Here is a 57,671-nt window from a genome sequence, read left to right on the forward strand (position 1 = left end):
AGGATGTTGCGGACAAACAGTCATGGGTCGCACGGGCCCCCAAGTCTATTCGGCGCTTCCTTCCCACCGGGCCTCGGTCTCTCCTGCGGGTCCGCCCCCCCGCCCCGTTGTCGTGTCCGCGTGTCTCAGGCGGCCTCGGCGCCGAGTTCGAACCACACCGACTTGCCCACCCCGTGCGGCCGTACGCCCCAGGCGTCCGCGAGGGACTGCACCAGGACCAGCCCGCGGCCGTGGGTGCCGTCCCCCGAGTCCGGCGCGCACGGGCGCGGTCTGCGGGCCACGAAGTCCCGCACCTCCACGCGCAGTCCGCGCGGTGAGACGACGGCGATCAGGACGGCGTCGTCGTCGGTGTGCACGAGCGCATTGGTGACCAGCTCGCTGGTGAGCAGTTCGGCTATGTCCGAGCGGCCGGGCTTGCCCCAGTGCCGCAGCAGTTCGCGCAACTCCCGGCGCGCCTCGGGCACCGCCCTGAGATCCGCCCGCCCCAGCCTGCGCCTGATCTGGGGCGTGTGCACCTGATCCGTGATGGTGTCGGCTTCTTCCCCCGCCTTCGCCGAGGAGGCCCCGATGGCCACGGGACCGCCCCCTCGTGCCTGCCTCTTCATGGCCCCCGCCCGCACGTTGCCGAACCTGCCCCTCCTGGTCGAACACGTTCACGGGAAACCATGCCCAACGCTCTTGTGCGCACGCATGGCGGCCTGCCGACGGCCGCCTGTTCGGCCACGCCCGTACGACCGCCCGGCCGGCCCCGCGGTGCCCCCGAACCCGTGCCCAACCCGCACAGGCCGCCGTACGACGCCACGGGCGCCCCATCCCGACGGGGCGCGGTGCTCCTCCGGGGCCGGCCGACGGGCCGTCACACGGCGTGAAACTGGCCGGAAACCATCGCTCCGGTCGGCTCGTTCAGGGCCGGGGACGTTCCGCAGCATCGCTCCGGCCGGCTCGTTCAGGGCCGGGGGACGTTCCGCAGGTTGGAGCGGGCCATCTGGAGCATGCGGCCGACGCCGCCGTCCAGCACGATCTTCGAGGCGGACAGCGCGAATCCGGTGACCATCTCCGCGCTGATCTTCGGCGGGATGGAGAGGGCGTTGGGGTCGGTGACGACGTCCACCAGGGCGGGCCCCTTGTGCTTGAAGGCGTCCTTGAGGGCCCCGGCGAGCTGCTTGGGCTTCTCCACCCGGACCCCGTGGGCGCCGCAGGCGCGGGCGACGGCGGCGAAGTCGGGGTTGGCGTTGGCCGTGCCGTACGAGGGCAGGCCGGCGACCAGCATCTCCAGCTCGACCATGCCGAGCGAGGAGTTGTTGAAGAGCACGACCTTGACCGGCAGGTCGTACTGGACCAGCGTGAGGAAGTCGCCCATCAGCATGGAGAATCCGCCGTCCCCGGACAGGGAGACGACCTGCCGGCGCCGGTCGGTGAACTGGGCGCCGATCGCCATGGGCAGCGCGTTCGCCATCGAGCCGTGCGAGAAGGAGCCGATGATCCGGCGGCGGCCGTTGGGCGAGAGGTAGCGGGCGGCCCACACATTGCACATACCGGTGTCGACCGTGAAGACCGCCTGGTCGTCGGCGACTTCGTCCAGGACGGCGGCCACGTACTCAGGGTGGATCGGAACGTGCTTCTCGACCTTGCGCGTGTACGCCTTGACCACACCCTCCAGCGCGTCGGCGTGCTTCTTCAGCATCTTGTCGAGGAAGCGCCGGTCGGTCTTCTCCCGCACCCGCGGGATCAGGCAGCGCAGCGTTTCGCGGGTGTCGCCCCACACGGCGAGGTCGAGCCGGGAACGGCGGCCGAGGACTTCGGGCCGTACGTCGATCTGCGCGATCTGCACATCGTCCGGCAGGAAGGCGTTGTACGGGAAGTCGGTGCCCAGCAGGATCAGCAGGTCGCACTCGTGGGTGGCCTCGTAGGCGGCGCCGTAGCCGAGCAGCCCGCTCATACCGACGTCGTACGGGTTGTCGTACTGGATCCACTCCTTGCCGCGCAGGGCGTGGCCCACGGGCGCCTTGATGCGCTCCGCGAACTGCATGACCTCGGCGTGCGCGCCGGCCGTGCCGCTGCCGCAGAACAGCGTGACCTTGCCGGCCTTGTCGATCATCTCCACCAGCCGGTCGATCTCCTCGTCGCCGGGCCGGACGGTGGGCCGGGAGGTGACCAGGGCACTCTGGAGGGGCTTGTCCGGGGCGGGTTCGGCGGCGATGTCGCCCGGCAGGGACACCACGCTCACCCCGCTCTGGCCGACCGCGTGCTGGATGGCGGTCTGCAGCAGCCGGGGCATCTGCTTCGGGCTGGAGATCAGCTCGCTGTAGTGACTGCACTCCTGGAAGAGCCGGTCCGGGTGGGTCTCCTGGAAGTAGCCGAGGCCGATCTCGCTGGAGGGGATCTGCGAGGCGAGCGCGAGCACCGGGGCCATGGAGCGGTGGGCGTCGTACAGGCCGTTGATGAGGTGCAAGTTGCCGGGGCCGCAGGAGCCTGCGCACGCGGCGAGCTTCCCGGTGATCTGGGCTTCCGCCCCGGCCGCGAAGGCCGCGGTCTCCTCGTGGCGTACGTGGATCCAGTCGATGGCCGCATTGCGCCGGACGGCGTCCACGACCGGGTTGAGGCTGTCGCCGACGACGCCGTAGAGGCGGCGCACGCCGGCGCGGACGAGGATGTCGACAAACTGCTCGGCGACGTTCTGTTTGGCCATGACGGTCGTCTGCCCCTTCGGTGACGGGATGCGCCCCTCCCGTCACCATCAATCCACAAGGGCCGCCGTCACGCCTCCCGCAAGGGCCGCCGTTACGCCTGCCGCACGGCCGCTACGCCTCCCACACGGCCGCCGCCGTACGGTCGTCGGCGTAGCCCTTCACCCGCACCTGGGAGTCCGCGAGGAACGCGGCCAGGCCGGGCGCGGCACGGCGGGACCAGCGACGGGCCAGATAGGCGCAGAGGGCGGCCTCGCCGCGCAGCGGGTCGGCGAGGCCCCCGGTGCACAGCACCAGCACATCACCCGGACGGGCTACCGAGGCGCGGAAGCGGAACGGTTCGCGGGGCGGCTCGGGAGCAGGCTCGTACGGGCTCGGCGGGGTCGGGATGCCGAGGTCCATGGTGAGCCGGTCGCCCTCCGGTGTCTCCGCGGGGGGCGAGCCGAAGCCGAGGACGGGTTCGCCGGCGGTGCCGGCGGGCGGCACGCGCGGTTCGATGTCCTGCCACTCGCCGTCCCGCAGCCGGAACAGGCCGCCTTCGCCCGCGCCGAAAAACACGCGGGTACGGCAGTCCGGGTCGGCGGGCAGCAGCAGACAGCGCAGGCTCGCCGTGTACTCCTCCGGGTCCAGGTCCTGTTCGACGGCGTCGGCACGCAGTCTGCCGAGACTGCGGTCGGTCAGGCGGTGCAGTCCGGACTTCAGGTCACCGCGCCGGGCCGCGCGGATGTCCTCGGCCAGCCTTCGATGACTGCGGCCCACGGCCTGCCCGATCAGCCGGCAGGCCTCGGCCGCCGCGAGATGCGCGCCCGGTGCGGCCCGCGTGCCGGTCGCCATCGCGACGAGGAGCAGTGCCTGTTCCCCCGTCCCGAACCGCGCGGTGAGCAGCGAGTCCCGGCGCGGCTCGCCCCGGTACCGCCCCGAGTCCCCGCGCAGCGACACGGCCCGCAGCGTGCAGGCTCCGTACCGGGCACCGTCCAGCACGGTGTCGGCGACCAGTTCACCGAGGTCGTCGGGGTCGGCGGCGGGCAGCGAGGTGGGCTCCGGGTCGTAGGTGGGCGGTCCGGAGCCGACGTAGTCGACGGAGGAGGGCGGCGGGGGTGGCGGGGGTGGCGCAGGTGAGGTGGGCGGAGGCGGTGCGGTGGCCGGTCCGGCCGTACCGGGTGGGGGCGGTGCGGTGACCGGTCCGGCCGTATCGGGTGGGGGCGGTGCGGTGGGAGCGGTCGGTGGTGATGCCGCTCGCTGGGGTGGGACCGCGGTCTCCCGGGGCGGGTCCTGACGCGGGTCCCGGGGCGCCGTGCTCCCGGTGGGTCCCGCCGTCCGGCCGGGCCGCCCCGCCACCGCGTTCCTCGCCGAGGTGAAGCGGTCGTCCAGGGAATCGGGCGCGACCGTGGGCCCTGTGTCCTCGGTGGAGTCGTCGTACAGCTCGCCCCACCAGTCGTCCTCATGACGGGCGGAGCTGCCCCCCTGCTGGCTCATGCCCCTAATTGTCCACCGCAGGGGCCGGTTGAAAACGGGGCAACGGGAAAAACCGGCGCACGAACCCGCGCCGCACGGTATGCCGAGCCACGAACCGAACTCCCGTACGGGAGACGGCAGTAGGCCGCCGGGCGGCCCCACCCCCCACGGGAGGACCGCCCGGCGCCATCCTGAGTGACCCGGCCCCGCATCCCCTTCGCGCGCGACCGCGCACGTGCGGGGCCGGGTCACCGACCCGTACGGCCGGAGCCGCCGGGACGCCGGCCGATTGGCCTGATAGTGGCTTGGTTTCCTGGGACGCGGCTGTGAGCCGTGAGCACGGCCGCGGTCTTCGGGTGCTGCCACCTTGGCAGAGCCACGGCAGGTACGACGATGATGTACGGCGGCGGGTTTGCGCCGTGGCCGTTTTCCGCCAGGGCGCCTCGCGCGGCCGGCTGGTTCTCAGGGGAGGGACGTGGGTCGATGCTGGCAGCGATAGGCCTGGACGAGACGCACGAGTCGGCGTACCGGGCGCTGGTGTCCGTGGGCGCCGCGGAGGTGGCCGATCTGGCCCGGCGTCTGTCGCTGTCCGAGCCGGACACCGAACGCGCGCTGCGCCGGCTGGAGCGGCAGGGCCTGGCGGCCCAGTCCCCGGCCCGTCCGGGCCGCTGGGTGGCCGCCCCGCCCGGGGTGGCGCTCGGCGCTCTGCTCACCCAGCAGCGGCACGAGCTGGAGAAGGCCGAACTGGCGGCGGCACTGCTGGCCGAGGAGTACCGGGCGGCGGCCGGCGAGCCGGAGGTGCACGACCTCGTGGAGGTGGTGACCGGCGCCTCGGCGGTCGCGCAGCGCTTCCTCCAGCTCCAGCTGGGCGCCACCGAGGAGGTGTGCGCGCTGGTCACCGGCAATCCGGTGGTGGTCTCCGGAACGGAGAACGACGCCGAGGAGCAGGCGGCCGGGCGCGGCGTCCGCTACCGGGTGGTGGTGGAGCGGTCGGTGCTGGACCTGCCGCACGGGCTCACCGAGCTGACGGCGGCGCTCGGCCGGGACGAGCAGGTGCGGGTGGTGGACCGGGTACCGACGAAACTGGTGGTCGCCGATCGGTCCCTGGCCATGGTGCCGCTCACCTCGCGGACGGCCGGACCGGCCGCGCTGGTGGTGCACGCGAGCGGACTGCTGGAGCTGCTGGCCGGGCTGTTCGAGTCGGTGTGGCGTGCGGCGCTGCCGCTCAGGCTGGGCCCCACGGGCGTGGCCGAGCAGCGGCCCGACGGCCCGGACGCCACCGACCTGGAGGTGTTGTCACTGCTGCTGGCCGGGCTGACCGACGCGAGCGTGGCCAAGCAGCTCGACCTGGGGCTGCGGACCGTGCAGCGCCGGGTGAAGCGGCTGATGGAGCTGACCGGGGTGACGACCCGGCTGCAGCTGGGCTGGCATGCCTACGAGCGGGGCTGGGTGTCCCGCGAGGGATCCCGCTGACCTGCGATTTCTTCGGTCCTCCGGCACTCTGGGCAGATGGGAGCGTGGGAACTCCTGCTGGTCGGCGTGGTACTGGTGTTCGGCCTGTGCGGAGTGCTGGTGCCCGGCGTGCCGGGGTCGTGGCTGGTGTGGGCCGCGGTCCTGTGGTGGGCGCTGCAGGACCCGCAGCCGGTGGCCTGGGGCGTCCTGGTCGGGTCGACCGGGGTGCTGCTGCTCTCCCTGGTGGTGCGCTGGATGCTGCCGCCGCGCCGGCTGCGGGCGAGCGGCGCGACGCCCGGCATGGGGGTGTACGCCGGTGTGGGCGCGTTCCTGGGCTTCTTGCTGATCCCGGTGCTGGGCGCCCTGCCGGGCTTCATGGCCGGCATCTACCTGCACGAGCGGCTGCGGCTCGGCGGCCACGGCGAGGCGATGGCCGCGCTGCGCACCACAATGCGCTCGGGCGGCTCCAGCGTGCTCGCCGAGCTGTTCGCCTGCCTGCTGATCGCGGGGGCGTGGCTGGGCGCGGTGGTATGGGGCTGACGGTCCGGCGGAGGAGCCCGGCGGGGGAACCCGGCGGGGGGCGGCAGTGCACGGCTGCGCGGCCGTACGCGGCGCGACACAGCTGCGCGGCCGGTGCAGGCGGAACGCGGCCGGTGCACAGCGGTACGGGCGGTACACAGCCGCGCAGCAGGTGCAGGCGGAACGCGGCGGTACACAGCACGCGGCCGGTGCACGGCGGTACGCGGCGCTACGCAGCCGGTGCAGGCGGAACGCGGACGGTACGCGGCGCTACCCAGCTACGCAGCCGGTGCAGGCGGTACGCGGCGGTACGCGGCCGTGCGCGGCGGTACGCGGCCAATGCGCGGAGGTACGCGGAGGTGCCCCGCGCGCTCAGCGGGCGGCCGGCGCGAGGCGGGCGGCTCCGGCCGGCTCCCGGACCAGGACGGCGGCCACGGCGTCGGCGACCGCGCGCATGCCCGCGTCGTTGAAGTGCAGATGGTCGCCGGGGTCGTAACCGGGCAGGATGCGCTCGGGGGCGGCCGGGTCGCGGACGACCGCGTCGGCGTCGGCGACCGCGTCGAAGGCTCCGCCGGTGCGGATGAACGCGTTGACCTGCTGCCGTACCGCCTCGCGGGCCGCGGTGTACCCGGAGAAACCCCCGTACGGGGTGAGGGTGACCCCGACGACCCGGATCCCGCGCGCGTGGGCGCGGGCGACGAGGGTGCGGTACGCGGTGGCGAAGGCGGCGGGGTCGGTCGCCTCGGGGCTGCCCTTGATGTCGTTGATGCCCTCCAGCACGACCAGGACCCGCACCCCGGCACGGTCCAGCGCGTCGGCGTCCAGGCGGGCCAGGGCGCTCGGTCCGGTGCCGTCGCGCAGCAGCCGGTTGCCGGCGATGCCGGCGTTGAGGACGCCGAGCCGGTCGGCGCTCAGGCGCTGGGCGAGCCGGTCGGGCCAGCGGCGGTTGGTGTCGGAGGTGGATCCGGTGCCGTCGGTGAGGGAGTCGCCGAAGGCGACCACGCTGCCGGCCGCGGAGCCGAGGACGTCGACGCCGGTGACGTAGTACCAGGAGCCGATGGACGTGGTGTACGCGGAGCCGTCCTCGTCGGCCGCGTGGCCGGCGGGGGCGACATAGCTGGTCTGCAGGGCGGTGCGGTGGTAGGTGGCCGGGCCGCTGTCGACCGGGGTGAGGACGGTGACCAGCAGATCGGCGGCGGCCGGTGCGGACAGCGGGACCGGGTCGGTGAGCAGGTCCTGTCCCGCCGGGACGGTGACCGTCGGGGCGCCGTGGAAAGTGGCGGTGTGCAGGGTGCCGGGCACGGCGTCCGGCCCGCCGGCCCGGCGCAGCGCGACCGTGACCGCGCCGAGTTGCAGCGGGGCGGTGCCGAACCGATTGCTGAGCCGGATCCGCACGGCGCTGCCGCCGACGCTGAGGTGGACGACGTTGCGGATGGCGGCACCGGGGAGCGCGGGGGTGGTGCCCGAAGGGGCCGTCTCCCAGCTGCCGGTCCACGGCGGCGGTGCGGGTTCGGCGACGGCCGTCGCCGTCGTACCCGGGAGCAGCGCCGCCGAGAGCGCTACGAGGACCCGTCCGACCTTGCCCATACCCGCCCTTCCGTCGCCCGTCGCAGGCGACCGTCCCACACGGCGGGGGCACAGTGCCGGAACATCAACCGCGGTCCACCCACTCGGCCTAGGCCGTCCGCCCGAGGCCGGCTGACCGGAGGGAACGGTGAGACGACCGGTGCCTCGGGGGCGGCCGGTGCGTCCGGAGACGGCCGGTGCGCGCGTCTCCGGTGCGGCCGGAGGCGACCGGTACGCACGTCTCCGGTGCGGTCGCGGGCGACTGGTGCGCGCTTCCCCGGCGCGTCCCCGGCGCTTCCCCGTCGCTTCCTCGGCGCGTCCCCGGCGCGTCCGAGGACGGCTGGTGCGTGCCCCTCCGGGGGCGGTCGGGTGCGGCCAGTGCTCGCTTCGCGGGGCGACGGCATGTCAGGCTCACGTCAGCGGGGACTGGCACGGTGTTCCACGTGAACGGCGGCGCGGGAGACGACCGCGGGGCCGGACGCGAGGAGAGGTGCCCGGAGTGGTTGATCGGGGACCGGCGAGCATGTCTCGGGGTCGGACTCCTACGGAGTCCACGCAGGTTCGAATCCTGCCCTCTCCGCCGCAGCACAGGGGCCGGCAGAGCCCCGGCCGGCACATAGGCCGGCAGAGCCCCGCCTGGCACTGGGGCCGGTAAAGCCCCTCCCCCGTCTCACCCGTCCGGGCTCTCCGCAAAGGGCCGGCAGGGCCGGCACATCAGCACGCCTGGCCCGGGAGCGCGCCCTCCAGGGTCAGCAGCCACACCTTCCGGTCGAGTCCGCCCGCGTATCCGGTCAGCGAGCCGCCGGCCCCGATGACCCGGTGGCACGGGCGGACGATGAGCAGCGGGTTGGCGCCGATCGCCCCGCCGACGGCCCGGACGGCGGCGCGCGCCGCGCCGATCCGCGCGGCGATCTCGCCGTAGGTGGCGGTGGCGCCGTACGGAACCGAGTCCAGCGCGGCCCACACGCGTTCCCGGAAGTCGGTGCCGTGGGTGCGCAACGGCAGCCGGAAGTCCTTGAGTTCACCGGCGAAGTAGGCCGCGAGCTGTTCCTCGGCCGCACGGAAGGGCCCGGGATCGTGCCGCCAGCCGTCCTGGACGACCCGCCCGCCCTTCTGTCCGGGCACGGACAGCGAGGTGAGGACGCCGTCCGGGTCGGCGGTGAGCAGAAGCCGGCCGAGCGGGGCGTCCACACCCGTCCAGTAGATCGTCTCCATCAGTCGGTCAACTCCTCATCGGCACGCAGATGCTGGATGGCGTACGACCGCCAGGGCCGCCAGGCGTCCGGCACGTCCGCGCCGGGTGGGGCCACGTCGGGATCGCCGAGGGCGCGGACACGGAGGACGGCGACGACGGCCGGGTCCATACCGGGCAGGGCGAGCAGCGCCTGCTGCGCCTCGTCCCGGTCGGCGCCCGGGTCCAGGTGCAGGGTCCCGTCGGCGAGGGCGGCGGCGAGCGCGCCCAGCGTGGCACCGGGCACGGACGCGGATGCGGATGCGGATGCGGATGCGGATGCGGGATGGGGCCGGGACGTGGGCCCGGACACGGGTTCGAACATGGCTTCGGATGCACGCTCGGCCGCAGCCGCGGCCCCGGACACGCACTCAGCCGCGGGCCCGAACACGGGCTCGGACACGGGCTCGGACACGGCCTCGGCGAGGGCGGCCGGCTCCGGGAACAGGTGCGTGAGGCTGCCGCAGGGGGCGTCGAGCGCCTTGCCGTACCGGCGGACCAGAGCCTCCGCTCCTGCCACCCCCACCAGCGCTCGTACGGCGGGCTCCAGCGGGTCGACGGCGCCGGGCGAGCGCAGGCCGGGCCGGGCGGCGACCAGCGGGGCGAGCCGCGGATCGGCGCCGAGCCGTTCGTCCACCGCGTACGGGTCGGCGTCGAGGTCGAACAGCCGTCGCAGCCGCTGCACGGCCGTGGTCAGGTCCCGCGGGTCGGTCAGGTGCAGCCGGGCGTCGAGCCAGCCGCCCGGATGGGTGCCGACGCCCGCCTTCGGCGCCCGGGTGCGTTCCTGGACGGCGACGATCGCGGTGCCGTACGGCAGCCGCAGGGTGCGCCGGTAGGTACGGCCGCCCGGGGCGCCGCTCACCTCCTCGACGCCGGGCACGGCCTCCCGGGCCAGCTGGTCGAAGACGGCGGCGGCCTGGTAGGGCCCGCGATGGGCGAGCCGGAGCGGGATGCCGGCGCCCGGGGTGGCCCGGCGGGCTCCCCTGCCCCGGGGCGCGGCGGCCCGTACGCCGGTCGGCGTCGCGTCGTACACCTCGCGGATCGTGTCGTTGAACTGCCGCACGCTGGCGAACCCGGCCGCGAACGCGATCTCGGTGACCGGCAGGTCGGTGGTCTGCAGCAGCACCCGCGCGGTGTGCGCGCGCTGGGCCCGGGCGAGCGCCACGGGTCCGGCGCCGAGTTCGGCGGTGAGCTGCCGCTGCACCTGACGGGCGCTGTAGCCGAGCCGGGAGGCGAGGCCCGCGACACCCTCGCGGTCCACGACACCGTCGGCGATGAGGCGCACGGCCCGCCCGACGGCGTCCGCACGGACGTTCCACTCGGCGGAGCCCGGCACGGCGTCCGGCCGGCACCGCCGGCAGGCGCGGAAGCCGGAACCCTGCGCGGCGGCGGCGGTCGGGAAGAACCGCACGTTCCGCCGCTTCGGGGTGACCGCGGGGCAGCTGGGACGGCAGTAGATGCCGGTCGTCTCGACGGCGAAGAAGAACGCCCCGTCGAACCGTCCGTCCCGGCTGCGCACCGCTTCGTACCTGGTGTCCTCGTCCATCACGCCTTCCAGTGTGGAACGCCGCGGCGGGGCCGGCTGGCGGAAATCGGACGTGCAGCTGCGCCGGGGCCGTCCGCCGTCACGGGAGGTCGGCATCGTCCCACTGGTCGTCGCCCCACTGGTCCAGGAGGTCTTCGGCCGACTCGGCGGGCGGCTCCCGGCGGCCCGCGTGCAGGGACTGCTCCGCCCAGATCACCTTGCCGCGGGCCGTGTAGCGCGTGCCCCAGCGTGCGGTGAGCCGGGCGACCAGGAACAGACCGCGGCCGCCCTCGTCGGTGTCCGCCGCGCGCCGCAGATGCGGAGCGGTGCTGCTGCCGTCGGAGACCTCGCAGATCAGGTGGCGGTCGTACAGCAGCCGGACCCGGACGGGCGGGGAGCCGTAGCGGATCGCGTTGGTGATCAGCTCGCTGAGGATCAGCTCGGTGGTGTATCCGAGGTCCGAGAGCCCCCAGGCGTCCAGGGTGCGGGCGCACGCGGAGCGGACCGGGGCCACGGCCGCCGGGTCGGCGGCCACGTCCCACTCGGCGATCCGGTCGCGGTCCAGCAGCCGGGTACGGGCCACCAGCAGGGCGACGTCGTCGCTCGGCCGGACCGGCAGCACCGCGTCGAGGACGTCCTCGCAGACCTCCTCCGGGCTGCGCTCCACCGTGCCGCTCAGTGCGGCCCGCAGCTGCGCCAGGCCGGTGTCGATGTCCCGGCCGCGGTCCTCGACCAGCCCGTCGGTGTACAGCACCAGCCACGATCCTTCCGGGAGGGTCAGCTCGCGCACCTCCACCGGCATGCCGTCGCCCAGGCCGAGCGGCGGGGAGACCGGCACGTCGGGGAAGGAGGCGGTGCCGTCGGGCAGTACGAGGGCCGGGCCGGGGTGCCCGGCCCGGGCGACGGTGGCCCGGCCGGCGACGGGGTCGTAGACGGCGTACAGGCAGGTGGCTCCGGCGATGCCCGCGACCGCCTCGCTCGGCTCGTCGCTGTCGATCCGGCTGACCAGCTCGTCCAGGTGCGCCAGCAGTTCGTCGGGGCTCATGTCGAGGGCGGAGAAGTTGAGCACGGCGGTGCGCAGCCGGCCCATGGTGGCCGCCGCGTGCAGCCCGTGTCCGACCACGTCGCCGACGACCAGCGCCACCCGTGCTCCCGGCAGCGGGATGACGTCGAACCAGTCCCCGCCCACCCCGGCCTGCGCGGGCAGATAGCGGTGGCCCACGTCCAGGGCGGACTGCTCGGGCATGCGGCGCGGCAGCAGGCTGCGCTGCAGGGTGACGGCCGTGGTGTGCTCGCGGGCGTAGCGGCGGGCGTTGTCGATGGCGACCGCGGACCGTGCCACCAGCTCCTCGGCGACCGCCACGTCCTCCTGCTCGAAGGAATCGGGCCGCTCGGAGCGCCAGAAGCTGGCCACGCCCATGAGGATTCCGCGGGCGCGCAGCGGGATCACCATCATCGAGTGGATGCCGTGGGCGATGATCCTGCGCGCGTTGACGGGATCCTGCTCCTGCCATCCGGTCAGGGCGGGCATGTCGGCTTCGAGCACCGGCGAGCCGGTTCCGAAGCCGATCGCCTGCGGGGTCTCGGAGCCGAAGTCGGTGAGGGTGCCGACCGGGTACAGCGGATGGTCCTCGTGGATGCCGGTGAGGGCGGTGCGGCGCATCATCGTGCCCCTCGGCTCTCCGCCCCGCTGGATCGAGTCGACCAGGTCGACGCTGGCGTAGTCGGCGAACCGGGGGACCGTGAACCGGGTGAGCTCCTCCGCCGTCCGTGCCACGTCGAGGGTGGTGCCGATCCTGGTCATGGCGTCGTACAGCAGGCGCAGTCGGTGCTCCGCCACCGCGGCCTTGCCGGCGACGGCCCGCAGCTCGGTCGTGTCCCGCAGCGTCACGACGCTGCCGGGCGGGCCGCCGTAAGGGGCGGTCGGCCGTACGCTCACCGCCAGCAGCCGCTCGCCGGCCTCGCACACCTCGTCCGTGACGGGCCGTCCGTCGGACAGCAGCCCGATGAGGCCCGACCCGAGTCCGAGACCGGTGACGTGCCACCCGTGCGGGTCCTCGGGCAGGCCGAGCAGGCGCCGTGCCTCGTCGTTGGCGAGCAGCAGCCTGCCGTCGTCGTCGAGGATGAGCACGCCCTCCCGGGTGGCGTGCAGCACGGCGTCGTGGTGGTCGTACATCCGCCGCAGCTCGGCCGGTTCCAGGCCTCGGGTCTGGCGTCGCAGCCGGCGGCTCACCAGCGCCGATCCGGCCGTCGCGAGCACCAGGGCACCGGCGCCGGCGCCCAGCAGGAGCGGCAGTTCCCGCATCGCGCGCGCGTTCACGCTGCGGACCGTGATGCCGACCGACACCAGTCCGGCGACCTTGCCGTGGGTATCGAGGACCGGGACGGTCGAGTCCACGGCCTGGCCCACGGGCGTGCGGAACGTGGAGGTGTACGGATGCCCGGCGAGGCCCTGGGTGTAGGTGCCGGCGACGTGCTTGCCGATCAGGTGCGGGTCGGGGTGCGTCCAGCGGTAGCCGGCCGGGCTGAACGCGACGATGTAGTCGACCCCCGACGTCTTGCGGGCCGCCTCGGCCCGGGGCTGGAGCAGCGCGCTGGGGTGGGCGGAGCGCATCGCGGCGAGCGTGCCCGGGGCGTTCGCGAAGGACTCGGCGCCGACGAGGGAGCGTGTCCGGGCCTCGGCAACGCTCGCCTGCTGGGCCTGCAGGACCAGCGCGGTCACGGCCGCAGCGCCGAACAGGACCAGGATGACCAGCTGCAGGACGAACACCTGTCCCGCGACGCTGCGCAGGCCCGGCGGGAGGCGGCGGCCCTCTGCGGCCGGGGAGGCCTCGGCGGGCGCGGACGCGGCCCGCACCGGGAACAGGCCGAAACGCCTCTGCATGGTCTATTTCTAGCATCAGCTGACGAAATGGACGCGCTCCGACTTTACGCGCCGACCGGGCCGGGTCCCAGCCCGGTCGAGGCGGGCCCCGGCCCGGTTCAGGCGAGACCCGGCCCTTCGAGGCAGGACCCGGCCCGGCCGAGGCGGAACCCGGCCCTTCGAGGCGCAGGGGTGTGCCGCCGGACCCGTGGGGATTACCCCCAGCGGCCCCGCTTGGCCTCCATCGCCGCCTTTCCTTCCGCCCCCCTCCGCTTCCAGTCCCTCTTGAGTTCGGACCGGAGGCGGGCATCCGTCTTGGCGACGATCCACTGGTTCTCCCGCATCAGCTTGCGGTAGCTCTCCAGTCGCCGGGCCGGAAGCTCTCCGCTGTCCACCGCGGAGCGGACCGCGCAGCCGGGCTCGCTCTCGTGTGCGCAGTCGTGGAAGCGGCACTGCCCGGCCAGGTCCTCGATCTCGGAGAACACCTGCCCGACCCCGGTCTCGGCGTCGAACAGTCCGACACCCCGCAGCCCGGGGGTGTCGATGAGCACGCCCCCGGAGGGCAGCGGCAGCAGGTTGCGGGTGGTCGTGGTGTGCCGGCCCTTGCCGTCCACGTCCCGCGCGGCCTGTACGTCCATGACGTTCTCGCCGACGAGGGCGTTGGCGAGGGTGGACTTGCCCGCGCCGGACTGGCCGAGCAGCACGGACGTACCGGAGCCGACGAGGGCGACGAGCACATCGAGACCGTCGCCGTGCAGGGCGCTGACGGTGAGCACGGGCACGCCGGGCGCGGCCGTCTCGACGTCCTCGACGAGGTGGGCGAGCGTCACCGGGTCCGGCACGAGGTCGGCCTTGGTGAGCACGACCACGGGCTGCGCGCCGGATTCCCAGGCCAGGGCCAGGAACCGTTCGACGCGGCCGAGGTCGAGTTCCACGGCGAGCGAGACGGCGACCACGGCGTGGTCGACGTTGGCGGCGAGGATCTGCCCCTCGGACCGCTTGGAGGAAGTGGAGCGTACGAAGGCGGTACGACGCAGCAGACACGTGCGCACATAACGGGGGTTGCCGCCCGGGTCGACGGCGACCCAGTCGCCCGTGCACACGACCCGCATCGGGTCGTGCGGGGTGACGAAGGCCGTGTCGGCCCGCAGCACCCCGCCGGCGGTGACCACGTCGCACTGCCCGCGGTCGACCCGGATCACCCGCCCGGGCAACAGCCCTTCGGCTTCGTACGGGGTGAACACATCGGCCCACGCCTCGTCCCAGCCATAGGGAGCCAGCGCGGAGAACTCGGAGGAGGAAGTCAAGGGAGACCCTTCACAAGGGTGGCCCCGGCGTGCGCAGTCGGCGCGGATCGGTCAGCCGGTGGCCACGGAGGTGGACTTGAGGAGTTCCTGGATGAGGGCAGCGCCCAGCACAGTGACAGCCATCGGTCACACCTCCTGTTCCTCACTCGGCCGACGGCGGCGGCCATCGGCCACCGCCTGTTGTGCTCCCCACCTTAGAAGGTCACGCCGCGGGGGCGCCACGCATTTTCGTCCCTCCTCACGAGGAGGCCACCAGGATCAGGACGGTGACGAGCGCGACGATCAGCAGGGCGGCCGCCCCGACCCAGCAGCCCACGTTGTACGACTGGTCGCCGATCCAGTCCATGACGGAGGGCTGTTCCACGGCGTGGGCCGAGGACTCCGGGGCCGCCGGGACGGCGGACCGGGCCGTGGGCGGCGGAGCGCTGACGGGCGGCGGCGGAAGGGTGGGCGGCGTGTTGCTCCGGCTGATCGCGTCCTCCAGGATCTGGCGCCACAGGGTGGGCGGCAGATCGGGGACCTTGCCGTTCGGCGGTTCGACGATGGTCTGCCAGAGCCAGTTGCCCGTGGTGGGGTGGCGGTCCCGGCTCATCCGGTACTGCAGTTCCAGCAGTTCGCTCAGATAGCGTTCGTCGCGGGCCAGCGGGGCCACCGCCCAGTGGAAGAGCGCGGCCGCCCGGTCGGCCATGGCGGCCCTCGACGACTGCTCCGCGCCCGCTCGCTGCGGCGTGAAGTACAGGTCGTTGCCGAGTACTTCCGCGCACAGTGCGTGCCGCATCTCGAGATCGCGCGCCTCGGTGCGGCGGGACCTCCCCAGTTCGTTCAGTACCAGGTCCAGGGAGTCCTGCGGCAGTTGGCCGGAGCGCAGCTCGCCGAGAAGGAACTCGTCGGGCTGCTCGGTCAGCTGCGTCACCAGCAGGCCGCGCCGTCCGATGTCCGCGCGCCGGTGCTCGCGCAGGTCCCGTTGGAGCGCGTACGGGGCCCGGGCGGGCGGGACGCTCGGGCCGGCGGCCGCAAAGCCGCTGTCGGGTGCGGGCCCCTGTGGCCCATGGGACCTGGGGTCGTACGCCGGTTCGTACCGGGGTTCGAAGGGGGGTTCGTACGCGGTCCCCTGGGTCGTTCCGTGCGTGGTCCCCTGGGTCGTTCCGTACGTGGTTCCGTGCGCGGAACCGGATGCGGTCCCCTGGGTGCTCCCGTACGCCGTCCCGTGCGTGGTCCCGGACGCGGTCCCGTGCGGCGAACCGGACGCGGTTCCGTGCACGGGCCCTTCCGCCGGGGGTGGGGCGGTCGGTTGCGCAGGCGGTTGCGCGGGCCTTGCGGACGGTGCGGCAGCGGTCTCCGGACGGAGCTCGGAGCCGACCGTGGCCCGCGCCTGCTGCTGCTCCTGCTGCTGATCCTGCTCCCGGGGCCGCTCCCCGTGTCCGTTCCTCTCCCGTCCCTCGTCCCGCTGCCCGCGTGCGTCCCGATCCCGTCCCGCGTCCTCCCGCAGCCCGCTCCCGTCCCGATCCCATACCTCGTCCCGTACCCGGCCCCCGTCCCGGTCCCAGCCCCCGTCGCGGCCCCCGTCCCGCCCCGCGTCCTTCTCCGGACCCCGGTCTCTTCCCCACGCCCCGTCCCGTTCCCGCTCGGGATCGCGGGGCCGCTCCTCCCGCCCCTCCCGGCGCGGCTCCTGGCCGCGATCCCACGCGAAGTCCTGGTCCCGGTCCAGGGCCGGACCCGGCTGCGCCGGGCGGGGCGCGGTCGCCGCGCTCCGCCGGCCGGTCGTGCGGTCCGCGTCGAGGACGTACTGCAGCCGGGCACGCCGTCGCTCCCAGTCGAGCGACGCGCCGTCGGCGAGCTCCCCCTCCCTCAGGTGCGGCACGCCGGCGGCCTCCTCCCGGTGGGCGAGGAGGTACTTCACCAGCCGGCCCGCCGCGTGGTGTTCGAACCGGGGGCGGGCCGGCGGACGGTCCTCGACCCGGGCCAGCGGGCCGGACCCGCCCGTGTCGGGCTCCCAGCGGGGGACGGCCATCAGCCGCAGCGCGTGGGTGTCCGCCGTGTCGTAGGTGGCGAACGTCCACTCCTGGCCCAGCCAGTCCCCGAAGAGGAGGAACAGCCCTAGATAGACCAGCGGTACCCCGCCCCGGTCCGGCCAGCCGGGCGTCGACTGCTCCTCCACGAGCAGCGACACCCGCTGCGTCGGGTCGCGCAGCAACTCCGCGGTGACCATGGTCAGCGCATTCTTGACGGTGGGCAGCTTGTCCTGCATCTCCTGCAGCCGGCGCCGGGCCGCGTCGTGGAGTTGCTCGCAGCGGATCTCGGGCTCTGTCCCGGAGGCCTGCTCGGCCTTCTCCGGGCTGCCCCAGCCCCCGTACGCGAGACCGAGGCACTGACGCGTCTTCAGGATCGCGGGGGAGCCGAGGAGGACATGGCTGACCGTGCTCGGCCGGCCGCCCCGGTCCTTGGTCGGCCAGCGCTGTACGAGCATGACGTCGCCGTCGCGGGACAGGGTGCGCACCACGCTGGGTCGTGCCGCCGCCGCGCCGGACACCCAGAGCAACGGGCCGAGTTCCCGGCCCAGTTCCTCGGCGCGCCCGGCCGAACAGGAGTGGGCGACGGCGTTCATGCCGGTGCCCTGACGGCCGCGGTTGCCGTCCCAGCGGAAGACGACCTGGTGCACCGAGTCACGGTCCTCGAAGCCGTTCACTGAAGTTCCTCTCCCCCGGATCCCTCTGCGTCCTCTGTGCCCTCTGCGCCGACGGCATCCGCGGCGTCCGTGGCGTCCGCCCAGGGCACCGCCTCGATGACGGGCGCCTCTCCCACGGCGAACGCCTCGGCGCCGCCCGGTACGTCGATCAGCCCGTGCATCGCCAGCAGGGCCAGCAGCGGTTCCAGCACCCGCCGGGGCCCCGCGCCCGCCGGATAGCGTCCATGAGCCTCCTGACCGCCGGTCGCGGACGCGATGTGCAGGGTGCACCGGCGGATCGCGTCGAAGGGGCGCAGCCACGCCTGCCCGGCGTGCCGGCGCAGCAGTCCGTAGACGTCCCGGCTCTCCTCGTGCATCAGCGCGGGGTCGAGCGCGGTGGTCCGCGGCCGGCCCAGCCACCGGTCGACGGGCGGTTGGAACCGCAGCAGGTCCGCCTTGCCGAGCACCATCGCGGCCGGCACGTCCAGGTACGGGCCGTTCTTGCGCAGCCGGTCCAGGACGGTGCCGAACGCGAGGTCGCCGTCCCGGTTCACCTCCACCCCCCAGCGTTCCCTGACGTGTTCGAGCTGGGGCAGGGGCAGGGCGAGCGCCGGGTCGACGACGAAGATCAGGGCGTCGACCCCGAGCAGGAACCGCAGCGCCGCGTCGGTCCGTACGAGGTCCTCGCCGCCGAGGTCGAAGAAGGCGACCGGGCGCACCTGCCCGCGGGCGTCGGTGATCAGGAGCGACTCCACGAAGCGCGCGAAGTCGTCCAGACCGAGGGCGGCCGTGTGGTCCAGCACCCTGCCGCTGCGCAGCGGCTGTACCCGTTCCCGTACGAACCGGGCGTGCTGCTCCGGATTGACGGACTGCCACTTCAGGCCGAACGGCTCCAGGCCGCCGTCGGTGATGGCCGCGATCAGCTGGGTGAGCAGATGGCTCTTGCCGGTGGAGGACTGGCCGACCAGGGCGACGGTCAGCGGGCGGCCGTACATCAGGTAGGGAACCGGGATGAAGTGTTCGGGGAAGTCCGTGTCCGCCGTGCACTTCTGGACGGCGCCGCGCATGACGTCGTGCCGCCGGTCCGGGTTCTTGATGCCGGTCAGGTCCAGCGGCTTGTACTGCATCCTGCTGTCGGTGACGAAGAGTTTCGTGAGGTCGAGCTGGATGGTCTCCAGGCAGTAGGGGCAGAGCACTTCGCCGCTTCCGCGCCCGGCCGTCGCCCCGGCCCGGTCCTCGGAACGGGCGACAGGGGCCTGCCGTTTCAGGCGCAGCGACTCCTCGAAGGCCTCCCGGTGCGGGCGCATCTCGTCGGCGGGCAGGGTGAGCCGGACGTGGCGGGCCGCTCCCGGTGCCACGAGTTCGAGCACCTGCGCGGGTGTCGGCCGGTCGGCGGCCCGCGGGGCGAAGGCGTGCCGCAAGGTCTGGTCGAGCACCCGGTGTTCGGCGAGGTCGGCGGGGGCCCGGTCGGCGGGGCCGGGCCGGCCGGTCACCAGCCGGTAGAGCACCTGGGCGGCGCTCCACACCGCGTCCCGCGAGTCGGTGCGCCCCACGCCCTGGCGCTGTTCGGGCGAGCAGAAGGGCTGGCGGCCCCAGGGGCTCCGGGGCCCGCCGGTCCTGGCCACCGCCTCCAGCCCCCACAGCTGGACCCTGGCGCCGTCCCAGAGCACGGTGGCGGGCGAGACGCCGCGCGGCACCAGGCCCTGGCCGTCGAGCAGGCACAGGGCCAGCATCAGGTCCCGGGTGAAACGCTGCTGGTCGGTCGCGGCCATCACATGGGTCCGCGCGGCGGCGGCGCCGCGCGGTGCGGCGTACAGCAGGAACGGCTCGGCCGTGTCCAGCTCGTAGCCGATGATCCTCGGGAAGAGCGCCGCGTACTCCGTGTCGCCGAGCGCGCGGTGCAGCTGCAGGGCGGTGCCCGCCTCGGTGTCGAGGAGGGCGCGCGCGGCGGGGTTGGCCGCGTCGGTGGCGCTCAGGCGTACCTGTACGCATTGCTCCGTGTCGTCGTCGAGCACGCAGTTGCGGATCAGCTGGGGCAGCAGCCGGTCGCGGCGGAACTCGCGGCCGAAGCGGGCCGGGGTGACACGGCGCCGGCCCGAGGGCGCGGTGAACGCGAGCTTGTCCGGGGAGGTGCCGCCCGGTCCGGGCCGAGGGGGATGCACGGAACTGGTCACCGACGGTCCTCTCCTTCGTACGTGTGCGCGGAGCCGTCCGGGTGCACGCGGCCGGTGCGCGGAGTGCTGCTCACCAGAGGTCACCGTTCCCTCGGCGGTCCGCGTCCGGCCGGCTGTCCGGATCCGGCCCGTCATAGGAACCCGGCCGGTCGTAGGACTCGGTCCCCCCGTAGGACTCTGTCCCGCCGTAAGACTCGGTCCCGCCATAGGACTCGGTCCCGCCATGGGAGCCGGTCCCGTCATAGGAGTCGGTCCCTTCGTACGAGCGCCGCCCGTCGTACGGGCCGGACCCGGCGTCCGAGCCCCCGCGGTCGTACGAGTCCCCACGGTCGTACGGACCCGGCCCCGCGTCCGAGCCCCTGCGCTCGTACGAGTCGGGCCGGTCGTAGAGGTTCCTCGGCCCGTCGTACGAGTCCGCACGCTCGTACGGGTTCCTCGGGCCGTCCGGGTTCCTGCGGCCGTACGGTTCCTGTTCGTCGTCGGGTCCGGAGCCGTAGCGGGACCGGACGGTGTCGACCACGCCCATGCGCAGCGGGGTGAGCCGGACCAGGCCGGCGTAGCGTCCGGAGGATGTCCACAGGACCTCCTCCGGCTGGGCCGAACCGTTCGACTGCCAGGCCTTCTCGACCTCGTCGCGGATGGCCCTCGGCGCGAATCTGATCCACACCGCGGCCGCCGGGTCGCGGCTGAGCAGCGAGCCCTGTTCGGGGGTGGACAGCTGCACCACGGCCTGCCGGTCGGCCTCCGTGCCGACCAGTTCGGCCGGCCGGTAGGGGTCGGTGCCGAGCAGGTTCGCCGAGGTGGCGCGGACACGGCGGGCGGCGGCGAAGGGGGGCGGGGCCAGCACGCCGTTGAGCTGGAGATGACGGCGGGCCATCGACAGCAGCTCGTGGACCCGTTCCTCGGTGCGCCGCACGGCGAGGGCGCCGGCCTGGCCGCGTTCCACGGCACCCCAGTACGGCTTCATCGCCTCCAGGGCCGCGTCCGTCAGATCCGCGGCCAGGGTGGCGACCAGCTCCGGTCCGCCTTCGCCGGTCTCCCGCTCGAGCCAGCGCGGCACCCCCTTGGTGCGCTCCTCCCAAGGGGCGGCGGGGTTCCTCCCCGGGGTCTCCCCCGTCTCCTTCTCCCGCTCCTCCTGCCCGGCGGGTTCGTCCCACGAGGGCCCGTCCTGCCAGGCGTACACGCTCGCCCAGTCGCCCTCGCCCTCCTCGGAGGCGGCAGCCGCGTCGTCCGGCTCCAGTGCGGAAGGGCCGTCGAGCCAGTCGTCCTCGGCGGGCGCGCCCGAGCGCGGCCCGGCGAAGGCGTCGGACGCCGAGAGCCGGTCCGGCTCGGGCACCGCCTCGGCCTCAGCCGCGGCCGCCGTCGCCCGCAGCATGCCTGCGACGGACCGGGCGGCGTCGGCGCAGTACAGGCGCTCCTCGACGGCCCAGTGCTCGCGAACGGCCTCGGCCAGCAGGGCGTCGAGCCCGTCCAGGTGCCGCCGCAGTACGGCCGTCGTACGGCCGGGTGCCCAGGCGGCCGCTGCCGCACGCCAGAGACGGCGCGCCGTCTCCCAGGCGCCGACGAAACCGGCCACCAGTGCGAACGCGCTCAGCAGGACGGGGGGTTCGGTCGCGTAGGCCACGCCCGCCCCCACCACGGCCCCGGCGAACGCCGCGATGCGGGGGCCAACGGCCCAGCGGCCGGGGCGTCCGGTACCGCGCAGCCGGGCCGCCCCGAGCGCCGCCATGCCGACGAACAGCAGGGGGACGACGAGGGCCAGGACGAGGTACGGCCCCCGCCACAGCGCGCCGAACAGCCCCGCCAGAGCCGCCGCGGCGACAGCCGGCGGGAAGCCGGGCACCGCGGTGCCCTCCGCGCCGGTCTGCCGGGCCACGGTCTCGGCCGAGTGGGCGGCGAGCTTCGGCAGCAGCGCCGAACCCGGTACCGGCTCCACCCGCCCGGCCAGGCCGGTGAAGCGCTGCGCGACCGCCCGCATGGGCAGCCCCTGGCCCAGCAGCTTCCCGGCGAACTCCTTCAGGCCCTCGCCGATCCGCTCGCCCATGCCCTCGGCCGACGGTACGCGCAGTCCCAGGGCCGCGAGCCGGGCGGCCGACTCGGCGGGGGACGGACCCGTGCCACCGCCGCCGCGCAGGGCCGTGGCGACGAGGTCCCGGTACTCGTCGAGCGCCTCGCGCGCCTGGTCGACGTCCGCCTCGAACGCCACCCTCCGGGTGGGCCGCAGCAGCCCGGGCACGCCCTGCAGTCCGTCGAGTGCCTCCTCGGCCCGGTCGAGGGCGTGGGCGCAGGTGCCGTAGGCGTCGTCCGCCACGCCGCCGGGTTCCCGGTGCCGCTGGGACGGGCCGCCGCGGAGCGCCACCAGGGCACGCAGCGGCTCCGGCAGATCGGCTCCTGAGGAGGCGGTCAGCAGGACGTCCGGCGCGAGTTCGGTGTCCTCGCCCGCGAACCGGGTGAGCGCGTCGCGCCAGGCCCGGTCGCGCACCTCCGGCGGCAGGTCCTGCTCCAGCAGCCGGACTCCGGGTGCGGCCACGGCCTCGGGCAGCGATCCGATGGCGCGCAGCACCCGGAGGTAGAGGTCCGGGACCGACAGCACGCCGACCAGGACCGCCAGCGCCTCCGGGTCGTCCGGTTCGGGGTGCTCCAGCGCGGTGCGGGCGGAGCGCAGATCGCCCGCCCACAGCAGCGCGGTGCCCGAGGTCCGCAGCACGGCGGGCCGCACCAGCCGGCGGTCGGGCTGGAACGCCTCGTCCTCACCGGCGTACGAGCCCGGCGCGCTGCCGACCAGCAGCACCAGGAGCCTGACCTCGCCCACGGCCCGGAAGCCGGCGAGGAGTTCGTACTGCAGCTGGTGGTCGGTGAGCCCGGCCGGGGTGTCGACCACCAGGAAGCACGGCTCGTCGGGTTCCGGCAGGCCTGCCCGGCCCAGCTGCCGGGCCACCTTGGCGCGCAGGGCCTGGGGGCTGTCGAGTTCGGCCGCTCCGGCCCGCAGGTCCAGATGGATGACGGCGCCGAAGTCCTGAGGAATGCTCACTGTGCGTCACCGTCCCAGGGGTTGCGGCGGGCCCGGTCGCGCTCGTCGTCGCTGTTGCGGGCCTCCCGGTCACCGGGCTCGTCCCACGGCGGTGGAGGCACGGCCTCTCGGCGGGGCCGGGAGTCCGCGCCGTCCTCCGAGGGGGACCGGTCGTCCCGGCGGCCGCTCCAGCCGGCCCAGCCGTCCCGGGCCTCCTCGTCGTCCTTCCGGAGCCGGCTGCCGCGGTCGTCGCCGTTCCTGCTGTGATCGCGGTACCTGCCGTCGTCGCCGTTCCTCCTGCCGTCGGCGTGCCGGCCGTCATCGCCGCTCCTCCTGTCCTCGCCGTACCGGCCGCCGTCGTCCTCGTACCGCTTCTCGTCCCCGTGGCGGCGATCGTCGCCGTACGGCCTCTCCTCGCCGTAGGGCCGGTCCCCGCCGTACGGCCGGTCCCCGCCCCGCCGGTCGTCGGCGTACGGCCTCTCCTCGCCGTAGCCTCCGGAGCCGTTCCGGTCGGAGCCGTTCCGGTCGGAGCCGTTCCGGTCGGCGCCGTTCCGGTCGGCGCCGTTCCGGTCGGTGGGCTCGTCCCGTTCGGCCTCGCGCCGGTAGGTGTCGAAGGTGGAGACCGGTGCCGTGCCCCAGTCGTCGTCCTCGGCTGCGGCGCGCCGGGGTTCCGGGACGTCGTCGCGGCGGCGTGGCCGGGCCGGGGTGCCCCCGCGCACGTGTTCCAGCAGGGTGCGCAGGGTCGGCTGGACGGCACGCTGGTCGCCGAACTCCTTGTCGAGGGCGGCAGGAAGGGTCTCCGCCCAGAACTCCCACAGCGGCCGTACCCAGCCCTCGACCCGCTCGCCGCCCCGCTCCCGGCGGTCCGCGAGCAGCTCCAGCTGGCGCGGGGCGATCCTCTCGACCAGGTCGACGAAGAGCGGATGCGGTTCGCTGCCGGTCCGGGCCAGACCCGTCGGCTGAGCCCCCATCAGCTCACGGCAGTAGTCCTCGACGGTCCGCTCGTCGTCGAGCACCGTCCAGCGTTCGTACGACCGCAGCAGCTCCGCCCAGCTCGACACGCCGCCGGGGAAGTCGCCGAGGCGGAGCCGGACTCCGGGCACGTTGCTGCCCGACTCCGGGAACAGCCGCAGCCGTACCCGGGCCGGCGACGCCGGGTCGCCGTCCACCACGTCCACCTGGCCGTTCCACAGGCAGCACAGCAGCCGGTGCAGGATGGTGCGCCGGTCCTCCTCGCTGCTCACCATCCAGTTGTCGCGGTAGCCGAGCCGCTGGCGCCACCGCAGCACGTCCGGGGCCTGCTCGGACTCCTTCGCCCGGGCCCACTGGCGCAGTACCTTGCGGGCCTCGGGCACCTGGGTGAGGCTCATCTCGCTGCGGAAGAGGACCACGGTGATCGAGTCGCTCTCCACCGCGCGGTACTCCACGGAGTTCTTGGCGTCCGTGGGCAGCCGCAGCGTCTTGCCGAGGTACTCCTGCACCTCCTCCACGGCCTGCACGCGCGGGTGGGTGACCAGGACCCGCAGCGGGCCGGTTCCCTCCGGGGTGAACCCCACGGGGAGCAGCCCGGCCAGTTTGCGTCCGAACAGGTCGAGGGCCTCCTTGCTGACCTGGTCGGTGGCATCCGAGCTGCCCGCCGCGGCGGCCAGCAGCGTGCCCATGGACGGCAGCAGCGGCCGTTCCTCCAGATGGGTGCCGCTCTCGGCGAACAGCCGGGTGATGCGGGCCTCCAGCTGTCCCTTGACCTGCGCCACGGCACCCTCGGGGTCGCGGCGGCTGCGCGCGTGGACCTGGCGCCAGGTGTCCCCGTCGACCAGCTTGAGCAGCAGCGCGGACTCGTAGTCGTTCTCGCGCAGTCCCTCGCGGCGGATGAGCCGGCCGACGACGTCCTCGTAGAAGTGGTTGAGGTTGCGCTGCGGCGGTAGCAGGTACGAGATGCCGGTGCGGTCCTCGTACAGTTCGTGGCCCTTCTGCGCGGAGTGCTTGCGCTCCTGGTCGCAGTGGCCGCGGAAGGCCCGCACCAGCCGGTCGATGTCGGTGCCGGCCGCGTCGGCCTGGGGCTGCCAGTGCTGTTGCTGCTCCCGCCAGGCCTCGTGCCACACGGTCCGGCAGCGCCACTGGTACCAGGCGTCCTGCTCCTGGATGGCCGCCTGTACGGCGTCGTCGCCCCAGCGGGCCGGGGCCACGCCGGCCAGCAGGCCCTTGATCCGGGGGATCTTGGGCGGCTGCTCGGTGACGCCGGGCGGGCGCTGCGGGGCGCGGGCGCGGCTGTCCAGCATGCCGAGGAAGCCGAGCCGGGAGATGGTCTCGTCGCTCTCCGGTATGCCCCTGACGACGCGTTCGGCGAGGAAGGGGTCGGTGCTCTGCAGCAGTTTGTCGATGGCGGGGCGCGGGGCGAACCGGTCGGCCATCACGGCGGCCTGGCGGTCGGCCTCGGCCCGCAGGTCGGACAGCAGCCGCTGCATGTCGATGATGCGTTCGCCCAGCGCCTGCTCGATGTTCTTGCCGCCGCGCGGCAGCGGATCGGGCTCCGGTATCGCCAGCTGCCTGCGTTCCCACAGCTCTTCGAGGTGGGAGTCGGCGAACAGCTGCCGGATCATCGGCACCGCGCCGTCGCGCAGCGCGGCCCGCGGCCGCTCCACGAGGTCCGTGACGGCCTCCCGCAGCACCCGCCCGGCGACCAGGTCGGCCAGCTGGTCCATCGGGGCGGTCATGGAGGCCACCAGGCTGGTGGAGACGCCCTGTCGGCCGATGCCGGTCGGGGACAGGGAACCGCGGGCCACGCCCCGGTTGATGAAGCTGGCGGCGAAGGTCTGGTAGTCGTCGTCGGCCGCCATCTTGCGGCCCCGGGAGCGGCCGTCGCCCAGTTCGGTGCCGATCAGCGACATCACCAGGGAGACGATGGAGCGGCGCAGGTCGTCCGCGCGGATGCCGGCGGTCGGGCTGAACAGGAAGGCCGTGGGCAGGATGCCGGTGCGCAGCCGGACGGGGGTGGTGTTCGGGTAGCGGATGCCGAAGCTGGAGTCGAAGTCGAGGTCGCCGATCTCCGCGCCCTCCCGCGGCGCGTTCTGCCGGTCCACCAGCCGGAACAGGTCGACCAGGGCGCGGGCCGCGTTGAGTTCCGCCTCGCGCCCGCCGCCGGTGGCGGCGGAGAACGACGACGGCATCACGACCAGCGGGTAGATCTTCACGCCGTCGAAGCGGCGCAGCTGGAAGGCGTGGTTGATGAGGTGCAGGTAGTCCAGGAAGATCCCGGCGCCGGTGCCGCCGGCCACCGAGAAGGCCACGAACACGTCACAGCCGCTGACCTTGCCGCCGCCCAGCTCGCTCAGCTCGCCGGCCGACTTGGCGATCGCGTCGATCGCCTGCAGGATCGGCTCCAGGACCGGGCCGAGGCCGTAGCGGAGCGTGGCGAACAGGGCGGCGCGGCCGACGGTGGGCAGCTGTCCGGCGCCGTTGTGGAGCGGGGTGACCTCCGGCTCGTCGGTGATCGGCGGCAGCCAGCCGGCCACCTCCTCGCGCAGGCTGGCCCGGAGCATCTTGGTCACTTCGGGTGAACTGTCGAAGTTCGGCAGCAGGTTGTGCGTGGGCCGGGAGGTACGGGCGTAGGCGGCCCGCAGCGACCGGTCCACGTTGAACTGCGGCAGCCGCTGCAGGTCGCTCTCGCTGTAGTCCGCGTACACGAACTGGAGGCAGTCGGGCAGCTGGAAGGGGGCGTGGCCGTTGTGCCGGCTGAGCGCCATGCCGTCGGGGCCGCACAGTTCGGTGCGCAGCCTGCGTTCCAGTTCGGCGCCGACCAGTCCCCCGGTGCCGCCCAGGCCGACGAAGAGCATCGGCTGGAAGATCTTCATGGTTTCCTCCCCGCTCGCGGCCGGGGCGGCCGCGGGTTCGTGCTGGGAACGTGCGTGATGTGCGCGGTGTGGTGGCCGCGGTGCGGTGTGCCGACGGGCGGGCGGTGCGGTGCCCGCCCGCACGTCACTCCCAGTCGCCGTAGGGGCCGCCGCCCCCGCCGGGACCGGGTGTGGGGGTGGGGGCCGGGTGCGGCCGGCCGCCGTTCTTCGGGGGACGGCCGTCCTCGCCGAGGGCCAGGTGCAGGGTCTCGGTCAGCGGGACCTGTCCGTGGGTGGGGACCGGGGTGCGGCCGCCGCCCCGCTTGCGCAGGACCGCTCCGCCCTCGGGGTTGCGCTGGACGGCGTACGGGCCGTGCGGGCGCCGCTCGATGCGCGGGCTGCGGTGGGCTTCGGCGACGGCGAACTCGTACCACTGCTTGGGGCCGTGGCCGGCCCGGTGTTCGTTGAGGACGTGGCCGTCGTCGGAGACCAGCCGCAGCATCAGCCCGTTCGGGTCCGTGATCTTGCGGCGGTGCCGTACCCAGACGACGGCCGCGGCGGCGATCAGCGCGATCAGGGCGGCGGCGGCCAGGAACGCCCACCAGTACTTGTCCCAGATCCCCGGCTCGGGCGTCACCCGTACGGAGAGCGGCGTGCGTACGAGGGTCCGGTCGTGGTCGGTGGTGTCGACGACGGCGACGGTGCCGGCGAGGTTCAGCCCGTCGTCGCCGAGCCGGTCGCCGAAGACGCTCTTGGGGGCGACCTGGACGGTCACCTTCCTGGTGCCGGACTCGCCGGGCTTGACCGTGATCTCGGCGGGGTTGACCGAGAGCAGCCCGGGCTGCAGATCGGTCACGGCGAGCCGCAGGGTGTGCGGGGTGCTGCTGGTGTTGTGGACGGACACGGTGCCGCTGATCGTGGCGCCGGGGTGGGTGCTCGCCTCGGGGAGGTCGGGGACGGCGGTGACGGGCAGTTGGCCGGGGGCGATCTGGCCGCCCTCGCTGCGGGTGTCGGCGCTGAGCCCCGAGGCGGTGAGCGTGGCGCTGACCTTCAGCGCCCCGGTGGCGGTCCTGGGGACGCTCACGGTGCCGGTGAAGGAGCCGTCGCTCGCGGTGGGGTCGGGCGCCCTGCCGTCGTCGGTGAGGTCCAGGGTCTGCGGGCCGAAGCCGTCACCGGTCAGTTCGCTGCGGACGCGCAGCCCCGCGTAGTCGCGCGGGTCCTTGATCTGGTAGCCCTCGCGCGTCTGCAGCCGCATGGTCACGGTGACCTTGTCCCCGGCCTGCGGGGAGGGCGGGTCCATGGTGATGGCGCCGCGCAGCTCGCCCTGCCACAGCACGCTGACGGAGACCGGCAGGGAGCGGTGTCCCTCCGGGGCCTCGGCCTTCACCTTCCAGGTGCCGGGCAGCGGGTCGACGATCTTCAGTGCCTCCACCGGTCCGGTGCCGCCCGCCAGCTCGAACCGGGATTTCTTGAACGTCCCGTGCGTGGGGACCTCGTCGCCGCTCGGGTCGTAGTAGGTGATCTTCACCTGGGGGTCGCCCTTGTCGACCACGATGCTGCCCACGGTGGCGAGCGGCGAGATGCCGACCTTCAGGGTGGCGGGGGGCCGTTGGCTGCTCCCCTCCTCGTGGCGCATGCAGTGGGCGGCCGCGAAGATGTCCTCCAGCGTGGAGCCGATGTTCTCGGCTTTGACCTTGTGGGGCTTCGGACGGGCGGAGTCCAGGTCGACGCAGCCCTTCTGGTATCCGCCGGCGGCCATCCGCTCGAGCTCGTCCAGTCGGGGCTGTCCGCCGAAGCCGAGCGGCCAGATCTGCACGTTCTGGGCGGCCGCCTCCTTGAGCGCGAGGCCCAGCTGGGTTTCGCCCTCGGCCTTGCGGTGCTCGGGAGGGCCGTACTTGGGGCTGTCGGTGACGTCCATGTACCCGTCGGTGAGCAGGAACAGCACCCTGGGCTGGGAGGGATCGGTGCCGTCGGTGAGGTCGTGCACGCCCTGGCGTATCGCGCTCGGGAAGTCGGTGCCGGTGCCCTCGTTCCTGGTGCGGCTGTGCAGTTTGCCGACGCAGGCGCCGATCGTCTCGCGTCCTGCCGCGTCCAGCCCGGTGCGCGGGCACACCGGGTCCACGGCGCGCTGGTCGCCGGACTCGGCGGCGGCGAATCCGTAGACGGTGACGTGGGAGTCCGAGGACACGTCACCCAGCGCGATCCGTGCGGCGGCGGCCTTCTCGGCCTTCATGTCCTCGGGTGCGAGGCTCGCGGACTCGTCGACCGCCACCGCGTAGTTGACCGCCGGGAACGCCGGTACCGAGTCCGCCGCCGGTACCGGAGCCCGACCGGCCGGTGCCAGCAGGGACACGAACAACGCGGCGCCTGCCACCACCGGGACCGCGGCGCGACGCACCCGGCCCCTTTCTGTCTGCCGTCTTCCCGTGACTCTTCCCACGGCCGTCCCCTGATTCTTCGTTCGTTGCTGCATGGAGTGCTTGGTGCGGGCCTGCCGCGCGTCAGCGCGGGGTCAGGCCCCAGGCCAGTGCCAGGGCGGCCGACAGGGCGAGCAAGCCCATGCCCCAGCGGATGGCCCGGTATTTGGCGGACAGGATCGAGCTGATGTCCACGGCCTGGACGAGCAGCCATTCGGCGGGATCGAGCCCGGCCTCGGCGACCTGTGCGGCGAGCCCCCGCAGATCGTGGGAGGCCGCCAGGTCGCCGAAGTACGTCACTCCGTCCCGGCCGCGGATCGTGCCGGTGCGCGGCATCAGAGCGCCGATCAGCGCGATCACCGCACCGGCCCAGAGCACGGCGGCGAGGACCAGCGTCACGTCGGCGGCGCCGTGCCAGCCCGGTGCGCCGTGCCAGCCGAGCAGGAACGCGGGCAGGGCCAGCGTCCCCGACAGCAGGACGGCGGCCTTGGAGTCGGCCCGTCCGAGGTCCTCTCTGACCGTGTTCAGCAGCCGTTCGGCTATGCGCTCCCCCGCCCGGTCGTGGCAGTGCCGACCCCCGTCCGGCACAGGCCCGACCGGGTCGGGGGAGGTCCTGGCCTCGCCCTCGGCGGTCATCGCTCCTCTTCCGCCCAGTCCCAGCCGTCGTCCCGCGACCGTCTGCGGCTGCGCGGGGGCTCCCGGTCGGGGTCGTCCGCCGGGTAGCGCTCGGGCCGGTAGGTGCGACCGCGCGGAGGGTCCCGGTCGGGGTCGTCCGCCGGATAGGGCTCCGGCCGGTAGGACCGGCCGCGCGGCGGCTCACGGTCGAAGCCGTCGTCGTCCGCATAGCCGTCCGACCGGTACCCCCGGCCACGCGGCGGCTCACGGTCCGCGTCGTCCACCGGATAGGGCTCCGGCCGGTAGGACCGGCCGCGCGGCGGCTCACGGTCGAAGCCGTCGTCGTCCGCATAGCCGTCCGACCGGTACCCCCGGCCACGCGGCGGCTCACGGTCCGCGTCGTCCGCCGGATAGGGCTCCGGGTGGTAGGACCGGCGCCGGGTGCGGGAGGGCGGTTCGTCCGCCTCGGGCTCGTCGTCGTAGTAGCGCTGCTCCCTGCGGCGGGAGTCCTCCCGGGAGGGTTCCGCCCGGTACGGCTGCCGCCGGGGCGGTTCGTCCGACACCCAGTCGGGGGTGAACGAGCCGTCGGCGGAGGCCTCCAGCTGCCGCGGCTCCCGGCGGGCCGGCACCGTTCCGATGGGGCCCTGCAGGCCGCGGCTGTCCTTGTTGAGGAGGTTCAGGACCTGGGTCTCCACGTCGATGGAGTTGAGTTCGCCCCGCAGCGCCATGCTGTAGAGCCGGTCGACGCGTTCGCGTTCGTCCTGCCGGCCCTCCTGGCGGATCTTCTCCAGGAAGTCCTTGGCCTCCTCGGGGTCGGCGGCCAGCATGAAGCTGAGCTGCTCCAGTTCACCGCCCTGCAGCATGCGCCGGAACGCGTCCTGCCGCACCTTGGTGACCTCGGATTCGGCATGCACCTCGCGCTGCTTCTTCGCGTAGCCGATGGCCTCGTCGTCCACCCCCAGACGCACGTACAGCCGCACCCGCAGTCCGAGGTCGGATCCCAGGTCGCTCCAGCGTCCGCCCACGCACTCGCGTGTGATGACGCGGTTGGCCTGTTCGGCGTCGGTGACCCGGTAGGTCAGGGTGACCTCACGCAACCGTTCGAGCACCGGGGAGGTGAGCCGCTTGGCGACGTCGGTGACGACCTGGACGGCGGCCAGATGGGGATCGGTGACCTCCCACTCGATGTCCACCTCGGCCTTGAAGAAACTGGTGCCGCCGGCGGCCGGCAGCTCCAGCTCGAGGGTCGACACATACGTTCCCTGCGCGATCTCGCAGACGGTGTACGGCCTGGCCAGCGCCCGCTTGTCGACGTGCCGCACCCCGGAGACGGTGATCACGCTGTAGCCGCCGTTGCGGTAGAACACCACCGAGGCCTTCTGGGCGCTCACCGGCGGGATCCCCATCGGCGTGTACTCCTTCAGGAACGGCCCGGGAGGCGCCACGCCTCCGGTCGCCGCCTCGTCCTCGTCCTCAGCCATGCCTCTCCTCCTCGCGGGTCGTCTCCCGACGGGTCATGTCCCGGCGCGTCGTGTCCCGGCCCGACCGCTCCCGGCGCGGCCGTTGCGGCGGTGTGACGGCGAGCCACCACAGGTCGCGCGCCTGCTCGTCGGGGACGGGGTTCTCGGGGTCGTTCATCATGTGGCGCAGCAGCCAGTCCAGCCGCCGCCGGTCGTGCTCCTTGGTCGCCAGCGCGGGCAGCAGTGCCGCGAGTCCGGGCCGGGTCCACTCGGTGCCGTCCTTGCGCACCGCCGAGCGCAGCAGGCGCTCCAGCGCGTCCATGGCCACGTCCCTGGCCCGTGCGGTGTTCAGCGTGGTCCATATCAAGTCGGACATGGGGCCCACGAGTTCGGGCCGGGTGGCGGCGAGGGCGAGCGGCAGCGGCCAGTCGCCGCGGTCGGCCAGCGGGGAGTCCGGGTCGTCCGAGAGCACCTCGTCCACCGTGGTCAGCGCGAGCCGGACGGTGGTCACCAGTCCCAGGTCCTGGTACCGCTCGCGCTTGTGGTGGGTCCAGTCGGCCATCCGCTCCAGCACCTGCTCCGCGTCCGGCAGCGCGAGCAGCCGTACGACGTTGAAGGAGGCGGCCGCGAGCTGTTCCCCGTCCTCGCGCACCCCGATGCGGGCCAGGAGGTCCAGGGTGTCGTCCGTCGTGGCGGCGGCGTTGCCGTAGCCCAGCGCCATCGCCGCGGTCCAGCGCAGCAGTTTGGTGCCGTTGCGGCTCCAGTCGGCGACCAGTTTGTGCACGGTCCTGCGGTGCGAGTCATGCCCGGCGGCCTGGTCCAGGGTGGTGGCCGCGAAGATCCTGCGGCGGGGCGTGGCCGCCTCGGCGAGCGGCCGGACCAACTCCGTGTAGCCGTGGTCGAAGTCGCGTACGCACAGTTCCCCGGCGGCCACCGCGGCGCGCATCCACACCTGGGAGCGCGGATCGTCCGCCAGCTGCCGCAGCCAGCGCACCACCGGTGCCCGGACCGGGAAGTGCCGGTCCCACAGCTCGGTCAGCACCGCGGACGGCAGGGCGGAGCCCCGGTACCAGATGAGCCGGGCCGGCACCTCGACGCCGTCCACCTCCACCTCGCCGTCCTTCGGCTCGGCGCGCGAGAGGGCCAGGTCGGCCTCCGGGTCGTCGCAGAACAGCGGGCGGGCCGGGGTGTTGTCCGGGTCGCACTGCACGGACAGTTCCCAGGTCAGCAGGTGGGCGGCGGCGGCCACCGCGCTGTGCGTGGCTCCGCCCAGCACGGCGAGGGCGATCCGGAACGCCACCGGGTGGAACAGGGTGGCCGTGCCCGGCCGCTGTGCCGTCCGGTCCGCCTCGGCCGAGTGCGCCGCCTGCGCCGACTGCGCCGTCAGCGCCCGGTCGACTCCGGCGAACCACTCCTGGGCCTGGCTCGCGGCGAGGCTGCGGCAGCCGGACAGCAGGTCCTCGTAGGAGACGTCCCCCATGACGTGTCCGGCCAGCAGCGAGGCGAGCAGCTCGGCCTCGGCCGGGCGCAGGTCGTTGAGGCCGACGGCCTCAACGACCTCCTCCCCGTCCGCCAGTTCCTGGGCACGGGCGAGCAGGTCGTCCGCGCGGGCGCCTCCGTCCGGCTCGCCGGCGGCATGGCGCTCCAGCCGCTCGCGCAGCCGGGTGTGCAGCAGTTCCTGGGTGGGAGCGGGCGGGCAGAGCATGCCGTACCGCCCGGCGAGCAGCGGATTCGCCGCCGATCCGACGGTGACGACGATCACCGCGAAGGCTTCGCGCCGATGCAGGGCGGCGGCCAGCTCGTCGAGGTCCATCTCGGCGGGGGGCAGCGCGCCGGGGCGGGTGAGGGACAGCTCCAGCAGGTATCCGCTTCCGCGCCGTGCCTCCTCCCCCTCGCCGTCCCTCGGCTCGTCCAGCGAGGCGGCCAGCTGGGTCACCGCGACGTCCGGATCGACCCGCCGGATCCGGGAGTCGGCCGCGGGGTCGGGGGCGGTGCCGTTCTCCGTGAGGCCGGTGACCTCGTCGAGGAGCGAGAGCGCCGTGCTCGTGCGTCCGGTGCCCGGAGCGGCGCCGAGCACCAGCAGCCGGCGGGCGCGGAGTGCGTTGCGCAGCTGAAGGTAGCCTTTCGGCTCCACGTGGATCCGGCGCAGCCTGCGCAGTTCCTCCTCGGGCACGGGTCCGCTGCGCATCCCCGCACCCGCCTGGCGGCCGTCCAGCCGCAGGTTGATGTCGCCGATGTGGGCATTGCGGAAGTAGGAGCTGTCGAAGCGGGTGAGGTCCCGGCCGACGTCGAACAGCATCCGGGTGGCCCGGCGCGTGCGTGCGGCGGCGGCGAGATCGGTGGGCCCGTCCTCGCCCTGGTCCTCGGCGAGGGGGTCGCGCGTGTAGGCCCTGAACCGCCCGGCGGCGCGCTCGCGCTCCTTCTCCCGCTCGGCGGCCCCGTCGTCCTCGGCCTCCTTGTCGTCGTCGTCACCGTCGGCCTTGCCGTCCTCGCCGGACTTCTCCTCGCGGGACTTCTCGTCGCGGGGCTTCTGCTCGCGCGGCTTCTCGTCCCGGTCCTTCTTCTCCTCGGGCTCGGACGACCGGCCCGCGTCCGGCTTGTCGGGGGCGTCGGCGGCGGCGCCCGCCTGCTCGTCGTCGCTCACTCGGCACCGCCCTTCCGCTGCTCGGTGTCGCGGTCGGTGATCCGGCCGATGTGCACGGGCTGCTGGTAGACGTTGTCGTGGTGCTGGGACATGTCGCCCTGGACGGTGTAGTGGGTGCCGGCCGGGTCGGACCGGGGGCCGGTACCGGCGGACCCGGTACGGCCGAACAGCTCGTCGACGACGGCGCCGAGGCCGCTCTCGGGCGCCTCCGCGCCGTCCGCGGGAGCGGCGGCGGGCGGGCGGTCACCGGACGGAGAGGCCGACGCCTCGGCGGGGATGACGGGGGCGGGGCGGCCGGGCAGGTGGAACCATGCGGTGACCTCGCCCTCCTTCAGCTCCAGCCGGGCCGGGGAGTAGTGCGCGGGCTCGATGAACTTGCCGCCGCTGCTGACCACGTCCTCGTAGAGGGACTGAGAGGTCACGAGGACGAGGTCGGCGCCCTCGGTGTCGAGGAGCTGCCGGGCGACGGAGGAGTCGGCAAGCCGGCAGGCGAGGTCGACCGCGCGCCCGCTGATGCCCCGGTCGTCGTGCCGGACCGGGCCGACGTGCATGCCGATCCGCAGTCCCAGGGGCACGCGCAGACCGCGGTTCTCGTCCCGCAGCTTCTCGCGCACCTCCACCAGCCACAGCCCGAGCAGCCGGCTCACCGCGATCCGGCCGGCCACCGCGAGCAGCACGCCGTCCCCGCGGTCCTCCATGTGGACGGCGTCGCGCCCCACCGTGGCGTGGGTGAACGCCGTCTCCAGCACCCGGTAGATCTGCGCGCGCATCCGCGGCTTGTCGACGTCGTCGTACAGCCCCGAACGTCTGGCATCGACGCTGATCACCAACTCGTAGTGCGCTTCGCCGAGTTCCGATGCGTCGTGGTTCACGCGTGCCCCCTGCAGTTCCTGTCCGCTTGCCGAAGAGGTGGTTCGTCCCGTCACAGCGTCGGGCCCGGGACGCGGGCCGTCTGTAGCCGTTTACACATGGCGAGGCGGGGGTTTACTCCTGATGTCCCTCCGCGAGGAGCGCGAGCGGCGCCGGATCGAGGATCTCCACCAGCCGGTTGCCCGTTCGGACGATGTTCTGGTCGCGCAGCAGCCGAAGGGCCTTGGCGACGGCTTCCCGGGTGGCGCCGATCGTGGCGGCCAGTTCGTCCTGGGCCAGCTGGACGACGGGGACGCCGGCCGGGAGGCCGGCCTGGGGGCTCGCCGCGGACGGGGTGTAGGGACCGGAGGGTTCGACCCTGGAGAGTTCGGTGAGGCGGCTGGCCAGACGCTGCAGCACGGTGAGCGAGGCGAGCGCGGACCGTTCCTGGTCGGCGCTGCGGAGCCGGAAGGTGAGCTGGCGTATCACGAGGCCGCTGACCCGGGGGTGCAGGGCGAGGAATCGACGGAATGCGTCCCCGGCGATGATCTGGGCCTCTATGGGGCCGAGTGCGCGGACGGTGGCGCTGCGGGGATGGGGGTCCAGCGCGGCCATCTCGCCCAGCAGTTCACCGGGGCCGCGCAGGCCGAGTATCAGCCGGGTGGCACCCCGGTCCGTGGCGACGGAAACGGTCACCCACCCCTGAAGTATGATCAATATGTGACTGGACCGGTCCCCTTCGGTCAGGAGGTGGGCATCGGCCGCGTAGTGCTTCCGGTTGCCGAGAGCCATCACGCTCTCCCGCTCCTGGGCCGTCAGCGCGTGCGCGAACGCCAGCTCATTGCCGAGCAGTCCCATGGCCACGCCCCCCGCCGCAGTCCGGATGCCTCGTTTTGCGCAGGCGTTGATGGTGACAGAGCGCCGTTTTGAGGCGAGTGAATTGCGCCACACCGGGGGTACTGCCCGGTAGTAGAGGAACTGCCAGGTGGGTCACATGACGGTGGCACGTCCTCGGTTCACATCCACCCCGGGTACTCGCATCGAGTCACTCCAGTGCAGGGAAGATTTGGCGAAAACCCAGGTTTTCTGCTGCCGGGTCCGTGACCTCGCGGTAGTGACACGGTGATGGGACGGTGATAAATCGCCAACCCTGCGGCCACGCGAGGGGCGGCGCCCGCCCGGCGGTCCTGGCACCGGCCGCGCGGAATTCCGGCATCGCGGGTACGGCCGTTCGCCCGCCGTCCCGCACGGGTACTCGGCCCCGTGCGGCTACGGCCGTTCGCCTTCCCCTTGCGCCCGTACAGCCGTTCGCCTTCCCCCTTGCGCGGGTAAGGCCGTTCACCCTCACCTTGCGCGCGTACAGCCGTTCACCCTCCGCCCTGCGCGGGTACGGCGGCCCGCGACGGTCAGGCCCCGGGCGGACGAGTGAGGAGGTGCCGGGGCGTCAGTTCGCCGCGCAGGGCTGCCCGTTGAGCGTGAAGTGGTACGGCGCCCGGTTCCTGCCCTGCCAGGACGCGAGGAAGCCGAAGGACAGCGTTCCGTGCGCGGCGACGGCCCTGTTGTAGTCGGCCGCGGTGGCGGTGACGCGGGAGCCGTCCTGCTGGACGGTCGCGTCCCACATCTGGCCCGCCTGCTGGCCGTCCCGGAAGGTCCATGCGACCTGCCAGCCGGTGAGGGCCCTGTCGGTCGTGACGGTCACGGTGGCCTGGAAACCGTCGGCCCACTGGTCGGTGAGGTCGTAGGCGACCCGGCAGGCGGGGGCGGGGGCGGTCGTGGGGCCGGTGCCGGTGGTTCCGGAGGTGGTGCCCTGGGGTTCGGGGCCGGGGTTCTTCCGGTCGGTCCGGGTCCGGCCGGCGGTCGCGGAGGGGGTGGTGGAAGGAGCGGCGGAGGGGGCGGTGGAGGACGGGTGGGACGGGGCCGGGCCGTCGGTGCTGCGGGAGGTGCCGGGGACGGCGACCGGCCCGCGGTCGCCGCGGGCGGCCGCGATGTCGTCGCCGGCGCCGATGGAACCGCCCGAGCCGCCCGAACCGCCGAAGGGCATCATCGACACGCCCAGCGCCAGGGCCGACAGCAGGACGGCGGCGGCGAGCAGGCCGCCGCGCAGCACCCGGGTGCGACCCCCGCCGCCCTCGGGGTCGCCCGTCTCCGTGTCGGCGGCCCCGGGGCGGCCCGCGCCGAGCCGGACCTCGGCGGCGCGGCGGCGGCGCTCCAGATAGGCCAGGCCGCCCCAGCCGATGACCCCGCCGGCCAGCGCGGCGGGCAGACCGCCGCCGTGCAGGCGCAGGCAGGCGGCGGCTTCGGCGCACCCGACGCAGGTGGCGAGATGCCGGGAGAGGTCGCCCGGCGTGTCCACGGCCGACGAGCGGGTGACCGCGTCCAGCAGCCGGGCGTAGCTGCGGCACTGCGAGTCCATCGGGGAGTCGAGGTGCGCGCGGTGGCAGCGGTCCCGGAACAGGCCGCGGACCTGGTCGAGTTCGCCGGCGACCGCGACCGGGTCGAGGGCGAGCCTGCGGGCCACGGTCGGCAGGGGCAGCGCCTCCGCCTCCGCGAGCCACAGCAGCGAGGCGTCGGCGTCGGACATGTCCCGCAGGCCGCGCAGCGCGACCGGGCGCTGCAGCGGCGGGCCACTGTAGCGGGCGGCCTGGCCGGAGTTGAGCCACAGTCTCAGGTCGGGGTCCAGCTTGTGCCCCTGACCGTCGGCCTCCCAGCGTGCGGCCGTGGTGCGGACGGCGGTGAGCAGCTCCGGGATCACCGGCAGCCGCCCGGCACGCCGTGCGGGGCCGCGCACCGAGGCCCCGGCGGCGCGCACCTCGCGCATGCCCAGGGTGAACGCCTCGGTGGCCAGCTGATGGGCCGTCAGCGAGCCGGAGGTGCACAGGTCGGCGTACGAGAGCACCGCGTCCCAGCACTCCGAGAACAGCTCGGCCTCGGTGGCGTCCTGGGGGGTCGGCAGGTCGGGCATGGGACTCCTGCATCCACAAGTGCATCCATGAGCGAGGTCAACTCGTCATCGAAGGAATGGAGTTGGAGGAACCTCGCGGCGGCAGGAGCCTTTCACGTCCCCGATACAACTGACAAGCGGCGTATTCAAATCCGGTGACCGGAAGGTCGCACGACGTGACCGCGGCCGCCCGGCCCCACAACTCCGACCTCTGGTACGGACGCGGGGGCCGTTCGGTTCACCGTCGCGCCGGCCTGCTGGGGCGGATCACCCCCGTGCCGGCCTCCCGGGGGCGGATCACACCTGCGCCGGATTCCCGGCGGGCAGGCTGTCCATGAAGGAGCTGACGGAGAAGACGGCACGGCCGGGTCCGGGCGGGCCGTAGCCGGGCGGGGAGGACAGCCCGAAGTCGTCCATCGTGGCCCGGTAGGCCTCCAGGAGCCGGATGTGGTACTCCAGCGGCGCGCCGTGGGGGTTGGCCTTGCCGAGCGGGGTGGTGGGCTCCGGGCACCAGGTGGTGAAGCGGGGCGTGATGCCGTGCGACATGAAGAAGCGCAGGCCCTCGGTGGTGGAGGCGATGGCCTCGTCGACGGTGGTGAAGCCGAAGGGCTCGGCCATCTCCACGCCCGCCACGAAGTTGGGGATCACATTGCGCGCGCCGAACACCTCGGCGGAGTCGAGGATGCGCTTGTGCCACTCGTCCCGGCCGACGTAGCGCTCCTTGCCCGGGCAGTACAGCTCGAACAGCCGGCGGTCCCACACCTCGAAGTTGGGGTGGTAGATCTGCACGCCGTAGTCCTTGAACCGCTGTACGTCCGCCTTGGGCAGGGCCTGGGCGACGACCTTGCCGATCCAGCGGCCCGGGAAGCGCTCCTCGATGGCCTTGGCGTAGTGGCCGTAGAAGTCGGCCTCGTCGCGCCCGGCGACGGTCTTGGTGATGGCGCCGCCGGTGAGGGTGTAGGCGGTGGAGGCCTTCGTGGTGTCGTACCGGTCGATGATCTCCAGGGCTTCGAGGACCTCCTCGACGTCCTTGACTCCCGTGTACGGCCGGCCGGCGGCCTTGTGCTGGCGCCAGTTGTGGTTGATGTCGCAGTACTGGCACTCCTCCTTGGCGCCGAAGTACTGGCAGACCCGGAAGACGGTCAGGTAGATCAGATAGCCCCACTGGATGGTGGGGGCGACCTCCATGACGGACTTCCCGTTGGAGAGGGTGTGCCGGTAGTACTCCGGCATGGGCGGCACACCGACGTCGGCGATCCGCTTCCCGTCCAGGTAGAGCCCGAGCAGGCCCTCGTCGTCGGCGGCGACCCGGTACGGCGAGGCGGGGTTCACCCGTACGGAGACCACGGTGCGGCGCAGATCGTACGGGCCGCCGGTGAGGATGATCTCCTCCGGGGGCCGGCGCAGCGCGGCCTCGCCCAGCTCGGGCAGGGTGCCGTGGTCGAAGGAGAAGATGAAGTACGACTTCGGCTTGACGTCCCCGTTCTCGTTGTCGCTCAGGGCGGACCGGTCGAAGGCGACGCCGCCCCGGAGCAGGTCCTCCTTGAAGACGGCTTCCCGCGGCACATGCGGAAAGCGCTCCATCAGATCCTCGACCAGCGCGGTGCGGCTGCCCATCCCGTATCTCCTCCCGGCTCAGGCGTTCGGCTCCTCACGGTATGCCCCCGCCTGCGCGTCAGCCGTGCCGGGTCCCCTCGCGGCGCGCGATGTGTCCCGGAACGGGGACGTCCGGCGGCAGCCGCGGGTCGGCCGCGGGGGCGCCCCAGACCGCGGTCAGCGGCAGCGTCCCGGCCCACAGGCCGAGCTCCGCGTCGGGTCCGTCGCCGTCGTCGGGGGCGCCGCTGCGGATCTTGACCGAGGCCTCTTCCAGGGAGAGGGCGAGGAGGACGGTGGCCGCGAGTTCCCTGCGGTCGGGCTGCCGGGCGTACGACCACTGCCCGGGCGTCGCGTGCTCGGTGAGCCGGCGCAGCCCGGCCAGCTTCTCCTGCGGGTCGGTGACTTTGCGGGCCTCGCCGTGGATCACCGCGCTGCGGTAGTTGACCCCGTGCTCGAAGACGGAGCGGGCGAGGACCAGTCCGTCGACGTGGGTGACGGTGACGCAGACGGGGGTGCCGCCCGCGAGGCTGCGGCTGGCCACGGAGCCGTGGAGGTACAGCTGCCGCTCGTCCCGTCCGTACACGGTCGGCACGACCAGGGGCCGGCCCTCGACCACCACGCCCAGGTGGCAGACGAACCCGGCGTCCAGGATGGCGTCGAGATCGGCCCGCTCCAGGCTGCCCTGCTCGCGCAGGCGGCGATGCCGGGTGCGGTCGGTCTCGGGGAGCTGCGCGGGGAGGGGCTGTGAGGTCATGAGCAGCAAATCTACTGAAAGCGCAACCAGAGGGCCACTGATTTACTGAAATACCTCATTCAGCAGTCTCGATTCAACGAAATCCGCACCATGAAGATCGGGGAGTCAGGCGTCGGGGCGAGGGCGGGTCCGCGTGCGGAAGGTGCGGCGGTAGGTGTCCGGAGGCACGCCGACCGTGCGGTTGAAGTGCCGGCGCAGCGTCGTGGCGGTGCCCATGCCGGTGGCCGCCGCGATGGTGTCGATGCCGTCGTCGGTGGTCTCCAGCAGTTCCTGGGCACGGCGGATCCGCTGGGTCAGCAGCCATTGCAGCGGGGTGGTGCCGGTCACCGACCTGAAGTGGCGGCCCAGGTTGCGCGAGCTCATCCGCGCCTGGCGGGCCAGGTCCTCCACTGTCAGCGGCTGGTCGAGACGGACGAGCGCCCAGGGAAGCAGCGCGGCGAGCGGGTGGTGCTCCGGGGCGGGCACCGGGGTGGTGACGAACTGGGCCTGACCGCCGTCCCGGTGCGGCGGCACGACCAGACGGCGGGCGACGACGTTGGCGACGGAGGAGCCGCGGTCGAGGCGGACGAGGTGCAGGCACAGGTCCATGGCGGCGGCCTTGCCGGCGGAGGTGAGCACGCTGCCGTTGTCCACGTAGAGGACGTCCGGGTCCACTTGCACCTCGGGATAGCGGTCGGCCAGGGCACGGGTGTGCGCCCAGTGCGTGGTCGCACGCTTCCCGTCCAGCAGGCCGGCGGCGGCCAGCACGAACGCGCCCGTACACAGGGAGGCCACGCGTGCGCCCGCCTCGTGGGCCGCCCGCACCGCCTCGACCAGGCCGGCGGGCGGGTCCTCGTCGATGTCGGCCCAGCCCGGGACGATCACGGTGCCGGCGCGCGCGAGCCGGTCGAGGCCGTGGTCGGGCTCCAGCCGGAACCGGCCGGCCCGCACGGCGTCCGGGCCGCAGACGTCGACGTCGTACCAAGGGCCCGCCACACCGTCCGGGGCGGCGGCGAAGACCTCGTACGCCATGGCCAGTTCGAAGTGCAGCATCCCGTCGGTGACGGCGAGCGCGACGGCGTTCACATCCACGTCCCTGTCCACCCCCATGTCCACCCCCACGTCCGGTCCATGTCCAGGTCGGCGTCCACGTGCACGTCCATGTCCACGAATAAGTCCACGTCCGGAATTGTACGGGTCATGTCGTTCCGGACACTCGTCGGCGGCGCCCGCCCCTTGCCAGGATGGTCACGCCGGATCACGGCAGGTCAACCAATAAACGGTTCAGGTCAGTACGGGGGCACCCATGAGGTCGAGTCATACGGTGGCGGTGTTCGGGGCCTACGGGCACACCGGGCGCTTTGTGGTGGCGGAGCTGCGGGAGCGCGGGTTCGTCCCGGTGCTCTCCGGCCGTGACGCCGACCGGCTGAAGGCACTGGCCGGGTCCGGTCCCGGCCCGGACGTCCGCCCCGCGTCGGTCGAGGACCCGGCCTCGCTGGACCGCGCGCTGGCCGGCGCGGCGGCCGTGATCAACTGCGCCGGACCCTTCGCCGCGACGGCCGCCCCGGTGATCGAGGCGGCGCTGCGCGCCGGGATCCCGTACGTGGATGTGGCGGCCGAGATCGAGGCCAACGTCGATACGTTCACGCACTTCGCGGACCGCGCCCGCGCCGCGGGAGCGGTGATCGTCCCCGCGATGGCCTTCTACGGCGGTCTCGGCGATCTGCTGGTCACCGCGGCGATGGGCGACTGGACGGCGGCCGACGAGGCGCACATCGCGTACGGGCTGAGCGGTTGGCACCCCACCGCCGGTTCGCGTGCCACCAGCACGGTCACCAGGGAACGGCGCGGCAGCAGGCGCATCGTCCGCACGAACGGCCGGCTGGAGTACCGCGACGACAGCCCGCCGGCTCTTGAGTGGCTCTTCCCCGAGCCGCTCGGCCTGCGGTCCGTCATCGGGGAGTTCACGATGGCCGACGTGGTCACCGTCCCCAGTCATCTGTCCATTCCGGACGTGTGCACGTACATGACCGTGGAGGCGGCCGGGGAGGTGCTGGCCCCGGACACGCCGGCGCCGACCGCGGCCGACGAGCGCGGGCGGTCCGCGCAGACCTTCCTGGTCGAGGCCGTCGTGCGCTCCGGCGGCAGCGAGCGGCGCGCCACCGCGCGGGGGCGGGACATCTACGCCATCACCGCGCCGCTCGCGGTCGAAGCGGTCGACCGCATCCTGACGGGACGGACCAGGGCGGTCGGGGTCGCCTCCGCGGGCGCGGTCTTCGACGCGCCGGACTTCCTCCGCGCGCTGTCCTCGGATCTCCGCGTGGACCTGCGTCCGTAACGGGCGCGGCAGCCACGCCCTCCGCCGTCAGGCCGTCACGCCGTCACGCCGTCAGGCGGTCCGTTCGAGGTCCGCCTGGTCGACGGCGTACAGAAGTCCCTCGCCCGCGGCCAGCCGGGCCGCCTCCTCCACCACCGTCCGCCCGAGCCGGGCCACCTCGTTGCCCTGGGAGCCGGCGAGATGCGGTGTCACGAAGGCGTTGGGCAGGTCGAACAGGGGCGAGTCGGCGGGCAGCGGCTCGGGGTCCGTGACGTCGAGCACGGCGCTCAGGCGCCCGGTGCGCAGCTCCGCGATCAGCGCCTCGTGGTCGACCAGGGCGCCGCGTGCGGTGTTGACCAGTACGGATCCGGTGGGCACCAGGGCGAGTTCACGGGCGCCGATCAGATGCCGGGTCTCGGGGGTCTGCGGCGCGTGCAGGGTGACGATGTCCGAGGTGCGCAGCAGGTCGTCGAGGGGCAGCAGGGGCACACCGAGCCGTGCCGCCCCGGCCTGGTCGACGTACGGGTCGGCGAGGCTCACCGCGAGATCGTGGGGCCGGAGCAGTTCGATCAGACGGCGGCCGATGCGGGAGGCGCCGACGACGCCGACGCGGCGCCCGTAGTTGCCGATGCCGGTGACGAGGTCGCCGTAGGGGAAGCCGCGGCAGGTGCGCAGCAGGTCGCGGTGGGCGAAGACGTCCTTGCCCGCGAGCAGGATCACGGCCAGGGTGTATTCGGCGACGGGCAGGGCGTTGGCGGCGGCGGCCGAGGAGACGAGGATGCCGCGCTGCCACACCTGCGGGGTGGTGAAGCCCTTGACCGAGCCGGCCGCGTGCAGCACCGCGCGCAGTTTCGGGGCCGCGTCCAGGGCGGCCGTGTCCAGGCGGGGGCAGCCCCAGCCGGTGATCAGGATCTCGGTGCGGGCGAGTGTCTCGCGCACCCCCGCTCCGGTGAAGTCGTGCGCCACCGCGGTGGGGTCGATCTCCACGTGCTCGCGCAGCCGGGCGAGCAGCTCCGGCGGGAAGACGTGCGGCACGTTCTGGGCCGTCATGGCGAACAGCGCCTGGGGACGCTCGGGCAAGAAAGGGGCCTTCCGGGGTGCGTGACGCGCGGACAGCAACCGCTCTCTACGGTAGGTCCCGGCGCATGAGAGGGTCAACGCGGACGCGGGAGGGACGACAGGGATGACGGAGCCGGCGCAGACGGTCGCCAACTGGGCGCGCAACATCACCTATACGGCCGAGTCGTTCCACCGCCCGGACTCGTTCGACGCGCTCAGGGCCCTGGTGGCCGGCCGCGCGAGGGTGCGGGTGCTGGGCAGCGGACACTCCTTCAACCGGATCGCCGACCCGGGCGGCGGGGGCGTGCTCGTGTCGATCGCCGGTCTGCCGCCGGTGATCGACGTGGACGCGACGGCCTGTACGGTCCGGGTCTCGGGCGGCGTCCGGTACGCGGAACTCGCCCGCACGGTCCACGCGCACGGGTTCGCCCTGCCCAACATGGCCTCGCTGCCGCACATCTCGGTGGCCGGCTCGGTGGCGACCGGCACCCATGGCTCGGGGGTCGGCAACGGACCGCTCGCCACGGCGGTGCGGGAGGTGGAGCTGGTCACGGCGGACGGTTCGGCGGTGTCGATCGGCCGGGGGGACGCCCGCTTCGACGGCGCGGTGACCTCGCTGGGCGCGCTCGGCGTCGTCACCGCGCTCACACTGGACCTGGAGCCGTCGTACGAGGTCGAGCAGCATCTGTTCACCGAGCTGCCGCTGGCCGGGCTGGACTACGAGACGGTGGCGGCGTCGGCGTACAGCGTGAGCCTGTTCACCGACTGGCGGGAGCCGGGCTTCCGCCAGGTGTGGGTCAAGCGCCGTACCGATCAGGCCCCGGTGGACTTCCCGTGGGCCGAGCCCGCGACGCGGGCGCTGCACCCCGTGCCGGGAATGCCGGCCGTCAACTGCACGGAGCAGTTCGGGGTGCCGGGGCCCTGGCATGAGCGGCTGCCGCACTTCCGGGCGGAGTTCACGCCCAGCAGTGGCGCGGAGCTGCAGTCGGAGTACCTGTTGCCGCGCTCGGCCGCCGTCGAGGCGCTGCACGCCGTCGACGGCATCCGGCCGGCGGTCGCCGGCGTCCTGCAGACCTGTGAGGTGCGTACGGTCGCCGCCGATCCGCAGTGGCTCGGCCCGGCGCACGGGCGCGACTCGGTGGCCCTGCACTTCACCTGGGTCGAGGACACGGCGGCCGTTCTCCCGGTGGTCCGCCGGGTGGAGGAGGCACTGGACGCCTTCGCCCCGCGCCCGCACTGGGGGAAGGTGTTCACCGTTCCGGCGGCGGTACTCCGTGGACGGTACCCGCGCCTGGCCGACTTCCGGACGCTGGCCGAATCCCTCGACCCGACCGGCAAGTTCGCCAACGCCTTCGTCCGGGACGTGTTCGGGGACTGACGCGCACCCGAAGCCGGCCGGACTTCCTCCAGCCCCTTTCCTAACCCCTTGTCGAAAGCCCTTCCCGGCCCATAGCCTGACGTCGCACCGGTGCCGTTCTCGCCCCGGTCCGGCCCGAGGGGACGGGAGGGGCAGCCCCGTGAAGCGCACATCACGCGACATCCGCACCGCGAACCGCTACGAGGTGCTGCGCCAGATCATCGCCGAGTCTCCCACCTCCCGGCAGGAGCTGGCGGCCGCCACGGGGCTGAGCCTGGCCACCGTCGCCACGCTCGTCGGCGAACTGCTGGAGCTGCGTCTGATCACCGAGGTCGGCTTCGAGGACTCGGCCGGGGGCCGCCCGCGGGGGCTGGTCGCCGTCAACGCCTCGGGGGGCGCGCTGATCGGTGTCGACATCGCCGAGACGTACGTCCACGCCGAGCTGTTCGACCTGGCGCTGAACGTGCTGGCACGCGCCGACGAGGACATGCGGCCCGGCGAGAGCCGCCCGGAGCAGGTGGTCGCCCATGTCGCCGCCGCCGTCGGCTCGGTGGTCGCCCAGGCCGGGGCCGAGGCGGCCCGGGTGCTCGGCGTCGGAGTGAGCGTGCCGGGCCAGGTGGACCGGGACACCGGCGTCGCCGAGTACGCGCCCAACTGGGACTGGCACGACGTACCGCTGCTCGACCTGCTCGCCGGACACATCGCGTACCCCCTGCACCTGGACAATCCGCTGCGTGCCTGCGCGGTGGCCGAGCTGTGGTTCGGGGCCGCGCGGGGCCGCGGGGACGCCGTCGTGGTGAACCTCGGCACGGGTGTCGGTGCCGGTCTCGCGCTCGGCGGCGGACTGCACCGGGGAGTGAGCAACAGCGCCGGCGAGTGGGGCCACACCACGCTCGTGCTGGACGGACGGCTGTGCCACTGCGGCAACCACGGCTGTGTGGAGACGTACGTCGGCGCGCCCGGCATCATGCAGAACCTGCGCGAACTCAGCCCGCAGTCGCCGCTGTTGCACCCCGAGGACCAGACGGCCACCGTCGAGGCGCTGGCCCGGGCGCTCGCCGCGGGCGACCCGGTGGCGGTCAAGGTGGTCCGGGACACCGCCCGGTATCTGGGCGCCGGGATCTCCGACCTGATCAACCTCCTCAACCCCGAAGTGGTCGTGCTCAGCAGCTGGGTGGCGTCCCGGCTGGGCGAGCCGCTGCTCCGCGAGGTGCGCGCGGCCGTCGCCCGGCACGCGCTGCGCCGGCCGCTTGCCGCCACCGAGATCGTCCTGTCCCCGATCCCCACCGACCCGGTGTCCCTCGGCGCGGCCACCTTCGCGCTGGAGGGGGCACTGCAGTGCGTCGGCCAGAGGACCGGCGCCAAGCGCACCACCGTCCCCGCAAGGAGCCGTACCGCACCCCCTGCATGACGACGGAAGGGATGCACGTGTCCGACCCCCGCAGCGTTCAGCCCCGCACCGCTCCTCCCCGTACCGCTCATCCCCGTACCGCTCATCCCCGCACCGCTCATATCCGCCCCAGGAGATCCGTCCTGCTGACGGCAGCCGCGGCGCTGGCCGTCACCGGGCCGCTGCTCACCGCCCCGGCCGCGAGCGCCACCGCGCCCGCGACGGCCGAGGTCTCCCCCCATGCCGCGCAGACCATCGACGACATCGGCGCCTCGGGCGCCTGGTGGGTCAACGACCTCCAGCACTTCGCGCCCTCCGTCCAGGCCCGGGTGGCAAGGCTCCTGTTCTCCTCCGAAGGCCTGGACCTCAGCTCGTACCGCTACAACATCGGCGGGGGCGGCACCGGAGTCACCACCCCGGCCCGCGCCGCCGAGGACTTCCTCAAGCCCGACGGCTCCTACGACTGGAGCAGGGACAAGGGCGGCCGGACCTTCCTCGACCGCGCCGCCCAGTACGGCGTCGAAGACCTGATCGGATTCGTCAACAGCGCGCCCGCGCGGTGGACGACCAACGGGAAGAGCTGCGGCGGCCAGGTGAAGGCGGAGAACGAGGGGGACTTCGCCCGGTACCTGGCGGACGTGACCGACCACTTCGCCCGCAAGGGCGTACGGCTCGACTACATCAGCCCCTTCAACGAGCCCGACAACAGCTTCGCCGACTGCGGTCAGGAGGGCATGCCGGTCCCGGTCGACCAGCGCGACGACATCGTGCGCGCGCTGGGTGCCGAGCAGCGGGCACGGCACCAGAGGACCGGCATCATCGCGGACGAGTCCAGCAGGACGACCCAGTTCCGGGCCGAAGTGCCGCAGTGGATCGCCCGGCCGGGCACCGCCCCGTACGTCTCCAGGCTCGCCCACCACACCTACGACGACCCCGGCGACGGGGACCTCGGCCAGGTGTACGAGACGTCGGCGTCGGTCGGCAGACCCTCCTGGGCCACGGAGATCTGCTGCTTCGGCAGGGGCACGACGGGCTGGAACCAGGAGTACGACCCGACCATCGACAACGCCCTGCTGATGTCCCGGATCATCTACAAGGACTTCGCGAGCTCCCACGACTCGGCGTTCCAGTGGTGGGTGGCGCTCGCCGACGGCTACGGCAGCGATCCCCACACACGCAACGACGAGGGCTGGAACGACGGCCTGATCTACTACGACCCCGACTACGCGGCGAACGGCAACCAGAAGCTGTACTTCACCAAGCGGTACTACGCGCTCGGCCAGTACAGCAGGTTCGTGAAGCCGGGCTCGGTGGCGCACAACGTGACCGGGGCGCCGGACGGCGTGGAGGTGTCGTCCTACGACCGGGACGGCACATGGGTGGTCGTGGTGAACAACCACAACACCACGGACACCGCCCTGAACCTGCACTTCAACAGCCGGACGCCGGTGCGGTCCGTGCAGGCGGTGCGCACCTCCGCCGACGAGAACTGGGCGAGCGCCGCGAGGCCGGCCGTGCGCGGCGGCACGGCCACGGCGACGCTCGCGGCCCGTTCGATCACCACGTACGTCTTCGACCAGAAGGGGCACGGCGGTTCGGCGCTGACGGGTGCGCTGGCGGGCAGCCAGTCCGGCAAGTGCCTGACCGCCGACGACTCGAGCGCCGCCGTCGCCGCCTGCACGGGCGCGGCCGGGCAGGCGTGGTCGTACGACGCCCAGGGCACCCTCAAGGGGTCCGACGGGTATCTGACGGCCGGAGGTGCAGGGCTGACGACGGCCGCCGCGACCGGTGACGCCACCCAGCGCTGGCTGCTGAACGCCGACGGGCAGATCGTCAACGAGGCGACGGGCCGGTGTCTGGATGTCAGCGGACAGGCGACCGCCGACGGCAGCAGGGTGATCCTCTACAGCTGCAACGGCGGCGGCAACGAGGTCTGGACCAGGCAGCAGCCCCCTGCAGGGGATCGCGCCGACCGGTATCGAGGGCTGAGCTAGGAGACCGATGTCCATGCGCACGAGCACCGAGTACGTCGAGGACGTGTCGCCGGGATCGGGAGCGCTGCCGCCCCGGGCCCGGTACGCGTCCTCGGACGCCACGTCCCTTTCGCTGAACGGCAGCTGGCGCTTCAGGCTGTCGGACACGGCCGACGCCGAGGACGACTCCTTCGCACAGGAGGGGTACGACGCCGGTGGCTGGGCGGAGGTGGCGGTCCCCGGCCACTGGGTCCTCCAGGGCCACGGCTCCCCCGTCTACACCAACCACCTCTATCCGTTCCCGGTCGACCCGCCCCGGGTGCCCACCGAGAACCCGACCGGTGACCACCTGCGCGTCTTCGATCTGCCGGAGGACTGGCCGGCCGGCGGCGGGGCGGTGCTCCGCCTCGACGGCGTGGAGTCCTGCGCCCGCATCTGGCTGAACGGCACCGACCTCGGCGAGTTCAGGGGCTCGCGGCTGCCGCACGAGTTCGCGGTCGGCCATCTGCTGAGGTCCGCGGAGAACGTACTGGCGGTCCGGGTCCACCAGTGGTCGGCGGGCTCGTACCTGGAGGACCAGGACCAGTGGTGGCTGCCCGGCATCTTCCGCGACGTCACCCTGCTGCACCGCCCGGCGGACAGTGTCCTCGACTTCTTCGTGCACGCCTCCTACGACCATCGCGCCGGCACCGGCACCCTGCGCGTCGACTCCGACGTGGAGGGCCGGGTGACCGTGCCGGACCTCGGCATCGACGTGGCGACCGGCGAGCCGGTGACGGTGCCGGCCGAGCCGTGGTCGGCGGAGCGTCCGAGGCTGTACGAGGGCGTGCTGGCCACCGGGGGCGAGCGGGTGGCGCTGCGCATCGGCTTCCGCACGGTGGAGCTGTCGGACGGCCTGATCAAGGTCAATGGCACAGCGGTCCTCTTCAAGGGCGTCAACCGCCACGAGTGGCACCCGGTGAAGGGCCGCGCGCTCGACCCGGAGACCATGCGCGAGGACGTGCTGCTGATGAAGCGGCACAACATCAACGCCGTCCGCACCTCGCACTATCCGCCGCACCCCGCCTTCCTCGACCTGTGCGACGAGCTGGGCCTGTGGGTGATCGACGAGTGCGATCTGGAGACCCACGGCTTCACCGAGCAGCGCTGGCGGGGCAACCCCGTCGACGACGACCGCTGGACCCCGGCCCTGCTCGACCGTGCCGCCCGCATGGTCGAGCGGGACAAGAACCACCCCTCGATCGTCCTGTGGTCCCTGGGCAACGAGGCCGGCACGGGCCGGGGCCTGACCGCGATGGCCGAGTGGATCCGCGGCCGGGACCCCGAACGGCTCGTGCACTACGAGGGCGACCCCGACTGCCGTGACACCGACGTGTACTCACGGATGTACGCCGGCCACGCCGAGGTCGAGCGGATCGGCCGCGGCCTGGACGGCGGCACGCCCAAGCGCCGCGGACTCCCCTTCCTTCTCTGCGAGTACGGGCACGCCATGGGCAACGGCCCCGGCGGACTCGCCGACTACCAGCGGATCTTCGAGTCGTACGACCGGCTCCAGGGCGGTTTCGTCTGGGAGTGGATCGACCACGGCATCGAGGACGAGCGGTACGGCTACGCCTACGGCGGCGACTTCGGCGAGGAGCTGCACGACGGCAACTTCGTCTGCGACGGCCTGCTGTTCCCGGACCGGCGGCCCTCCCCCGGCCTGGTGGAGTACAAGAAGGTGATCGAACCGGTCGCCATCGAGGGCGACGGCACCGGTGGCACGGTGCGCATCACCAACAAGTACGACTTCGCCGACCTGTCGGCCCTGGCCTTCACCTGGGCGTACCAGGTGAACGGCGAGACGGTCGGGGAGGGCTCCCTCTCGGTGCCCGCGCTCGCGCCCGGGGAGTGGGCCGAGGTGAAGCTGCCCGAGCCGCCCGTGGCCGGTGCGGCCGGCGAGGCCCACTGGACGGTCCGGGCGCAGCTCGCGGCCGACACCCCGTGGGCGCCGAAGGACCACGTCGTCGCGTGGGGCCAGTTCGCCGTGTCCGCACGTCAGCTGCCGTCGGTCGCGGCGACCTGCGGGCCGGTGCCCGGCGACGCTCTGATCACCCTCGGTCCGGCCTCCTTCGACGCCCGCACCGGCGCCCTGCGCACGATCGGCGCCGTGGACGTCACCGGGCTGCGCCTGGACGTGTGGCGGGCCGTCACCGACAACGACGACGGCGCCGCCTGGCAGACCGACACCCGCTACGGCCTGCTGTGGCGCAAGCTCGGCCTGCACCGGATGCGGCACCGGCTGGACGCGGTCGAGGCGGGCGACACGGCGCTGACGGTCCGCACCCGGGTGGCGCCGGCCGCCCGGGACATCGGGCTGTCGGCCGTGTACCGCTGGACGTCGGACGGGAACCGGCTCCGGCTGGCCGTGTCCGTGACGCCGCAGGGCGACTGGACGGTGCCGCTGCCCCGGCTCGGCATCCGGTTCGGCCTGTCCGCGGCCGGCCCCGTGCAGTGGTTCGGCGGCGGCCCGGGCGAGGCGTATCCGGACAGCAGGCTGGCGTCCATGATCGGCCGCTGGCGGTCCACCGTGGACGACCTGCAGACGCCCTACGTCCGTCCGCAGGAGAACGGCGCCCGGGCCGACGTCCGCTGGGCGGAGATCGGCGGTCTGCGCATCGAGGGCGACCCTGAGTTCTGCTTCACCGCCCGCCGCTGGACCACCGAGCAGCTGGACGCGGCCGCGCACCTCACCGACCTCACCCCCGGCACCGCATCCGGGGACGGCTCCGCCGCGGCGGTGTGGGTCAACCTCGACCACGGCCAGCACGGACTCGGCTCGCAGTCCTGCGGCCCCGGCCCGCTGCCGCAGTACCACCTGCGGGCCGAACCCGCGCAGTTCTCGTTCGTCTTCTCGCCGATCGGCTGACAGACGCGGTCCTGCAGACCCCGGAGAACGAGTGGTCCGCCCCGTGCGCGGGGCAGCGCAACGGTCCGTGCCGTCGGCCCGCCGCCGATCGGCGTGCCCGCCCCGCGCCATGCGAAACTGCGTGCGCAGGCTCTCATGCCGGACGGCTCCCGGGGCCTGCTGGGGCGGATGCGAGGAGCGCTATGAGCACCACCGGACTCGACCGGTTCAAGAGCGGCCACGGCAGCGGCGGCTCCGGCGACTGCGTCGAAGCCGCCACCGGCCCCTCCCCCCTGCACGTCCGCGGCTCCGGGAACACCGCCCGTCCCCGGCCCGGCCTCGCCCCCGCCTCCCGCGCGGAGTCCGTGGCGCCCGCCGCCCTCGGTCGCGGGTGATGCAGGAGCCGTTCAACCGCAGGGTGCGTCTGGTGGTCGAGGTACGCGACGACCAGGACGAACTGGAGCTGGCGACGAGCGCGTTCGCCGCACAGGGATGGCGGGTGCGCCCGGCGCGGGACAGCGACGCGATCGACGCGGAGGGCGGATACACCGCGCTGGTCGTCGAAGTCCCGCTCCGGGGCTCCCGGCTGACGGCCAGGTCGATGGCCTGCGACCAGCTGACCGCGCTCGCCGCCCGGCGCAAACTCGACGTCTGGGTGCGCGAGGCCAAGCTGATACGGCCGAAGCCCGCCGAGCCGAACACCACGTACCACGTCCATCACAAGGTGCCGGACTCGGCGAGCCCTTCGCTGCGCCGGCTCGCCGAGCACTGGATAGCCGTCGGCGGGTGGGACGTACGCCATTCGCTGCACCTGCGCGGGGAGTACACCGAGGAGCAACGGGACCGCGCGTTCGCCGAGTTGAGCGGGCGGAACATCGGCGGTGCGCCGTTCGACCCCGATGCGCACGGCATCCGCCGCGCGATCGGGCCCCGGCCCCGCGACGGTTCGGCCGAGCCGCACCGCAAGGCGCTGCTGGCCGCCGTGGCCGGGGTGGTCGCACTCATCAGTCTGGCGTGCGGAATCGTGCTCGGCGCGGTGGCCACGCCCTGGCGCTTCCTCACGCTGGCCTGGCCGCTCGGTATGTGCTGGCCGGTGGGCACCTGGGTGTCCGCCAACGAGCCGCGGCCCTGGCTCGTCCGGCTGGGGATCGGCGTGGCCCTGGTCTGGAGCCTGACCGCGTTCGGGTTCGTCTGGGGAGACACCCAGCCGATGGGGCTGTCCAGACAGTTCGCCGGGATCCTCCTCACCCTGCTCATCGGCTTCACGGCCTTCGGGCTGTGGTACGCGCTGAGCGAGTCCTGGTTCAGCCGCAACATGCAGTGGTTCCTGCCCGTCCTCGCGGCCCCGTTGCCGTTCGTACTGCCGTGGGCCGGATCGTATCTGCACTCCGCGTACCTGGAGGAGCGCTTCGGGATCCCGGCCGACTCGGTGCACGTGGCCTTCTACTGGCAGTACGCCGTGGCGCTGCGGCCGCTCGGGCTGGCCATGGCGTGTTCGCTGATGCTGGTCGCGCTGGGCGGCTGGGCCCGTCACTTCAACCTCCAGACGGGGGCGAGCGGACTGGTCCGCTGGGTCCTGCCGTTGATGGTGCTGGTCACCGTGCTGTCCGTGGCGATCGAGGCGCTGACCGGTGTGGACGAGGCCGCCGACAGAACGATCGCGGACGCCGCCGCGGGCCAGCGCTATCCGGCCGCGTACTTCGGCATCCGCGGCGAACTCGTCTGCATCCGGCCGCTCGAAGCGAAGATCTCCGTCATCAACGGCCCGGTCCCGACGGCCCACCCCGTGCTCTCCTTCCAGGCGAGCGGCGACACCGTCTGGCTCTGGGACCCGGACCCGGCGCGGGGCAAGGACACGTCCCGGCACGCCCTGCGCCTGAGGGCGGAGGACGTGCAGCTGGTCGCCGCCACCGGCAGGCGCTGCGCACCCTGAGTGACACCAAAACCTAGACCCTCTAGGATTGTTCCTGAGGATCCTAGGAGGAGGTGTCGAATGGCCCGTGCGGGACTCACCGCCGACCGGCTGGTCGCGGCGGCGGCCGACCTCGCCGACGAGGCAGGCTTCGAGAACGTCAGCCTGTCCGCGCTGGCCCGGCGCTTCGGCGTGAAGGACGCGAGTCTGTACTCGCACGTCCGGGGCCTGAGCGATCTGCGGACCCGGCTCGCGCTGCACGCGGGCGGCGAGCTGATCGACCGGATCGCGTCGGCCGTGGCCGGGCGGGCCGGCAAGGACGCGCTGGCGGCGTTCGCGGGCGCCTACCGGGCCTACGCCCTGGAGCACCCCGGCCGGTACGCCGCCACCCAGATCCGTGTCGACCAGGCCCTGATCGCCGACTCCCCCGCCATGCGCCGCACGGCCGAGATCACCTACGGCATGCTGCGCGCCTACGGTCTGGACGAGCCCGACCTGACGGACGCCGTACGCCTGCTGCGCAGCACCTTCCACGGCTACTGCGCCCTGGAGTCCGCCGGCGGCTTCGGCGCCGCCCGGGACGTCCAGGCCTCCTGGGACAGGGCGGTCGAAGCCCTGCACCTCGCCCTCGCACACTGGCCCCGGGAGACGGAGAGCGATGACTGAGCCACTGCACCACGACGTGACGGGCAGCGGTCCCGTCCTGCTGCTCGTGCCGGGCGGCGCCGGGCACCCCATGGGTCTCGGGCCGCTGACCGAGCGGCTGGCGCAACGCTTCACCGTGGTGACGTACGACCCGTTGGGGCTCGCCCACGGGCGGCTCGGCCTGCCGGTTCCGGACCAGCGGCCGGCGCACTGGAGCGACGGGGCGCACCGGGTGCTGGAGGCGGTGCTGCCGCGGGGCGAGCGGGCGTATGTGTTCGGGACCAGCTCGGGCGGCATCGCCGTCCTGGACCTGCTCGCCCGGCATCCGGGGCGGCTGGCGCACGTGGTGGCGCACGAGCCGCCCTGTGTGACCGTACTGCCGGACGGTCCGGAGCAGCGTGCGGAGCTGATCGGCGGGCTGGACGGTCCCGGCCGTCCGCCCGCCGAGGGCGCTTCCGCGACCCCGATGGGCGTCTTCCTCGCCCATGTCCTGCGCCCGTTCAGCGCCAGTGTCCCCTCCGTCACCGCGCCCGAGCGCCGTCTCACCCTCGCCGCCGGAGCCGACTCGCGCGGTCAGCTCCTCCATCGCACGGCGGAGGTGCTCGCGGACCGTTTCGGCAGCACCCTGGTGGAGTTTCCGGGCGGTCACCTCGGCACCCTGGATCACCCCGTGGACTTCGCCGACCTGCTCACCCGGACGCTCCTGTCCGGCGCGCACACCTCGGCGTAGGACGGTGTCGTACCGCCCGGCACCCGCCCGGCCGCGATGTCGGCCACCGCGTCCAGTGCCGCCCCCAGCGCCCGCCGGTAGAGCAGCGAGCCGAGGCTGATGCGGCGGACGCCGAGGTCGGCGAGCCGGGACACCGTGGGGCCGGTGGGCGAGTAGAGGATGTTGAGCGGGGCGTCGATGTGCCCGACGAGGGCGGCGATCCGTTCCGGATCGCTCAGCCCGGGCACGAACACCCCGTCGGCGCCCGCCTGCCGGTAGGCGTCGAGGCGGCGCAGGGTGTCCTTCTCGTCGCCGTCGCCCAGCCAGTGGGTGTCCGTACGGGCGTTGACGAACAGGCCGGGCACGGCGGCCTTCACCGCGGCGATCTTCGCGGCGTGCACGGGGACGGGACCGAGGCCGTCCTCCAGGTTGATGCCGGCGACCCCGGCCGACCACAGCCCGGCCGCCAGCTCGGCGACGTCGTCCGGATCCGCGCCGAATCCGTCCTCGGCGTCGACCGAGAGCAGGTAGGGCTCCGAGCCGAGCGTGACGGCGAGGCGCAGGGTCTGCTCACGGGTCGCCCCCTGGCCGTCGGGCAGTCCGGCGGCCGCCGCCACGGCGAGGCTCGTCGTACCGATCGCGGGAAAGCCCCGGGCCGCGAGGGCGGCGGCCGAGGCGTGGTCCCAGGCGTTGGGCAGGAGCAACGGCTCGCCGGGCCGGTGGTGGAGGCCGGCGAAGGACGTCACGGCAGGCTCTGCGGTCATACGACCACGCTAGGCGCCCTTCGGTTCGGCGACCGCCGAACCGTGCGCGTACGGACCGAGCCGGACGCCAGCACTGCTGGAGCCGCCGAACCCGTGCGCGTGCGGGCGGAGCCGGGCGCCGGCGTTGCTGGAGCCGGTCGCCGGCCGGGTGGCGGGCGACCGCTACTGGGACGTGTCGCTGACCTCCGCGGGCCAGGACGTTTGCACCCGGCCGGGCGTCACCGACCACGACGAGGCGGCGGAGCGCTCGTCCGGGGCCGTGAAGCGGAAGTGCCGGGTCCGCCCCGTGGCCCAGCGGACCCGCAGGTCGTAGTCCCCCTGTACCTCCACGGTCACCAGGTCCGCGAGGGGCAGGGGGTCGGGTTCCGCGGTCAGCCGGGCGAGCGCGACGAACAGGGTGGGCGCGGCACCGGTCACGCCCGAGAGCGCGGCCCCCTCCGACAGGCCGTGGACCGGCGCCAGTTCGGCCGACTCGTCCGCTCCCGGCGCCCACCCCGTGATGTGCACCTCGGTGCCGGGAGCCGCTCCGGCCACCAGATGGGCCCTCACCTCCACCGCGCCGTCGGCCAGGACGAGACTGGTCACCTGCGCTCCGCGGCCCACCGGGTGGCGGGAGGCCGCCCAGTCCTCCCCGACACCCAGCGGCACGATGCCCGTGCGGGCAGGGTCACCGCCGACCATGACGATGTTGTCGGGCGGCGACCCGAGGGGCCGGGTCACCGTGGAGTACGCGAACCGCGTGTAGTGGGGGTCGTAGCGGACGTCCTCACTGCCGTGGTTGTGCAGTCGGACCACGCCGTCCGAACGCGTCGACTGCAGCAGCCAGTTGGGGCCCGGCAGCGGTGTCACCGCGTCGGCGCGCTCCGCCGGGCCCGGCTCCTCGGCCGCGGTCCACACCTCGTGTTCCGGGGGCAGCAGGAGGCCGAGGAAGCCCTTGCTCGCCCAGTAGGGCGAGGCCGGACCCGAGTAGCTCTGCAGGACCGCCGCGTCGGGGCCGTGCCAGCCGAGGGTCAGCAGCCCGCGGGAGTCCACGGCCCCCCGGTCCAGGAAGTACTTCAGCGCTCCGGAGGCCAGCCGCCGCGTCTGTCCCGCCGCCAGCGGCGTACGGCCCGTGAGCGCGCCCAGCCACAGCGGGACCGTCGCGGCGAACCGGTACGTCAGCGAGCGGCCCTGGTGCACAGGCGCGCCGTCGGCGCCGAACAGGCGGGCGTAGTCCGCGAGATGGCGTTCCAGCCGGTCGCCGTAGCGCGTCAGCAGTTCGGCGTCGCCGGCCAGCCAGGCGTGCAGCACCGGGTACAGGTGCATCGCCCAGCCGTTGTAGTAGTCGAACTTGCGGCCGTCCCCGTCGGTGTACCAGCCGTCGCCGACGTACCACTGCTCGATGCGTTCCAGGCCGCGGTCGACCGCCTTGCGGGCGGCCTCGGGTTCGTGGTCGATCTCCGCGAGGAAGCCGCCCACGGTGACCGGGAACAACTCCCAGTTGCAGGGCCAGGGTTCGGCGGTGAGCGCGTCCGCGAGCCAGGCGGCCGTCCGCTCGCGCACGCGCTGGTCCAGGCGGTCCCACAGCAGTGGCCGGGTCAGCCGCAGGGCGAGGGCGATCGAGGCGGCCTCGACCAGGGGCTGACTGCGGTCGGCGACCTGCGGCCAGACACCGCCGGGGCCGGCCGTGAGGCCCTCGGCATAGCGGCCGAGCACGGTCTCGTCCCGGCGGAACGCGGCCAGCAGGAGCGTACGGGCGTACCCCTCCAGGCCGTCGGAGAGGTGTCCGGAGTGGCTCACGTGGTCGCCGGGGAGGTGGTAGAGGGCACGGTCGGGGGTGGCGCAGGGCTCCACGGCGGCGAGCAGGGCGTCGGCGGCGGTCTCCCAGTGGGCGCGGGTGTAGCCGGTGCGAGGGCTCGTGCAGCGGTCGTCGGCGGGCAGTTCGAGCACGGCGGTGACTCTCCTTCCTGGCGGGCCGGGGCGCCTGGGTCCGGCCGGCCGGTGCGCCCGGACTCCGACGGGCCGGGGACACCCGGGTCCGGTCGGCCGGGGGCCCGGACCGCGGCGAACCTGGGACGCCCCGGTTCCGGTCGGGGCGCCCCAGGGACTCATCCCACCCGCGCGGCGCCCTTCGGCGCCGGATGCCGGGCGGGAAGTCGGTCGCGGACCGGTCTCGCAGGGACGGTGACGCCGTGCACGGAGGCGCCGGTGCCGTGCCGCGGGCCGCTCGGCGAGGGGCCGGGCTCCTCGCCGTGGAGGCGGAGCGCCTTCGCCGTCATCGGCGCGGCGGCTGCGGCTGCGGCTGCGGCTGCGGCACGTCTCATCGCGGCTCCTCCCTCGGTCGGGCCTCGGCCGGTCGGGCCTCGGCCGGTCGAGCCTCGGACGGTCGGGCCTCGGTCGATCCGACGGTCGGGCCTGGGCCGATCCTGAACCGTACCGCCTTCAGCAAGCGCTTTCTAGGCTCTGTATGGATTTCACGAGATTCCCAACTCGGTTCCCACGAAGGCACTTTCGCGAAGGTCGGTCCGACTGCCGACCTGCCGACACGTGTACCCCGTATCCCGTATCCCGCACTCCGCACTCCGCACCCCGGACCCAGGACCCCGCGCCCCACGGATTCCGAAAGAGGCGCCAAGGCGCATCCGGACTGCCCCTCGCTCACCTGCTGGACGCCGGGATCCGTTTCCGCGCCGTCTGGACTAGCGTCGTGACATGGCCAGCACCACCTCCCCCAGCCTCGCCGCAGCCCTCGCCGCCGGGACACTCGTACTCGACGGCGGCATGTCCAACCAGCTGGTGTCGGCCGGGCACGACCTGAGCGACGAACTGTGGTCGGCGCGGCTGCTCGCCGAACGGCCCGAGGCGGTCACCGACGCACACCTCGCTTACTTCACCGCGGGCGCGGATGTCACGATCACCGCGAGCTATCAGGCCACCTTCGAGGGCTTCGGCCGGCGCGGGATCGGTCGCGAGGAGGCCGCGCGGCTGCTGACGTCGAGTGTGGAACTGGCCCGTGCCGCGGCCCGGCAGGCCCAGGAGGCCGGGGCCTCGCGGCCGCTGTGGGTGGCGGCGTCGGTCGGACCGTACGGGGCGATGCTCGCGGACGGGTCCGAGTACCGGGGGCGGTACGGGCTGAGCGT

At 73.6% G+C, this 57,671-nt stretch carries 38 protein-coding genes and 1 tRNA gene (1 of these 39 only partly in view); 13 read left to right on the forward strand and 26 right to left on the reverse strand.

Annotation, left to right across the window (positions count from 1 at the left end; genetic code table 11):
- Positions 1 to 125: 125 nt before the first annotated feature.
- The 3 genes from ACZ7P3_RS37685 to ACZ7P3_RS37695 form a co-directional block, all read right to left on the reverse strand.
- Positions 126 to 575 carry an ATP-binding protein gene (locus ACZ7P3_RS37685; RefSeq protein WP_472088732.1) on the reverse strand — a complete coding sequence of 150 codons (450 nt, stop codon included), beginning with the start codon at positions 573 to 575 and terminating at the stop codon, positions 126 to 128.
- 371 nt (positions 576 to 946) lie between these two features.
- Positions 947 to 2,689 carry a pyruvate dehydrogenase gene (locus ACZ7P3_RS37690; RefSeq protein ID WP_472088733.1) on the reverse strand — a complete coding sequence of 581 codons (1,743 nt, stop codon included), beginning with the start codon at positions 2,687 to 2,689 and terminating at the stop codon, positions 947 to 949.
- Positions 2,690 to 2,801: 112 nt separating this feature from the next.
- Complete coding sequence (locus ACZ7P3_RS37695; protein ID WP_472088734.1) at positions 2,802 to 4,163, reverse strand: protein phosphatase 2C domain-containing protein; 1,362 nt, start codon at positions 4,161 to 4,163, stop codon at positions 2,802 to 2,804.
- A gap of 462 nt (positions 4,164 to 4,625) precedes the next feature.
- On the opposite strand from ACZ7P3_RS37695, the gene ACZ7P3_RS37700 reads away from it, so the two are divergent.
- Together ACZ7P3_RS37700 and ACZ7P3_RS37705 are read left to right on the forward strand one after the other, a co-directional pair.
- The gene (locus ACZ7P3_RS37700) at positions 4,626 to 5,615 is read left to right on the forward strand and encodes a helix-turn-helix domain-containing protein (RefSeq protein ID WP_472088736.1); all 990 of its coding nucleotides are present in this window, start codon (positions 4,626 to 4,628) and stop codon (positions 5,613 to 5,615) included.
- A 36-nt stretch (positions 5,616 to 5,651) separates the two neighbouring features.
- Positions 5,652 to 6,134, forward strand: a complete 483-nt coding sequence (locus ACZ7P3_RS37705) for a DUF456 domain-containing protein (protein WP_472088738.1) — start codon at positions 5,652 to 5,654, stop codon at positions 6,132 to 6,134.
- Positions 6,135 to 6,485: 351 nt separating this feature from the next.
- Here ACZ7P3_RS37705 and ACZ7P3_RS37710 read toward each other — a convergent pair whose 3' ends face one another.
- On the reverse strand, positions 6,486 to 7,700 hold the full coding sequence (locus tag ACZ7P3_RS37710; RefSeq protein ID WP_472088739.1) for an SGNH/GDSL hydrolase family protein: 1,215 nt from the start codon (positions 7,698 to 7,700) through the stop codon (positions 6,486 to 6,488).
- Between the two features lie 463 nt (positions 7,701 to 8,163).
- Here ACZ7P3_RS37710 and ACZ7P3_RS37715 point away from each other — a divergent pair.
- Positions 8,164 to 8,259: transfer RNA gene (locus tag ACZ7P3_RS37715), tRNA-OTHER, on the forward strand.
- Between the two features lie 134 nt (positions 8,260 to 8,393).
- Here ACZ7P3_RS37715 and ACZ7P3_RS37720 read toward each other — a convergent pair.
- The 18 genes from ACZ7P3_RS37720 to ACZ7P3_RS37805 form a co-directional block, all read right to left on the reverse strand.
- Positions 8,394 to 8,894 (reverse strand): methylated-DNA--[protein]-cysteine S-methyltransferase, encoded by a 501-nt coding sequence (locus ACZ7P3_RS37720; RefSeq protein ID WP_472088740.1) that lies wholly within the window; start codon positions 8,892 to 8,894, stop codon positions 8,394 to 8,396.
- A complete protein-coding gene (locus tag ACZ7P3_RS37725; protein WP_472088814.1) occupies positions 8,894 to 10,456 on the reverse strand; it encodes an AlkA N-terminal domain-containing protein in 1,563 nt (520 codons plus the stop codon). The genes ACZ7P3_RS37720 and ACZ7P3_RS37725 overlap by 1 nt, the downstream gene beginning before the upstream one ends.
- Before the next feature lie 79 nt (positions 10,457 to 10,535).
- The gene (locus ACZ7P3_RS37730; protein ID WP_472088741.1) at positions 10,536 to 13,319 is read right to left on the reverse strand and encodes a SpoIIE family protein phosphatase; all 2,784 of its coding nucleotides are present in this window, start codon (positions 13,317 to 13,319) and stop codon (positions 10,536 to 10,538) included.
- Positions 13,320 to 13,513: 194 nt separating this feature from the next.
- On the reverse strand, positions 13,514 to 14,605 hold the full coding sequence (rsgA, locus tag ACZ7P3_RS37735) for a ribosome small subunit-dependent GTPase A (protein ID WP_472088743.1): 1,092 nt from the start codon (positions 14,603 to 14,605) through the stop codon (positions 13,514 to 13,516).
- Positions 14,606 to 14,843: 238 nt separating this feature from the next.
- Entirely contained in the window at positions 14,844 to 17,291 is a 2,448-nt protein-coding gene (locus ACZ7P3_RS37740) for a hypothetical protein (RefSeq protein WP_472088745.1), read from the reverse strand.
- Positions 17,288 to 19,444: a hypothetical protein gene (locus tag ACZ7P3_RS37745; protein WP_472088746.1), complete on the reverse strand. Its 2,157-nt coding sequence runs from the start codon at positions 19,442 to 19,444 to the stop codon at positions 17,288 to 17,290. Before ACZ7P3_RS37745 ends, ACZ7P3_RS37740 begins: the two co-directional genes overlap by 4 nt.
- 70 nt (positions 19,445 to 19,514) lie before the next feature.
- Positions 19,515 to 22,475: a hypothetical protein gene (locus tag ACZ7P3_RS37750; protein WP_472088748.1), complete on the reverse strand. Its 2,961-nt coding sequence runs from the start codon at positions 22,473 to 22,475 to the stop codon at positions 19,515 to 19,517.
- On the reverse strand, positions 22,472 to 26,305 hold the full coding sequence (locus tag ACZ7P3_RS37755) for a tubulin-like doman-containing protein (RefSeq protein ID WP_472088749.1): 3,834 nt from the start codon (positions 26,303 to 26,305) through the stop codon (positions 22,472 to 22,474). Before ACZ7P3_RS37755 ends, ACZ7P3_RS37750 begins: the two co-directional genes overlap by 4 nt.
- A 124-nt stretch (positions 26,306 to 26,429) precedes the next feature.
- Positions 26,430 to 28,682, reverse strand: coding sequence for a choice-of-anchor X domain-containing protein (locus ACZ7P3_RS37760; protein WP_472088750.1), 2,253 nt, complete (start codon positions 28,680 to 28,682; stop codon positions 26,430 to 26,432).
- A gap of 103 nt (positions 28,683 to 28,785) precedes the next feature.
- Positions 28,786 to 29,337, reverse strand: a complete 552-nt coding sequence (locus ACZ7P3_RS37765; protein ID WP_472088751.1) for a Pycsar system effector family protein — start codon at positions 29,335 to 29,337, stop codon at positions 28,786 to 28,788.
- A complete protein-coding gene (locus tag ACZ7P3_RS37770; protein WP_472088752.1) occupies positions 29,334 to 30,797 on the reverse strand; it encodes a hypothetical protein in 1,464 nt (487 codons plus the stop codon). Before ACZ7P3_RS37770 ends, ACZ7P3_RS37765 begins: the two co-directional genes overlap by 4 nt.
- Complete coding sequence (locus ACZ7P3_RS37775; RefSeq protein WP_472088753.1) at positions 30,790 to 33,420, reverse strand: hypothetical protein; 2,631 nt, start codon at positions 33,418 to 33,420, stop codon at positions 30,790 to 30,792. Before ACZ7P3_RS37775 ends, ACZ7P3_RS37770 begins: the two co-directional genes overlap by 8 nt.
- Positions 33,417 to 34,292: a nucleotidyl cyclase domain-containing protein gene (locus tag ACZ7P3_RS37780; RefSeq protein ID WP_472088754.1), complete on the reverse strand. Its 876-nt coding sequence runs from the start codon at positions 34,290 to 34,292 to the stop codon at positions 33,417 to 33,419. Before ACZ7P3_RS37780 ends, ACZ7P3_RS37775 begins: the two co-directional genes overlap by 4 nt.
- Positions 34,293 to 34,404: 112 nt before the next feature.
- Positions 34,405 to 35,127, reverse strand: coding sequence for a Crp/Fnr family transcriptional regulator (locus tag ACZ7P3_RS37785; RefSeq protein WP_472088755.1), 723 nt, complete (start codon positions 35,125 to 35,127; stop codon positions 34,405 to 34,407).
- 586 nt (positions 35,128 to 35,713) lie between these two features.
- Positions 35,714 to 37,231, reverse strand: coding sequence for a cellulose binding domain-containing protein (locus ACZ7P3_RS37790; protein ID WP_472088756.1), 1,518 nt, complete (start codon positions 37,229 to 37,231; stop codon positions 35,714 to 35,716).
- Positions 37,232 to 37,507: 276 nt separating this feature from the next.
- Positions 37,508 to 38,827 (reverse strand): radical SAM protein, encoded by a 1,320-nt coding sequence (locus tag ACZ7P3_RS37795; protein ID WP_472088757.1) that lies wholly within the window; start codon positions 38,825 to 38,827, stop codon positions 37,508 to 37,510.
- A gap of 58 nt (positions 38,828 to 38,885) precedes the next feature.
- Positions 38,886 to 39,560: a pyridoxamine 5'-phosphate oxidase family protein gene (locus ACZ7P3_RS37800; protein WP_472088758.1), complete on the reverse strand. Its 675-nt coding sequence runs from the start codon at positions 39,558 to 39,560 to the stop codon at positions 38,886 to 38,888.
- Between the two features lie 105 nt (positions 39,561 to 39,665).
- Entirely contained in the window at positions 39,666 to 40,625 is a 960-nt protein-coding gene (locus ACZ7P3_RS37805; RefSeq protein WP_472088816.1) for a helix-turn-helix domain-containing protein, read from the reverse strand.
- Between the two features lie 220 nt (positions 40,626 to 40,845).
- Here ACZ7P3_RS37805 and ACZ7P3_RS37810 point away from each other — a divergent pair, with 220 nt between their 5' ends.
- Positions 40,846 to 41,877 carry a saccharopine dehydrogenase family protein gene (locus ACZ7P3_RS37810; protein ID WP_472088759.1) on the forward strand — a complete coding sequence of 344 codons (1,032 nt, stop codon included), beginning with the start codon at positions 40,846 to 40,848 and terminating at the stop codon, positions 41,875 to 41,877.
- A gap of 51 nt (positions 41,878 to 41,928) precedes the next feature.
- On the opposite strand, the gene ACZ7P3_RS37815 is transcribed toward ACZ7P3_RS37810, so the two are convergent.
- Positions 41,929 to 42,936 (reverse strand): hydroxyacid dehydrogenase, encoded by a 1,008-nt coding sequence (locus ACZ7P3_RS37815; RefSeq protein WP_472088760.1) that lies wholly within the window; start codon positions 42,934 to 42,936, stop codon positions 41,929 to 41,931.
- Between the two features lie 103 nt (positions 42,937 to 43,039).
- Here ACZ7P3_RS37815 and ACZ7P3_RS37820 point away from each other — a divergent pair, with 103 nt between their 5' ends.
- From ACZ7P3_RS37820 to ACZ7P3_RS37855, 8 genes are all read left to right on the forward strand, one after another.
- The gene (locus ACZ7P3_RS37820; protein ID WP_472088761.1) at positions 43,040 to 44,293 is read left to right on the forward strand and encodes an FAD-binding protein; all 1,254 of its coding nucleotides are present in this window, start codon (positions 43,040 to 43,042) and stop codon (positions 44,291 to 44,293) included.
- Positions 44,294 to 44,432: 139 nt separating this feature from the next.
- A complete protein-coding gene (locus ACZ7P3_RS37825) occupies positions 44,433 to 45,683 on the forward strand; it encodes an ROK family transcriptional regulator (RefSeq protein WP_472088762.1) in 1,251 nt (416 codons plus the stop codon).
- Between the two features lie 11 nt (positions 45,684 to 45,694).
- Positions 45,695 to 47,656, forward strand: a complete 1,962-nt coding sequence (locus tag ACZ7P3_RS37830) for a glycoside hydrolase (protein ID WP_472088818.1) — start codon at positions 45,695 to 45,697, stop codon at positions 47,654 to 47,656.
- Between the two features lie 7 nt (positions 47,657 to 47,663).
- Complete coding sequence (locus ACZ7P3_RS37835; RefSeq protein WP_472088763.1) at positions 47,664 to 50,543, forward strand: glycoside hydrolase family 2 TIM barrel-domain containing protein; 2,880 nt, start codon at positions 47,664 to 47,666, stop codon at positions 50,541 to 50,543.
- A gap of 182 nt (positions 50,544 to 50,725) precedes the next feature.
- Positions 50,726 to 50,917, forward strand: a complete 192-nt coding sequence (locus tag ACZ7P3_RS37840; RefSeq protein ID WP_472088764.1) for a DUF397 domain-containing protein — start codon at positions 50,726 to 50,728, stop codon at positions 50,915 to 50,917.
- On the forward strand, positions 50,917 to 52,455 hold the full coding sequence (locus tag ACZ7P3_RS37845; protein WP_472088766.1) for a hypothetical protein: 1,539 nt from the start codon (positions 50,917 to 50,919) through the stop codon (positions 52,453 to 52,455). The genes ACZ7P3_RS37840 and ACZ7P3_RS37845 overlap by 1 nt, the downstream gene beginning before the upstream one ends.
- Positions 52,456 to 52,515: 60 nt before the next feature.
- Positions 52,516 to 53,100, forward strand: a complete 585-nt coding sequence (locus ACZ7P3_RS37850) for a TetR/AcrR family transcriptional regulator (RefSeq protein ID WP_472088768.1) — start codon at positions 52,516 to 52,518, stop codon at positions 53,098 to 53,100.
- A complete protein-coding gene (locus ACZ7P3_RS37855; protein ID WP_472088769.1) occupies positions 53,093 to 53,809 on the forward strand; it encodes an alpha/beta fold hydrolase in 717 nt (238 codons plus the stop codon). Before ACZ7P3_RS37850 ends, ACZ7P3_RS37855 begins: the two co-directional genes overlap by 8 nt.
- On the opposite strand, the gene ACZ7P3_RS37860 is transcribed toward ACZ7P3_RS37855, so the two are convergent.
- The 3 genes from ACZ7P3_RS37860 to ACZ7P3_RS37870 all read right to left on the reverse strand — a co-directional run bounded on the left by ACZ7P3_RS37860 (position 53,743) and on the right by ACZ7P3_RS37870 (position 56,855).
- Positions 53,743 to 54,552: an isocitrate lyase/PEP mutase family protein gene (locus ACZ7P3_RS37860; protein WP_472088770.1), complete on the reverse strand. Its 810-nt coding sequence runs from the start codon at positions 54,550 to 54,552 to the stop codon at positions 53,743 to 53,745. The two genes, ACZ7P3_RS37855 and ACZ7P3_RS37860, sit on opposite strands and share 67 nt — an antisense overlap.
- 162 nt (positions 54,553 to 54,714) lie before the next feature.
- Positions 54,715 to 56,481: a DUF2264 domain-containing protein gene (locus ACZ7P3_RS37865; RefSeq protein ID WP_472088771.1), complete on the reverse strand. Its 1,767-nt coding sequence runs from the start codon at positions 56,479 to 56,481 to the stop codon at positions 54,715 to 54,717.
- Between the two features lie 158 nt (positions 56,482 to 56,639).
- Complete coding sequence (locus ACZ7P3_RS37870; protein ID WP_472088773.1) at positions 56,640 to 56,855, reverse strand: hypothetical protein; 216 nt, start codon at positions 56,853 to 56,855, stop codon at positions 56,640 to 56,642.
- A gap of 388 nt (positions 56,856 to 57,243) precedes the next feature.
- Here ACZ7P3_RS37870 and mmuM point away from each other — a divergent pair, with 388 nt between their 5' ends.
- A protein-coding gene (gene mmuM, locus ACZ7P3_RS37875) for a homocysteine S-methyltransferase (RefSeq protein WP_472088774.1) crosses the window boundary here: on the forward strand, positions 57,244 to 57,671 show its start. 508 nt of this gene lie beyond the right edge of the window; the window shows 428 of its 936 coding nt (coding positions 1-428); it begins with the start codon at positions 57,244 to 57,246; the stop codon falls past the right edge of the window.

Source organism: Streptomyces sp. NPDC107581 (genome assembly GCF_055657175.1).

Excerpts from the sequence above, each read along its gene's own strand:
- ACZ7P3_RS37690 (WP_472088733.1), bottom strand. The coding sequence starts at position 2,689 with ATGGCCAAACAGAACGTCGCCGAGCAGTTTGTCGACATCCTCGTCCGC.
- ACZ7P3_RS37695 (WP_472088734.1), bottom strand. The coding sequence starts at position 4,163 with ATGAGCCAGCAGGGGGGCAGCTCCGCCCGTCATGAGGACGACTGGTGG.
- ACZ7P3_RS37700 (WP_472088736.1), top strand. The coding sequence starts at position 4,626 with ATGCTGGCAGCGATAGGCCTGGACGAGACGCACGAGTCGGCGTACCGG.
- ACZ7P3_RS37705 (WP_472088738.1), top strand. The coding sequence starts at position 5,652 with ATGGGAGCGTGGGAACTCCTGCTGGTCGGCGTGGTACTGGTGTTCGGC.
- ACZ7P3_RS37710 (WP_472088739.1), bottom strand. The coding sequence starts at position 7,700 with ATGGGCAAGGTCGGACGGGTCCTCGTAGCGCTCTCGGCGGCGCTGCTC.
- ACZ7P3_RS37720 (WP_472088740.1), bottom strand. The coding sequence starts at position 8,894 with ATGGAGACGATCTACTGGACGGGTGTGGACGCCCCGCTCGGCCGGCTT.
- ACZ7P3_RS37725 (WP_472088814.1), bottom strand. The coding sequence starts at position 10,456 with ATGGACGAGGACACCAGGTACGAAGCGGTGCGCAGCCGGGACGGACGG.
- ACZ7P3_RS37730 (WP_472088741.1), bottom strand. The coding sequence starts at position 13,319 with ATGCAGAGGCGTTTCGGCCTGTTCCCGGTGCGGGCCGCGTCCGCGCCC.
- ACZ7P3_RS37755 (WP_472088749.1), bottom strand. The coding sequence starts at position 26,305 with ATGAAGATCTTCCAGCCGATGCTCTTCGTCGGCCTGGGCGGCACCGGG.
- ACZ7P3_RS37765 (WP_472088751.1), bottom strand. The coding sequence starts at position 29,337 with ATGACCGCCGAGGGCGAGGCCAGGACCTCCCCCGACCCGGTCGGGCCT.
- ACZ7P3_RS37770 (WP_472088752.1), bottom strand. The coding sequence starts at position 30,797 with ATGGCTGAGGACGAGGACGAGGCGGCGACCGGAGGCGTGGCGCCTCCC.
- ACZ7P3_RS37785 (WP_472088755.1), bottom strand. The coding sequence starts at position 35,127 with ATGGGACTGCTCGGCAATGAGCTGGCGTTCGCGCACGCGCTGACGGCC.
- ACZ7P3_RS37790 (WP_472088756.1), bottom strand. The coding sequence starts at position 37,231 with ATGCCCGACCTGCCGACCCCCCAGGACGCCACCGAGGCCGAGCTGTTC.
- ACZ7P3_RS37795 (WP_472088757.1), bottom strand. The coding sequence starts at position 38,827 with ATGGGCAGCCGCACCGCGCTGGTCGAGGATCTGATGGAGCGCTTTCCG.
- ACZ7P3_RS37800 (WP_472088758.1), bottom strand. The coding sequence starts at position 39,560 with ATGACCTCACAGCCCCTCCCCGCGCAGCTCCCCGAGACCGACCGCACC.
- ACZ7P3_RS37810 (WP_472088759.1), top strand. The coding sequence starts at position 40,846 with ATGAGGTCGAGTCATACGGTGGCGGTGTTCGGGGCCTACGGGCACACC.
- ACZ7P3_RS37820 (WP_472088761.1), top strand. The coding sequence starts at position 43,040 with ATGACGGAGCCGGCGCAGACGGTCGCCAACTGGGCGCGCAACATCACC.
- ACZ7P3_RS37830 (WP_472088818.1), top strand. The coding sequence starts at position 45,695 with ATGCACGTGTCCGACCCCCGCAGCGTTCAGCCCCGCACCGCTCCTCCC.
- ACZ7P3_RS37835 (WP_472088763.1), top strand. The coding sequence starts at position 47,664 with ATGTCCATGCGCACGAGCACCGAGTACGTCGAGGACGTGTCGCCGGGA.
- ACZ7P3_RS37840 (WP_472088764.1), top strand. The coding sequence starts at position 50,726 with ATGAGCACCACCGGACTCGACCGGTTCAAGAGCGGCCACGGCAGCGGC.
- ACZ7P3_RS37845 (WP_472088766.1), top strand. The coding sequence starts at position 50,917 with ATGCAGGAGCCGTTCAACCGCAGGGTGCGTCTGGTGGTCGAGGTACGC.
- ACZ7P3_RS37850 (WP_472088768.1), top strand. The coding sequence starts at position 52,516 with ATGGCCCGTGCGGGACTCACCGCCGACCGGCTGGTCGCGGCGGCGGCC.
- ACZ7P3_RS37855 (WP_472088769.1), top strand. The coding sequence starts at position 53,093 with ATGACTGAGCCACTGCACCACGACGTGACGGGCAGCGGTCCCGTCCTG.
- ACZ7P3_RS37860 (WP_472088770.1), bottom strand. The coding sequence starts at position 54,552 with ATGACCGCAGAGCCTGCCGTGACGTCCTTCGCCGGCCTCCACCACCGG.
- ACZ7P3_RS37870 (WP_472088773.1), bottom strand. The coding sequence starts at position 56,855 with ATGAGACGTGCCGCAGCCGCAGCCGCAGCCGCAGCCGCCGCGCCGATG.